Consider the following 55317-nt stretch of genomic DNA (forward strand, 5'->3'; position numbering starts at 1 on the left):
CGCGCATATCAGTCTGACAGCGCCGTCGATCACGACGCGCCGGCCGCCCGGGCCAGACAGGGAACGGACACAAAGAGCGGTCCAAGACAAACCAGCCTTGGACCGCTCACCCTTGCCCTCTTGACAAAGAACTCCTACATATCAGGTGTCCGCAGTGTTGACGCCTCACGCCGCTTCTACGTCGATGGCCTCGGATGGCCGGTCCACCGGGAAGTCCCCGGGGAGGTGCTCTTCATCCAGGTCAACCACGGCCTCATCCTCTCGCTCTGGGACGCGGGTCAAATGCAGACCGAGGCGGCCACCGATGCCCCTGCCGGCATTGCGTGCATCACGCTCAGCCACAACCTGGCCGGCACGGCGGACGTCGACCGGGTGATGGCCGAAGCCGGGACCGCGGGGGCCCGCATCGTTGCGGCACCGAAGACACAGCCCTGGGGCGGCTACACCGGCTACTTCGCCGATCCCGACGGCTACCGCTGGGAGGTCGCGTTCAACCCCGACTGGTCGGTCGACGGCGGCGGCAAAGTAACGCTCTGACCTCAGGCAACCAGTACCGCCCCGTGCCCTGGCAGCCGCCAGACAGGCCGGCGTACCGCTAGAACAGGCTCCCCACCGGCTGGATGAGTTCCGGTGAGTCATTCCTGACGTTCCCGACGGCGGTGCCGACGGCGTCGATCGTCCAGCCTTCCGCGACGTCGTGCGCCCCGGCCCGGACCAGATCCACGAGCCCGGCCGCATCATCGGCCTGCGGGTCCAGCCACGTCTGCATGGTCTCGCGGTTCATGGGCAGCGGAACCCTGTCATGCAGCGCGGTCAGCTCGGCCAGCATTCCCCCGGCGTAGCCCTCCGGCGGCGAGTCGGTGGTCATTATCGAGGTCGAGAGCATCCAGCGCTCCGGGTCGCCCTCTGCCTTGGACGGGTCCCGCCACCATTCATAGAGTCCTGCGAAGACAATGGGGCGTCCGTCCTTGGGATGGACGTAGTAGGGCTGCTTGGTGCGGCCCTCGCCCTTCCACTCGTAGTAGCCATCCGCCGGGACGGCGCAGCGACGGGCGCGGGTCGCTTTCCGGAAGGCGGGCTTCTCCAGCACGGTCTCGCTGCGGGCATTGATCATCTTGGACCCGATGCCCGGGTCCTTGGCCCAGGACGGCACCAGGCCCCAGCGCGCAATGTGCAGTTGGCGGACCGGTTCTCCCTCCACAAGCCGTTCGAGCAGGATCGGCACATCAGCCGTCGGGGCCACGTTCCACGACGGCGGAATCGCGATCTCATCCTCCAGCCCGGCATCGAATTCGGCCAGCAGGTCTCCGACGGCCCGGGCCATCACGTAGCGTCCACACATGGCATCAGCATGCCACCGCACCCATCCCATGTCATCCGGGCTGCCGCCTGAGGCCGCCGAGGTCGCCGGAAACGTGCGAAGTCGCCGGAACTTTCCGGCGATTTCGCATCTTTACCGCGAAGTCGCGTCGGACGGCGTAGGGGGCAGCGCTCTCTGCGGGAATAGCGGGCTGCAGGGTACGGTTGTTGGCAGTGACGTACGACTTCAGTGGGCGCCCGGCCTGATACGCCGGCCCCATCCACTTACTTGAGGAGAACTTCGTGGACTTCACCCCCGAATCCGGCACCATCACTATGTTTTCGACCACGTGGTGCGGCTACTGCAACCGGCTGAAGAAGCAGCTGGACGCACAGGGCATCGGGTACACCGAGATCAACATCGAGGAAGTCGAAGGCACGGCCGAGCTCGTCGAGCAGCTCAACGGAGGCAACCGCACCGTCCCCACCGTGCTGTTCCCCGACGGCACCGCCGCCACCAACCCCTCCGCAGCTGAGGTCAAGAGCCGGCTCGCCGCCTAGGCCCTTCCTGCATCCCAGGACACCACCAAACCACGACGGCGCGGCCTCCCAAGGGCCGCGCCGCCGCCCGTTGTGCCAGTAACCAGTAAGTTGTGCCAGCAATCCGCGTTCCAGAACAGAGGAGCTTGTTTCATGGTCCATAAAGTCAAAGCCGCAGTTGTCCGTTCCAAGAATGCCGACGTCACCCTGGAGACGATCCTGGTGCCGGACCCGGGCCCCGGCGAGGCCCTCGTGGACATCCTCACCTGCGGTGTCTGCCACACCGATCTGCACTACAAGCAGGGCGCCATCAACGACGATTTCCCCTTCCTGCTCGGCCACGAGGCCACCGGCGTTGTCAGTGCCGTGGGACCGGACGTCACCGAGGTCGCCCCCGGGGACCGCGTGGTGCTGAACTGGCGGGCCGTCTGCGGCGAGTGCCGGGCCTGCCGCCGGGGCCAGCCGCAGTACTGCTTCAATACCCACAACGCCACCCAGAAAATGACGCTGGAGGACGGCACCGAGCTGACGGCCGCGCTGGGCATCGGTGCCTTCGCCGAAAAGACCCTCGTAGCGGCCGGCCAGTGCACCAAGGTGGACGACGACGCCGATCCCGCCGCCGTCGGCCTGCTCGGCTGCGGAGTCATGGCAGGCATCGGCGCGGCGATCAACACCGGAAACGTCCAGCGCGGCGATTCGGTCGCCGTGATCGGCTGCGGCGGAGTCGGCACGGCGGCCGTCGCCGGCGCGGCGCTCGCCGGCGCCACCACCGTGATCGCCGTCGACATCGACGCCAAAAAGCTCCAGCGCGCCAAGGACCTCGGCGCCACCCACACGGTGGACTCCTCCGCCGTCGACCCCGTCGAAGCGATCCGCGAACTGACCGGCGGTTTCGGCGCCGATGTGGTGATCGACGCCGTCGGCCGCCCGGAAACATACAAGCAGGCCTTCTACGCCCGGGACCTCGCCGGCACGGTGGTCCTGGTGGGTGTGCCGAGCCCCGAGATGACCCTGGAACTGCCGCTGCTGGATGTGTTCGGGCGCGGCGGCTCCCTGAAGTCCTCCTGGTACGGCGACTGCCTGCCTTCGCGCGACTTCCCCACACTCATCAGCCTCTACCGGCAGGGCAAGCTGGACCTGGACGCCTTCGTGACGGAGCGGATCACGATCGACCAGATCGAGGAGGCCTTCACGAAGATGCATGCCGGCGCTGTGCTGCGCTCGGTGGTGGAGCTGTGAACGCCGGCCCTGTGAGCATCCGGATCGACCGGCTGGTCACCTCCGGGACGTTTTCCCTCGACGGCGGCACCTGGGATGTTGAGAACAACGTCTGGATCCTCGGGGACGACGCCGAATGCGTCATCATCGACCCGGCCCACGATCCCGCTGCCGTGGCCGCGGCCGTCTCGGGCCGGAAGGTCACCGCAATCCTGCTCACGCACGGCCACGATGACCACATCAGCGCCGTGGGCGAGGTCCGGACTCTCGTGAACGCGCCGGTGTACCTGCACCGGGACGACTGGATGCTGTGGGAGCGGGTGTTCCCCGGCACCGAGCCGGACCACGCCATTGCCGACGGCGACACGTTCGACGTCGCAGGGGCAAGACTCGTGGCACGGCACACCCCCGGCCACTCGCCCGGGTCCGTGTGCTTCCTTCTCGAAAGCGAAGGCACCTTGCTTAGCGAAAAAACAGTGTTCAGCGGGGACACGCTGTTCCAGGGTGGCCCCGGGGCGACGGGCCGATCCTTCAGCGATTTCCCGACCATCATCGAGTCCATCCGGACCCGGCTCCTGCCGCTCCCGGCCGACACGACGGTCCGGACCGGCCACGGGGAACCCACAACGATCGGCGCCGAAGCGCCGCACCTTGAGGAATGGATCGCCCGCGGCCACTGACCGCGTCCGCGGAAAGGCCCGGTCCACTGCTTCCGGACCGGGCTTTTCCGCCATAGGATGTGGGGCCATGAGCTCTCACCCCAGCATGGATCCGGCAACACTGGCCGCGGACCTGCGTACCCAGTTCGATGCATTCCTCGACGAGCATCGTGCGGACCTGCACGCCTGCCTGGACGGGCTCACCGAAGAGGAGGCCCGGGCCTCGCTGGTGCCGTCGCGGACCACCCTTCTGGGGCTGGTCAAGCACGCCGCCTTCGTGGAGAAGGTCTGGTTTGACGAGGCCATCACGTGCCGGCCCCGGGCGGTGATCGGCATTCCGGCCACCCCCGACGAATCGTTCATCCTGGCGGACGACGACACCATCGCGGGCCTCCAGGCCGCCTACCTCCAGGCCTGCGGGGACTCACGGCGTCGGGCCGCTTCGCTCGGCCTTGACGACCTTGTCAGAGGCAACCGGCGCGGCCCGCTACCGCTGCGGTGGGTCTACCTGCACATGCTCAGGGAACTCGCCCAGCACTGCGGCCACGCGGATATTCTGCGCGAGCAGATCCTCGCTGCGCGCACCTGACGGCACCGGCCGCCCGGGTCAAGGTTCTAAACCAGAAGACCCGCATTGCACCATGGGTGCGGGTGAGCGCGGATGCGGCCACCCCCGATTGGTTTTCACAGGGCCGCATCCGCGCTGGTCTAGGGAAGGCCGGGTTCCGGCTCTGGTTCCGCGTGCCGGCGGCGTAATCGCGCCCCGGCCAGCTCAGACAGCACAGCGGGGGCGCGCAAGGAACCGGGCCGGCCGGATGTCGTGTCCGATCTCAAGGCGAACGCCGTGAACGGGGCGACGGCACTGCCGGCGACAACGACTTTGGTGGCCATGAGATAGGAACTCCCGCAACGAAGTTAGCAGCCTCTGCATGACCAAAATCAGAATATCAATTGCATTTGCCGCACAAAAGGAAAAGAGAGTAACAATTAACCTGCGGCTTTTTGGGCCGGCATCCCCGTAATCCGCGGCTCACCGTCTCTACAGTCCGGAAAGATGTGGGATGCGGATGAGGTCAACCGGCCGATGCGCTGGCCCATTTCGTGGACGGGGCGTATTCCGGGTAGTAACGCTGGATCTCTTGAACGGTCTTGCCTGCCCTCACCATTCGCTCAACGGACACCATGCTCCGGACTTCCTCGTCCGAGGACCGGGTGCTGTTCCACGGTCCCATCGTTCGGTAGCAGAAGTCATTCGGATCGTTCAGCCTGGCTTCGTTGTAGCACTCGGGATGATCCGAGGCATCAACTGCCGTGCCAGCAGGACCGGATTTCGATGCTCCGAATGCGGCGGACAGCCCCAGCGCGAGAAGTGGCGTGAGCGCCACGGCTGCAATTCCAGTTTTCATTCCTTTATTCATGGTTCCCCCAATTGGCCAGAAATATGTTGGCGAGCCTACCGCACAGGTGCCAGGTTTCCCGAGCGACGGTGTTTTCCCCTCGGTCATGGAGGATTCGGCAGTTTGCCTCGCCGGAATCGCAGTTGGGTCTTGATCCACTCGCGGTCTTGGGAAACAATGTTCGCGGCGTAACGGGCCCCGGAGAAAGGGTTTCAATGACAGCGCGGGATACCTCCTCAGTCGGCGCTCCGTGCTGGGTCGACACCTGGCAGCCCGACCCCCAGGCGGCCAAGGACTTCTACGGTCCGCTCTTCTGCTGGACTTTCGACGACCCCATTCCGATGCCGCCCGGGCTCGACGGCTTCTACTACGCCGCCCGCCTCCGCGGTCAGCTGGTTGCCGGAATCGGACAGGCGCCGCCGCAATCGCCGCCGGGGTGGATAACCCACGTGCGTGTCGTAAACGTCGGGGAAGCCTTGGCTCGTGCCGAGCGGGCGGGGGGCAAGCGCCTGGCGCCGTTTGGTGCCGGCCCGGATGACCGTATTGCTGTGCTCGCCGATGCCACCGGCGTCCCGTTCTGCCTGCGGCAGGCAGGAGGGAACGACGGCGCCCAGCTGGCCAATGAGCCGAATTCCTGGGCCATGAGCTCGCTGCACACCACAGATGTCGGGCGGGCCCAGGCGTTCTACGGTGCAATGTTCGACTGGGAACTCGAACCCGTCCCGGACGCCCCCTTCTCGCGGTGGCTCCGCTCCGGCCGGGTAGTGGCGGTGGTGGCAGCCACGGACGGCGTCGCGGTCCCGCCGCATTGGAGCGTCAATTTCGCCGTCCGCGACGCGGACGCCATTGCCCGGCAGGCCGTAACACTGGGTGGCAGCATCTTGATGGCGCCCATGGACACTCCGGGATTTCGCAGCGCCGTGATCAGGGACCCCCAGGGCGGCACCATCGCGGTCAGCGCAACCACCGGCTGACGCTTGCTGGAGAGCATGAGCGCCACACCGATTGGCGGCGCTGGTAGGGTCAGCCCATGGATGAAATTTTGGGGAAGTTCATCGACGATTTCGCGCGGCTCGTGGAGCTCGCGCAGTCCGGGCAGCGTCGGGGGCAACCGGGAACCCAGCTGCTGACTACGCTCACCGAGCATTTGGCGGTCCGGGCCGAATCAGTGTCGGTAGTGGTTGAGGAGATTCCGCCGCACCGATTCGTGGACGCAGACATCCTCATGGAAGAGCTCGCCGCCGAGGATCCTGAGTTCCGGCTGGTGGGCATCGGCGGCGGCGACCAACGCCACCATCACTCGCTGAGCGACATGCTGCAGCAGTCCCAGCTATATCCGCAGTTCCCCCTGTCCCAGCCGGACTACGCCAACTTAGCTGTCGGGCCGGACGAACAACGGCAGGCCGTGGCACTGGGGCTCTGGCTGTTCAGCCATGGAGGCAGTCCCGTCGCCGTGCTGCAGCGGGACGCCAACCCCCGGTACGGCCGGCAGTCAGCGTCCCTTGAGGTTTTGGCCGGCGCTACAGATAAGGCCGCACGCTTCCTCTCGGAGTTCCGCCGTCGGATGCAGCACCGCAGCGTGCTCAAGGGACAGGTCATTTCCCTGGTGATGGGTGAGTATGGTCCCAGCGCGGCCGGGGTGACGTTCCATGCACGGCCAGTCCTTGCCGCGTCGGATGTCATCCTGCCGGATGGCCTGCTGGAGAAAGTGTCGGACCACGCCTTAGGTATCGCCGAGCACCGCGAGTCTCTGATCAGGTACGGCCAGCACCTCAAACGCGGCGTCCTGCTCTACGGCAGGCCGGGGACGGGCAAGACCCATACGGTGCGGTATTTGTTGGGCCGGAGCGAAGGTGTCACAGCAATCCTTCTTTCGGGAGGATCGCTCGCCAGGATCTCAGAAGCCGCCACCATGGCCAGGGCGCTGCAGCCCTCCATCGTGGTCCTTGAGGACTGCGACCTCATCGCCGAGGACCGCAGCTTCGGGCACGGACCCCAGCCGCTGCTATTCGAGGTGCTGGACGCCATGGACGGTTTGGCCAGCGATGCCGACGTGGCGTTCGTCCTCACCACCAACCGCGTGGACATGCTGGAACGCGCCCTGGCGCAGCGTCCCGGCCGTGTGGACCTGGCCGTGGAAATTCCCATGCCTGCCCAGGCGGAGCGGGTTGCACTGATCAAACTGTATGCCCGCGGTATTCCCCTCAGTCCGAACTCGATTGAAGACGCCGCCGCCCGCACCGAAGGAACCACCGCTTCGTTCGCACGCGAACTCGTCCGCCGTGCGGTCGTTGCCGGCGCATTGGACGGCGTGCCGGTGGCGGACCATCATCTTCAGAAGGCTGTGGATGACCTGATGGCCGACAGCGCCGCGCTCACCCGAAGCCTTCTCGGCAGCGGCACCGGAGACGGCTCTGAGGGCATGGGCGGACCGTTCCCCTGACCGCCGGCGGCCTTCCATCCCGGGGGTTAGGACGTACCGCGCCAGTGCGCTTGGGCCCTCAGCGCCGCCAGCGGTACGGGGTGGTCGTTGAGACTCGCAGCAATCCATAGCGTTCCAGGATCGGTCGCGAATATTCAGTCGAGTCACTGTGGATGAGTCTCTTGCCGAGCGTCAGCGCGGCCCGGGCCCGGGCGGCGGTGAGGGCCCGGTAGATACCCTGACCACGCCATTCTGGTCGCGTCGCCCCGCCCCAGATGCCCGCGAATTCCGTATCCGGCACCGGCTCGAGGCGGCCAGCGCTCACGATCAGTCCTTCGTGTTCGGCTACCCACAGTTCCATGCCGTCGTCGCGCGCCATGCGTTTCAGGATTGCGTCGGCGTTGCCGTCGGAGACGTCAACGCCGAAAACCTCGTCCTGCATCGCGCTCATGGCGCGGATGTCCCGTTCTGCGCTCACCGGCCGCAGGCTGACGCCGGGCGGGAGCTGGACGTCCACCGTCAAGGCGTTTGCCGGTCCGATCATGATCGACTCGGTCTCATCAGGCTCAAATCCGTTGTCGAGCAGTACCCCGTGGAGTCCGGGCGCATGATCGTGACCACGGGTTTTCCACTCGACCCGCACGATTGCGGGATCGCTGCGGTAAAACGCGAGCGCTTCGGCTACCCACTGCGCGATCGTCAGGGCGTTGGCCCCATCGAGGTTCTGATAGGTCACGAAGCCCCTGCCGCCTGCGAAGGTCACCAGCCGCAGCGGACCCAGCCGTTCCACGCCGCTGGCACCGGGCGTCTCTGCAGCTGTCCGGAGTTGCTGGTCGTACGCCACAAGAAGTTCTTCAGAAAGAGTCATCGGCGTCCACCCTACAGCCACGCCGGACGCCGGATACAGGACATAGGACACCCGGCGCTCAAGTTCCCTCACCGAGGGGCAACCCGGCCGGAGCGATGGCTAAGTGTCACCTGCACTCCTGCCGCCGCCCCCAGCGCGGCCACGTGGCCAAGGTCCGCCCCCGCCGCAAGATCCCCCACGCTCCGCTCTGGAGGGCCTCCGCAGCCTCGTCGTACCCGGCCGCAGGCCTCTTCCGCGGCCAGCCCGCGAGGCTTAGACTCGATTGGCTTGAGCAAACAGGGAGAAGTTCGGCATGAGGCTCGTCGTCGATCTCACTAAGTGTCAGGGTTACGCACAATGCGCCTTCCTCGCCCCGGAGGTCTTCACGATCCAGGGGGACGAGGCACTTACCTACGACCCGGACCCTGACGAGGCGCAGCGCACGAGGATCCGGCGGGCAGCCGCGGCCTGCCCCGTCCAGGCCATCCGGCTCGACCAGCTTGAGGAGCCGCACAGGCCGCGGCCTCCCGAAGACGCCCCGGGAACGGCCGCTGCCGCCGGGGGCAACGGGGGCACGTTCCTTCGATCCGGCAGGATTGTCATCGTGGGCACGTCACTGACCGGGCTCCGTGCGGCGGAGCGGCTGCGCGAGGAAGGGTTCACGGGCTCGCTGACTCTCATTGGTGAGGAAGCGCACGAGCCGTATGACCGGCCGCCGCTGTCGAAACAGGTCCTGGCCGGGTCGGTGCCGTCCGATGACACGTCGCTGCCGCGCCGCCGGGCAATCGACGCCGACTGGCGTCTGGGCGTCGCGGCCACGGGTCTGGATCTCGCCGCCAGGCAGGTGCATCTCGCCGACGGTGGCCGGATCGGATTCGACAAGTTGTTGATCGCCACTGGGGTGCGGGCCCGGTCCTGGCCAAACGCGGCGGAGGCGGCGCTGGCAGGCGTGCTGACCTTGCGGACCCGCGAGGACGCGGCAACGCTTCGGCAGCTCCTGGCCGCGCGCCCTCGCCGGGTCCTGGTCATTGGCGCCGGGTTCATCGGCTGCGAAGTCGCTTCGGTGTGCCGCGAACTTGGCCTGCCGGTCACCGTGGCCGAGGCGGGCCCGGCACCGCTCGGCGCGGCGCTCGGCAGCGTGATCGGTGCAATTGCCGGAGAGCTTCAGATCGAGAACGGCGTGGATCTGCGCTGCGGCGTCAGGGTCGTTGCACTGGAAGGCGATGCCGGCGGACAGCTGCGCCGCGCCCGCCTCTCCGATGGCACAACACTTGACGTGGACATCGCGGTCGCCGCGCTGGGGACCGTTCGTAACGGTGATTGGCTCGCAGGCTCCGGATTGGCGAGCGGCGTGTGGGGTGTCGCGTGCGACGCCGGCTGCCGGGCTTTCGACGTCAACGGGCTGGTCACCGATGACGTCTTCGTCGCCGGCGACGTATCCCGCGCCCCGCAGCCGATGTTCGGCTACCAGTTCCTCGCCGTCGAACACTGGGGCAACGCGATCTCCCAGGCCGAGGTTGCAGCGCACAATATGGTCAGCGGCGAAACCGAACGGTGGCCGCACCTGGCTGTGCCCAAATTCTGGTCCGTCCAGTTCGGCACCGAAATCAAGAGCGTGGGTGTGCCCTCGGTCGCCGCTGAGGTCGCCATCGTGCAAGGATCGGTCGGATCTCGGCGGTTCCTGGCCGTTTACGGCTACAAGGGCCGGATCGTGGCTGCAGTGGCGTTCAACCAGAACAAATGGCTTGACTTCTATGAACCGCTGATTGACCAGGCGGCGCCCTTCCCGCCGTCGTTCCACCATATTGACGAGCCCGAGGATGCGCAGCCCGTACCGGCCGGGTTCCAGCCCGCCGCCAGCCCCACCCAGGATGCGACCGTCGTCGTGACCGGTCACTATCCCAATGAGCGGCGCGCCAGATTGACTGACCGCCGCCTCCCGTAAAGCGCCGCACCGGAGACCGGCAGCCACCGGCCCACGACCCAAGGAGCCTTCGCCATGGCCGAGCCCAGCACCTGGGAGCAGATCCTCGACTACACCAACCGGGCTAACCCCTACCCGTTCTACGACGAACTCCGCAAAACCCCCGTGAGACGACTTCCGGACGGCAGCTATCTCGTGAGCACCTACGCGGAGATCGCCGCCCTGTTGCACGATCCACGGGTCAGCTCCGACATAACCCGCAACCCGGCTGCCGTCGCGGCGGGCGCCGCCGTCGGTGAGGACGGGGACGGGGACGGCGCCGGCATGACGCCGACTTTCCTCAGCATGGATCCCCCTGATCACGACAAGTTCCGGCGGATCACCATGCGGCATTTCGGGCCGCCCACGACGCCTGGCAGGGTGGCCGGGATGGAGGCGCGGATGGCGGAAATTGTCACCGATCTGGTCGACAATATGGCGGACCGCAGCCGGATCGACGTCGTCGATGATCTGGCGTATCCCCTGCCCGTCACGGTGATCTGCGAACTTCTCGGTGTGCCCCCGGGAGATGAACAGCGCTTCCGGGTCTGGGTGGACCTGGCCCTGCAATCGACCGATCCCGGACTCGATCCCGAAACCCAGCAAAAGAAGAGGATTGAGGCCGGCACGGAACTGCGCGCGTTCATGCAAGAGCTGGTCGACGCCCACCGGCAGGCCCCGGGGACTGACCTGCTTTCAGCGATGGCCACCGATGATGGCCCGGAGGGCCGCATGCCGGACGAACAACTGGTGAGCACCGGGCTTCTCCTGCTCATCGCCGGACATGAAACCACCGTGAACCTCATCTCCAACGGCGTACTGACGTTGCTCCGCCACCCGGCCGAGCTCCAGAGGCTGCGCGCTGACCCCGGCCTGGCCATCCCGATGGTCGAGGAGCTGCTCCGCTACGAGCCGCCCGTGCATTTCGTCCCGTTCCGTACCGCCCTCGACGACATCGACATCGCCGGCACCACCATCCCGGCCGGCGCCTCCCTCACCCTGGTCCTTGCTGCGGGCAACCGCGACCCCGCCCACGTCACTGACCCCGGGCTCTTCATCCCTGACCGGGCCAACAACCAGCACCTCGGTTTTGGGGGCGGGGTTCATCTGTGCTTCGGGGCGCCCCTGGCCCGGCTGGAAGCGCAGATCGCGCTCACTGAATTCGCCACCAGGCTGGAGAACCCGCGGCTGGTCTCGGACCCACCGCCGTACCGGCCGAGCCCGTTCCTGCGCGGCCCCTCCCACCTCCCGGTAGACATCGACGGCGTCCTCGCCCCGGGTAAGCCCCTGCCGACCGTCGCCCGGAAAATGCACTTCAGCGGGTGACGGTTAGAGGTTTCATGGGCAACACACAGGACACCCGTTCCAGTCGTAGGTCGCCAGCGCCCGCCACGCGGTTGTTCCTGCCGGTGTCATCGCACCAGTCAATGTTGTAGGGCACCGCGGTTACGGCGGCATCCCCCACAGCTGTCCGGGCGGGAACGACAAACGTATAGGTGAACCCCCCGGCGTCGTTCATGGCGGTGGTGGTGTTGACAACCTCCACGCCTGTGGCGTCGGTGACGCTCACCTGGATACGGGCGTTCTTGCCGTAGCGGGGATTGCAGTCAGCGTCCGGCGCTGCCACCGTCACGCTCTGCCCCGGTTTGGCTTCCGACGGGGTCAGCGAATAGGCGGCCGGGAAACACGGCGGTTCCCCACCGGTGGAGGACGAGCACCCCGAGACCGAGGCAGCCAGCACCAATGCGCCAACCGTGGCACGGATCGCGGAGCGCCGCCCGCTGTCTTTCAGACAGAGAACCATGCCGTCAGTGTCGCTGGTACAGCAGTCGGCGCCTACTGTTGTGCTGAATTCGTACCCGGATCGTTGCCTGCGCCTGCCCGCCGGCGGTTGACCGCCCCCATCAAGCGCAGGCAGAGCGCCCAGTAGGCTACCCCCGCGGCCAGCGAGCCTGCCACGGCCAAGGCGGGGCTGATCCCGGCCAGCGGCGGATAGACCACCCAGTGGACAAGGTATGCGTAGAGGGAGGCGCTGGCGAGTACCACCATGAGGCGGCGGAGGACCTGCGGCACCGGAATGCTGGGCAGCCAGATGAGCAGCAGGATCCCGGCGAGCAGCGTGGCCTCCCGACCCGGATTCTCGAAGAATCCCGGAACGGTCACTGCTGCAATGACCGAGACCAGGCAACGCTGGGCGACGGTCCGGGACCGTGCGATAGCCCAACCCAGCGCGAAGAGCCAGAGCGCAGGCGCCGTGTGCGGCACTCCCGGGTTGACCAGCTCATACCGGGTCAGGAGCCCCACGCCGGTCAGCGCCAGCGGAAAGAGCAGGGGGAAGCGCCGCTCGGCGCGGTCCGCCCACGGAACGGCAAGCAGAGCCACGGACCCCACAAGCAGGTAAACAAGAACTTCGATGAACCAGAAATGCCACTGGGTGCTCACCCCCTCCGGCCCGAGGACGGCATTGAGCAGCACGATATTGGCGGGTGAGTAGTTGTCGGTGATCAGGTACGCCACCGCGATGAACGCCATGCTCGGCACGATGATTCGTGCCGAGCTGGACAGCTGCCTCCGCAGCCGCGGGATCCGCTTCCCGGAGAGCTGGAAGCGTGCGAAGTTGTAGCCTGCCACCGCCATGAGCACGTGGGCCGCACCCTGCCAGCTAAACAGCCCAACGTGCGTGCTGACGATCAGGACGATCCCGACGGCCCGCAGCACGATGCTCGTTTCCACCGGCGCAAAGAATCTCCTCCGCTTACGGCCCGGTGCAGTGCGCGGCCGGGGCTCCAGATCCCGGACCGGCGTCACGTGCCAGTCCCGCGGGAGATGGCCCAGCGCCTGTTCCAGCCGCACCGACGCGGCCACATAGGACAATGAGTCCCCGCCCAGAGACACGAACGTGTCGCTGTCCGCGATGTCGGCGCACTCCAGCACGTCCTGGAAAATCTTCCGGACGCTGTCCGGAGCATTGTTGTCCGGCGCGCCGGTTTCCGCTGCAGGGGCGGGTGCCGGCCCGGGTTTCGGCCCGGACAGGGCCAGGACGCCCCTGTAGTCGAGCTTGCCCGTTGCCAGGCGCGGGAGATGGTCGACGGCGTGGACCTCTAGGGCGGCTCGCGGCAGCCCCATGCCCTGGGCGAGGACCTTGCCCAGCAGGTGCGCGTCGTGGTCGCCTTCAACAGCGACGACGACGCCGTCGTCCGTCCCGGCGCTGGCAGCCCGCACACCGAGATCCGCCAGGAGCCGCTCCACCTGTCCCAGATCCACGCGCAGCCCCACGATCTTGACGAACCGGCTGCGCCGGCCCACCACTTCGTAGACGCCCGCCGGGTGCAGCCTGGCGAGGTCGCCGGTGCGGAGCTCCGCAACGGTCCGGCCCGCGGCGAGATCCGCCGGGCATTCGGCGTAGCCAAGCATGACGTTGGCGCCGCTGTAGACCAGTTCGCCGTGTTCCAGCCCCGGCACGGGGTCGATCCGGAACGAGCCGCCGGGCACCGGGACGCCCACCGCGCCCGGCACCTCGGCCGCCAGTTCAGGAGGCAGGTATGCCATCCGGGCCGTCGCCTCGGTCTGGCCGTACATCACGAAAAATTCCCAGCCGCTGCTGCGGCCAAGTTCGGCGTAGTTCCGCACCGAGTCCGGCCCCAGTCGGCCCCCGGCCTGGGTGACGTAGCGCAGGCCGGGCAGATCCATGTCCGCGAACCCGACCCGTTCCAGCAGTTCAAAGGTGTACGGAACGGCCGCGAATGACGTCGCCCCGCGGCCTCGGAAGAGGTCCCAGAAGCACGGATCGACCACGGAAAGATCGGTCAGGACCAGTCCGGCGCCGCGGAGCAGGTGGCTGTTGATCACGGACAGCCCGTAGCAGTAGGACATGGGCAGCGTCGTGGCCGCGCGGTCGTCGGGCCCGATGTTCAGGTACTCGGAAATCGACTCGGCGTTGGACTGCAGGTTCGCATGCGAGAGCCGCACGAGCTTGGGCGAGCCGGTGGATCCGGAGGTGCTGAGCAGGAGCGCGAGGTCCGGGTGAAGCTCGTGGCGGGTGCCGGTCCGGCGTTCGTCCAGCAGGAGCTGCCCGTTGCCGGGTTGGACAACGACGTCGGGGTCGTAGGCCGCGACGAGGGATTCCAGGGCGGCCGGCTTGTCCTCCGGCAGGAGGATCAGCGGGTGGCCGCCGGCCAGGGCCGCCAGATAGACCACCAGAGAGTCGAGGTCGTTGGCTGCGGCGAGCGCCACGAGGCGCCGTGTGGTGCCAAGCCGGAGGGCGAAGGCATCGACCCGCTCCGCCAGCTCCCGGTACGTCATTGCCAGGGTGTCGGTAAGGATGGCTGGGCTGTCCCCGTAGCTCGCAAGATCGGCGGCAAAGGGCACCCGCATGAAGTCAAGCTGCGTGGTCACCCGGACGATGTTATTAGATTAGGCTTACCTAATTCAAATTAGGGTACGAAAGGTTTGCGTAATCGCCGCGAATCGGCATCCTCCTTACTTAGGTGTACCTAAGTCGGGATTGCATCGGCAATGTTGCCGGGGAAGCCCACTCGGTCCCGTACCCCTGCCTCCACTCCCCCGCACCGCACCGCACCGCACTGCTCCACCCCACCGATCCAAGGAAACACCATGCCCAGCATCCCCCTGCCCAAAAATGCCCCCCGGTTCCGGAAGACGCTTGCCCTGTTGGCCGCGGCAACCGCAGTTCCGTTGGCCCTGGCCGGCTGTATGGGCAACCCAAAGGACCCGGGCGCCGCCGGACCCATCCAGGTCACGAGCAGTACCGGCGTCGACGCCCATCTTCAGGGCCTGTTGGACACCGGCACCCGGCAATACTCCGCTTTCGTCGTGGATCAGACCGATCAGCTGGTTACCGGCACGAGGTCATTCGCGGCGGCTTACGCCGCCGGGGATGCGACGAAGGCCCGCGGACTCTATGCCGCCACGCGCATGCACTGGGAGCGTATCGAGCCGGTCGCCGAGTCGTTCGGGGACCTGGACCCCAAGCTCGATGCCCGTGAAGCCGACCTCGCACCCGGCCAGGAATGGACCGGCTGGCACCGGGCCGAGAAGGACTTGTTCCCGCCGGCCGGCTACACTCCCCTCGCACCGGCGGAGCGTGCCGCCATCGCCACGCAGCTTGTTGCCGACACCGAGGACCTGGCCCAGCGGACCCGCACCGTGGAACTCTCCGCGGACAAGATCGGCAACGGCGCCAAGGAACTCCTGGACGAGGTGGCCACCGGCAAAGTTACCGGGGAGGAAGAAATCTGGTCCCACACCGATCTCTGGGACTTCCAGGCCAACGTTGACGGAGCCCGGACCGCTTTCGAGAGCCTGTTGCCTGCGCTGCAGCAGAAGGACCCGGCCCTGGCCGAAGCGCTCGAGGCCAAGTTCGCCGCCTTGCAGGCCGGGCTCAAGCAGCATTCCACCGGCGCAGGCTTCGTCTACTACAACGACCTCAGCCAGGCCCAGGTGCAGCAACTCGCCTCCCTGGTTGATGCCCTGGGCGAGCCCCTGGCCAAGCTCACTTCGGCAATAGCCCTGTGACCGGCTGCCCCTTCGGCGGCAGCCCCCGCCAGACCCCCGACGGCGGCGCCCCCGAATCAGCTAGCGCACCGGAACCAGCCAAGTCACCGGGAGCCGCCGCCATGCCCGCGCCGCCCGCAGCCCCCGGTTCGGGAAAGGGCCGGCTGTCCCGCCGCGGGCTCCTGTCCCTGGCAGGAGCCGGCGGCGCGGGCGCCGTCGCCGGCCTGGCGGTTGGCTTCCTCAGCCACGATTTCGTCGAGGCCGCGGCCGCCCCAGCGGCAGAGCCCGGCGACATCATCGCCTTCCACGGTGACCGGCAGGCCGGCATCGTCACGCCGGCCCAGGACCGCCTTCACATTGCAGCTTTCGACCTCGTCACGGAGGACCGTGCAGAGCTCATCCGGCTTCTGAAAGACTGGACGGCCGCCGCCGTGGCGATGACCGAGGGACGCAGCACGGGCAGCAGCGGGGCCGTCGATGGCCCCTACGACGCCCCGCCCGAGGACACGGGTGAGGCCCTGGACCTCGGCGCCGGCAGACTCACCCTCACCTTCGGGTTCGGCCCCGGCCTGTTCGAGAAGGACGGCAAGGCCCGCTTCGGACTCGAGGGGCGCCGCCCGGACGCACTGATCGACCTGCCGCACTTCCCAGGCGACGACCTCCAGCCGGGACGCACCGGCGGCGACATCGTGGTGCAGGCCTGCGCCGACGACCCCCAGGTGGCCGTCCACGCGATCCGCAACCTTGCCCGCATCGGCTTCGGGCAGTCGCGCGTCCGCTGGTCCCAACTCGGCTTCGGGCGGACGTCCTCCACGTCGAGGTCACAGGCCACCCCGCGAAACCTCTTCGGCTTCAAGGACGGCACCAACAACCTCAAAGCCGAGGACACCGCCCTGCTTGGGGAGCACGTGTGGGCAGGCCAGGGAACGCGCCCGGAAGAGGGCTGGATGGCCGGCGGCACGTACCTCGTGGCGCGCCGGATCCGGATGCACATCGAAATCTGGGACCGCACGTCGCTGCGGGAACAGGAAGCGCTGATCGGGCGCACCAAGGGCGCCGGGGCCCCGCTCTCCGGCGGCGAGGAATTCACCGCCCCCGACTTCGAGCTCCAGGGGCGCGGCGGGGAACCACTGATCCCGCTGGACGCCCACGTCAGGCTCGCGCACTCGAGCCAGAACGACGGCGTCAAGATGCTCCGGCGCGGCTACAACTACACCGACGGCTCGGACGGCCTGGGGCACCTCGACGCCGGACTGTTCTTCATCGCGTTCGTCACGGACCCCAGGACCCACTATGTGCCCATGCAGCTGGCCATGGCGAAGGAGGACACACTGGCCCTGGAATACCTCAAGCACACCGGCTCGGGCCTGTTCGCGGTTCCGCCGGGCATCCGGGCGGGAGGCTTCATCGGCGAAGGTCTCTTCGCATGATGGCGGCAGTCACCGCTGCGGGCAGCCGCCCGGGAGCCGAAGAGCTCACTGCGTGGCAGACGGGACCGTTCCGGGCGGGAGGACCCGGCTGTGGCGCTTCTCGGCCACAGCCGGATCGAATCTCGTATCTTCCAGGGTCCCTCCGTCGTCGAGCCAACGGCGGTTGGTGTAGAAGCTGATAGCCCGATCGTTGCCTTTCTCAACCCAGAGAAATGCCCGGTCATAGCCGAGTTCGATCAGCTGTTGTTCCGCGGCCGCGAACAGGACGGAACCTACGCCCTGCGCCCAGCAGTCCGGATGCACGTTGATCGCGTGGAGCTGACCGGTTCCCGGGTCCGGGTCGCCGGCAGCAGGGCCGAGGATGGCGAACCCGGCAACCGCATCGGCGCTTTGGACGACGAGGTGAATGGTCCCTTGCCTGGGTTCAAGGATGTTTCGGCGCCAGGCGGATGCCGCGCGGTCGACGTCGAGACCGTCCAGGTACTCATCGGTCATGACGCCGCGGTAAGTGGCCCGCCAGGCCGCGATGTGGATCTCGGCCAGCCGTGCGGCGTCGTGCACGGTTGCTGCCCTGACACTGATGTCCGGAGTGGTCATGGTCCAGAATCTATCAACTGCGGTCACCGGTGCCGGGCGGCGCGCGCGAGGCGGCGGGCAAGGTAGCTGATGACGAGGACGCTGGCTGCGGCGAGGAGCCACGCAGACATCACAGCACGAATCGACTCCTGCGGCGAGACCCGATTCCTTGGAATTTCGAGGAGTTCCAGTGCCCGGCCCGAAACACCCGGAATTAGTTGGAGAATCGGAAAGAAGTGTGGGTCGGTGATGTGTCCGTCAAACAGGACTGGGGTACCCCCGGCGCTCACCAGAACTTCTGCCATGCAGGCGGCGACGTCGAGACGCGCCAAGCGGTTGGTCTGGTCCAGGGATTCGCATATTGCCTCCACTTCCGGATCCCGGGCAGTACCGAAGACAAAGCACGCCGCAGCTATCCGGTCATTCCTGACGACGAATACGCTTCGGGACCGGTCCAGTTCTCTCTGGATCATGGGGCGGAATTCAGCGAGGAGTGTCGCGCGCGACCCAGTAGGTGACCATGGCGCGTGCACGATTTCATACATTTCCGTCCATGCTTCATTCAGTTGATCCAGAGCTATTCGATCTCCTGTGAGGATGCCGCCACAGCGGTTTTCGTTTGCCCATCGGAGCACTTCAATACTCGCGGTATCGATCTGCTCGGGCGGACACACTTGATAGCGCACAGCTCCCAGCGATCTGTAAAACTCGTGCGCAACCGCGCCCGGATGGGCTTTGACCGACAGTGGCATCCAACGACGCCCTTGAATGGATTTCACCAGTGCCGAACCGATACTCTGCCGCCGGAATTGCTCACGCACGAAAACGTTGACCGTGTCCCGAGTTGGATGGACGCGGTTGGTGGCTGAGACAGCGATCCCCACTGGCTCTGCACCGAACTTTGCCACCAGCGATGATCCCCCGGGACGCCATTCATCGGCTCTGGCCCATGGCGCGTCGGCTGCGAAGTGATCGGTATCAGCGGCTGTCGCCGGATTGATCGCCAGATTTTTTGCTTGTCCGGTCAGCATCCTGGCAGTTTATTCGTTTCAAAGCTGCGGCTTCCGGACGGCATCTTCGAACAAGGAAACAGGTGCTATCCCACCCAGCGACCGGTTGGAAACAGGAACAGAGGCTTTCGGCCGATTCCTTTGGCGCGGTAGCCTGCACTCACACCCTGTATGCCTCTCCCCCGATCGCGATGAGGTCAAATCCCTCCTCGGGCCAGAAGAGTCCAGCAGAACCGTTTTCTTGGAAGGCCACGCCATGTCAGATTCTGAACTTTCCATTCTCCGTGAGCGGGCTGCCCGCGGTGACAACGACGCCATCGGCGAGCTCATCGAGCTGGCCGCGGAGCGGGAAGATTTCGAGGAGCTGCGGCAACTTGCCGACGGCGGCAGCCGCGACGCTGAGGATCAGCTGGTTGAACTCGCCACTGAGAAGGAAGATCTGGACGAGCTTCGGCGTCTGGCATCCGCCGGCAATACGGACGCGGCCGAAGTTCTGGCCGAGCTCACTGAGTAAGCACTCCCGTCTTTCGGCCGGGTCACCGCAGCTGAAATTGACTATGTCAATAGTCGCTGCAGCATCTATGCTGCGCTGAGCCGCAAACGCGGCATCAACTATTCCGTCCACAGGATTGATCGAATGTCGGCGATGATTCAAGGGAAAGTGCCCACGTGACGCCGAAAGAGCTGGTGGTGCGCGCAGCGAGGCCGGAAGACGCGGCCGAGGTGCGCCGGTTGTCCATCGCCTTCACTCCAGCCGCACAGGAGGTTCCGCCCGAGGTTTTCCATAGCCGTTTCGCCCGGTTCCTTGCCGACGCCTCATGGTGCCTCCCTGTGGCTCCGGCACGCACCAGGCTGCTCGGCTACGGCCTCGCTCAGGATTTCGGGCCGGGCCTGCGGGCTGACTTCACGACAGGCCGGGTCCATGACGTCTTTGTAGACCCCGACACGCGTCTGGCCGGCACCGGCCGGGCCCTCATGAACTTCATCTTCGACTGGTCACGGGCCAGGCCACAGCCAATGATCCTGGACTGGCAGGCAAGTCCCTCCGCCATCGGCTTTTACGAGGCACTCGGCTTCACCCCCGATCGTGTGGGCGACTTTCCCGAGTATCCGGGCTTCACCCTTGACCACCGATCCGGACACGGCGTGCGCTACATTGCTCTCAACCCGGCGACGGCCCGGGCGATGGAGGGGGACCGTTGAAAGCGTCAAAAGAGAACGTGCACCTGCCGCGGACGGACTGCCCAGCGTCCACTCAGCGGTCCGCGCGGCGAGCCCGGACGCACCGCTCGGCGTCGGACCGGCCCGTTGCCGCAACCGTATGGGCCGGTGCTGCCGGCACACTGTACTGGCTGGCGGCCAGCGGAGAACCCAGTGCCGCGATGGACGCCGCACCCTGGCTGGTTCTGGTGTCCTGGTTCGTCTATGCAGTCCAGTGGCGCCCGTGCCTCCGCGTTGAGAGCGGCGGGTTTTTGTTGATCAACGGACTGCGCGACCACCGGATACCGTTCGATACGGTTGAGGACATCGAGGTCCGCTATGCCGTCACCGTCAGGGCCGCGGGCAAGAAGTACGTCAGCTGGGGCGCTCCGACCCCGCCGGGCTCGTTCGACTCCGGCTTTCAGCATGTCAGCGATCTGAAGAGCCGGCCACACAGCATGCTCCCCGGCAATGAGCGCATCCGGCAGCCGGAGGTAGTCACCGGCCGTGACAGGATCGCCCAGGCGTGGCACGACGCCCGCGCCGCTGGACTCCACTCCTCCGGTGGAACAGTGACCACGACGTGGAACCGTCCGGTTCTCGCCACCGGCGTCGCGGCGCTCCTCTGGGTGATCGCTGCGGTCCTGATCCTGCGGGGGTGACAGCGCACGCCGGGCAATGCCTCGGGAGTTCAGACCGAGCGGTACCGGAGCGAGCCGGGAATCTCTCCCCGGGACCCGAGGCCTTCCCCGTAGGCGAACTGTGCCCACAGCGCCCGCATCGCCCGGCCATGGGCATTGATCTCGTCCCACGTCGCCCCCGCCAGGAGTCCGGCACCTTCCCACGTGCGCTGGTGGCCGAAGAGCAGGGGCAGGTCGACTGTGTGCGCGGCGCCATAGAGATTTCCAGGTGCGCGCCAGGACAGCACGTAGCTGTGGGCCCGGCCGCCCGCACGTACATGCCGCCTGGCAAACTGTCTGGCCGCTTTGCCGTACACCAATTCCGTGACCACCCAGGTGACTGCCCTGAGCACCGCGCTGCCGACCACGGGAATCCTCGCCACCCGGCCCAGGCGCGGGCTGCGCGGCAGAAACAGCCGGGCTTCCTCCGCCGTGTAGCCGATCAGGATGTCGATCGCCGGGGCAGCGGCATTCCAGGCCCGGTCAAGCCCGGATTCCTCGGGCAGGGGTGAGTGCCCGTACTGGATCCCGAACGGCATGGCAGCCATCAGACCGAACTTCCTCGCCGCCCGCGCCACGTCCTCTTCAATAGCGACGACGTCCATCGCCGGAGTCGCGGCGGTAACCGCCTCCGCGGCCACCCCCATGGCGGCGGTCATCCTTTCCCGCCCCCGGGTAATGCCCAGCGGCGCACTTTGAATGATGGCGCGCTGGAAGAGCGACGCCGCGTCCGGGGTCGCCATGAGGTGCGCGACGGCGTCGCCCCCTGCGGATTGCCCGAACGCGGTGACGCGGCCCGGATCGCCGCCGAAGGACGCGATGTTGCGCTGCACCCACCGGAACGCCTCGATCTGGTCGAGCAGGCCCAGGTTGGCGGGACGGCCGGTGCTGGTGGACAAATATCCGAAGAGGCCCAGCCGGTAGGTCACCGAAACGACGATCACCCGGGTTTCGGCAACCAGCGCTGCGGGGTCGAAGATCGCCAGATCCCCGGAACCGGACGTGTAGGACCCGCCGTGCAGCCACACCATTACCGGCAGCCGTTCACCGTCGTGGAGATCGGCAGGCAGGGTGATGGTCAGGCGCTGGCAATCCTCGCTGCCCGGAAGTTCGCCGTAGCGGGTGCCGAGCACGTCATCCAGGAAGGGCACCGGCGCCTGCGGGCACGCCGGAGACAGGGATGTCGCCTCGAGCGTCTCGGCCCAGTCGGGTGCCGGCGCGGGCGGCTGAAAGCGTTCCGCGGTGGCGTAGGGAATGCCGGCGGCACGCACGACGGCGCCGTCGCGCCATCCGGTGATCGGGCCACACGGCGGATCGAAGGAAAGGTTCACGTTCATTCCGGTCTAGCTGTTCTTCAGGAGGGCAACGTCGGAGACAAGATCAATGTGCTCCAGCATCGCCGCCGCGGCGGCCGCCGAGTCCCGGGACCTGATCGCGTCGGCGATCTTGCGGTGGGAGGCGAGCGACTGCTCCGGCCGGCCGGGCTGTGCGAGCGATTCGAGGCGCGTTTCCAGGACCATGCCGGCAATGAAGGTCATGAGCTGGGCGAGGACCGCCGAGTGGGCCGCGGCGGTGACGGCCTGGTGGAACAGCTCGTCGCCGCGTGCGCCGCGGTCTCCCGAGGCGACCTCTAACGCCATGGCTTCGAGGGCGTGATCGATCGCGTCCATGTCCTGCTCCGTGCGGCGGGCCGCGGCGAGTTCGGCCAGCTTGACCTCCAGCGTGCTCCGCGCCTCAACGATCTCGGGCAGACGGCTCCGGTGTTCGCGGAGGCCTTTGATCACGGAGGGAACGTTCGGCCGGTAGACCAGCACCGCTCCTGTGCCGTGCTGGACGTCGATCACGCCAAGCACCTCGAGGGCCACCAGGGCCTGCGCCAGGGTGGCACGGGAAACCCCCAACCGCTCGGCAAGTTCCCGCTCGGCCGGCAACGTGTCCCCGGGGCCCAGCTCGGCGGACTCGATGAAGTCCATGATCTGCTCCACCAGCTGCTCGTAAAGCCGGGGCCGCGAAACGCGGGAAATCTGATGCGTTGCCGCCTGCTTTGCCATGCGCGTCCTTCCAGCCTGTCCTGACCCCTAAGACTACCGGAGAACTATTGACAAAGACACCTAGTGTCTAGGAGGCTAGGCCACTAAGCCAGTCACGAACCACTTCGATCCGGAGGAACAACGATGTCCGCTCCCGTCCTGTCCATCATCATCCTGGCGGTGATGTTCCTTCTGGCCACGGTGCTGCCGCTCAACATGGGTGCCTTGGCCTTCGTCGGCGCCTTCCTGCTGGGCTCCGTGGTGCTGGGGATGTCCACCAACGAGATCCTGGCCAACTTCCCCGGCGGCCTGTTCCTGACCATCGTCGGGGTTACCTACCTGTTCGCCATCGCGCAAAACAACGGCACCATCGACCTGCTGGTCCGGGGCGCCGTTCGGCTGGTCGGCAGCAAGGTTGCCCTGATCCCGTGGGTCATGTTCGCCATCACCGCGGTGATTACCGCCGTCGGCGCCCTCTCCCCGGCCGCCGTGGCCATCATCGCGCCGATCGCCCTCAGCTTCGCCGCCAAACACAAAATCAATCCGCTCATGATGGGCATGATGGTGATCCACGGCGCGCAGGCCGGCGGCTTCTCCCCCATCGCCGTTTATGGCGTCACCGTCAACAGCATCATTGCCAGGACGGAGCTGGACGCCAACCCGATGGCGATCTTCCTGGCGAGTTTCCTCTTCAACCTGGCCATCGCGCTGGTGCTGTTTGTCGTCCTCGGCGGCGGCAAACTGCTGTCCACCCCGGGCGGGCGGATGGTGGAACAGGCCGCAGAAAAGCGCTTGTCCGTCAGCGTGGGTGCGCGCGCGGCCGGCGTCACGCTGCAGGGGTCCGGATCCGACATCTCCGCCGCCGGCGTCTCGGCCAAGGGCACCTCAGGCTCTGGCACATCCTCGGCTGCCGGTCCCGCCCCGGCCGGCGCACCTCCGGCCGGCGGCGCCCGTGCATCCATGCCCCAGCTCATCACCATCCTTGGCCTGATCGCCCTGGCCGTCATCTCGCTCGGATTCAAGGTGGACGTCGGCTTTGTTTCAATCACCATCGCGATCGTCCTCGCCCTCGTGTCTCCCGCCGCGCAGAAGGGTGCCGTCAACAAGATCAGCTGGTCCACGGTCCTGCTCATCTGCGGCATGCTCACGTTCGTGGGCGTCCTCGAAGAAGCCGGCACCATCGCATTCGTGTCCGGCGGAGTGGCGGATCTCGGCATGCCCCTGCTCGCCGCGCTGCTGATCTGCTACATCGGTGCAATCGTCTCGGCCTTCGCCTCCTCCACTGCCATCCTCGCGGCCCTCATTCCACTGGCGGTGCCGTTCCTGGCCACCGGCGAGGTCGGCGCCGTAGGCGTGATCGCCGCCCTGGCCGTGGCCTCCACGATCGTGGATGTGTCCCCGTTCTCCACCAACGGCGCCCTGGTCCTGGCCAACGCGCCCGAGGACGTGGACAAGGACAGGTTCTACAAGCAGATCCTGGCCTACAGCGGCATCGTCGTCGCCGTCGGACCGGCCGTCGCCTGGCTGGTCATGGTAGTCCCGGGCTGGATGTGACCGCTGGATGCAGCCGACAAATCAACCAACCGCGCACGCCCACCGCGCGCCCGCCACGCCGACCAAAGAAGGAACACGTCCATGAGCACCGAACCCATGCCCGACGCCGAAGGCCCCCTCACCGGCTATCTCGTAGTGGACCTGAGCCGCGCGCTCGCCGGCCCGCATGCCGGGATGATGCTGGCTGACCTCGGCGCGCGGGTGATCAAGGTGGAGAACCCCGGTACCGGCGACGACACCCGCGGCTGGGGGCCGCCGTTCGTGGGCCCCGAGGATGATCCGCAGGCCACGTATTTCCTCTCCTGCAACCGCAACAAGGAATCCATTGCCCTGGACTTGAAGAGCGACGACGGGCGGGCAGTGCTGCGTGAGCTGCTGGAACGCGCCGACGTGGTCATCGAGAACTTCCGTCCCGGCGTCCTGGACCGGCTCGGATTCTCCGCCGCGCAGATGCACGCCCTGAATCCGGCGCTGGTGGTCCTCTCCATCACAGGATTCGGGCACGACGGGCCCGAATCCCAGCGCAGCGGCTACGACCAGATCCTCCAGGGCGAGGCCGGGCTGATGTCCCTGACCGGATCCGGGCCGGACGATCCGCAGCGGGTCGGGGTTCCCATCGCCGACCTCCTCTCCGGCATGTACGGGGCGTTCGGCACCCTCGCGGCGCTGCTCCAGCGTGAGCGGACCGGCCAGGGCCAGATCGTCCGCACCTCATTGCTCGCGGCCCTGATCGGGGTCCATGCCTTCCAGGGCACCCGGGCCACGGTTGCGGGCGAAGTGCCGAAGGCGCAGGGCAACCAGCACCCGTCCATTGCCCCCTACGGACTGTTCCACTGCCGGCAGGGCAGGGTGCAGATCAGCGTGGGAAGCGAAAAGCTCTGGAAAACGTTCGCCTCGACGTTCGGGATCGACGCCGCGCGGCCGGAGTTCGCCACCAATGCGGACCGCGTGCGCAACCGCGAGAAAGTCATCGAAGAAGTGGAGCGGGTGTTCTCCGATTTCGAGGCCGAGCCGCTGCTCACCAAACTCAACGACGCCGGCATCCCGGCCGGCAAGGTCAGAACCCTGGACGAAGTCTACGAATGGGAACAGGTCCACTCGCAGGGTCTGGTGGTCGACGTCGAGCACAAAATCCTCGGCACCGTGAGCCTGCCCGGCCCGCCGCTGCGGTTCTTCAGCGCCGCCGGCACCACCGAAACCACGTTGACGTCCCACACCGCGCCGCCGCTGCTGGACCAAGACGGGGAGCAGATCCGGCGGTGGCTGGGGCTGACACCCGGCACCCCAGCGGGCGCGGCCACAGTCACCGGCCAGGAAGGCCCCCGGGCATGCTGACCCGGCAGAAGGTCCGGCACCTGGACGCCACCGAACTCATCACCGCGGTCCTCGATCCCGGGTCCTACCGCAGCTGGGACGCGCCCGTGCTGGACCCCGATCCCGGCCCCGAGTACCGGCAGGAACTGGCCGCCGCCCGGGCCAGGACCGGCGTGGACGAATCCGTCCTTACCGGCGAAGGCCTGATCCGCGGCCGCCGGGTGGCCGTGATCGTCAGCGAGTTCCGGTTCCTCGCCGGCTCCATCGGCCAGGCCGCCGCGGAACGGATCGTCACCGCCGTCGAACGGGCCACCCGCGAGGACCTGCCCCTCCTGGCCGGTCCGGCGTCGGGCGGGACCCGCATGCAGGAAGGGACCGTCGCGTTCCTCTCCATGGTCAAGATCAGCGCCGCCGTCCGCACCCACCGCAAGGCCGGGCTGCCCTATCTGGTCTACCTGCGTCATCCCACTACGGGAGGCGTCATGGCCTCATGGGGGTCCCTCGGCCATATCACCGCCGCCGAGCCCGGCGCCCTGCTCGGCTTCCTCGGACCCCGGGTTTACGAGGCCCTCCACGCCACCCCATTCCCGGAGAACGTCCAGACGGCGGAGAACCTTTTCGACAAGGGGCTGATTGATGCGGTGGTCCCGCCCTGGCAGCTGTCTGACGTCGTCGACCGCGCCTTGGGCATCCTGGTCACCGGCCCCCGCCCGCCGGTCGCCGCGCCCGCAACACTGTCCGTGAAGCCGTCCGGCGCCGGCGCCTGGGAGTCGATCGGTATTTCCCGCGACCCCCGCCGGCCGGATGTCCGGCAGCTGCTGGCGCACGGGGCCCGGGACGTGCTTCCGCTCTACGGCACCGGCCAGGGCGAAAAGGACCCCGGCCTCCAGCTGGCCCTGGCCCGTTTCGGCCGGGAATCCTGCGTCGTGATCGGCCACATCCGGCCCCGGGCCACGCGGCCGACAGGCATGGGACAGACGGCATTGGGACAGACGGCGATGGGGCCGGCGTCCCTCCGGGAGGCCCGGCGCGGCATGCGCCTAGCCGAGGAGCTCGGGCTGCCGCTGGTCACCGTCATCGACACCGCCGGCGCCGCCCTGTCCCAGGAAGCCGAGGAAGGCGGCCTGGCCGGCGAGATCGCCCGCTCTCTGCACGACCTCATTGGGATTAACGCACCCACGGTGTCCGTGCTGCTCGGGCAGGGGGCCGGCGGCGGGGCACTGGCCCTCCTGCCCGCGGACCGCACCATCGCCGCGCAGCACGCGTGGCTGTCGCCGTTGCCGCCGGAAGGCGCGAGCGCGATCGTCCATCGGAGCACCGGCTTCGCCGCGGCCATGTCCGAGGCCCAGGGCGTCAACGTCTCGTCGCTGCACGCCAACGGACTCGTGGAACACATCGTGGACGAACGCCCCAACGCCGCCGACGAGGCCCTGGCCTTCTGCAGTCGCCTCGGCCGCGCCATTGAATACGAACTCGCCGCGCTCTCCAAGGCAGGAGTCGACGAACTGCTCCCCCGGCGCCTGGCGAAGTACCGCAACCTGGGCAGCGTCCTTGCGCCGGCCGAGGGACGCCGCCCGGCGGGGTCACCGCTAGATGAGGCTCAAAGCAGGCTCGAGAACTCCGCGTGGCTGAGCGGGGCGTAGCGTCCATAGGCGGCGATCACCGCGGCCTCGACCGCATCGACGTCCAGGCCCGGCACCAGGTCATCGGCCGCGCCCGCCGTCGCGGGGTCCCATTCGAGGCCGAGGGCGGCGTAGCTGGCCTCCAGGACCGCGCGGATCGGGGCGGGGTCCGCCACCACGATCACGGAGCTGAAGAGCCAGCCGCCGGCGACCACCCGCTGGGCGGTGCCGACCAGCTTGATCCGGTGTTCGGGGACCTCCGGGTCGCTGCCGTGCACGCTGAACTCCCCGGGGCAGTACTCCCCCGGGATCTCACCGACGCCGGCATCCACCCCGGCGTCGCGCAGTGCCCCGGCGAGCAGTTCGCCGAAACGCGAAAACCTCCCCTTGGCCCCGGCAATCGCGTCCGCATCGGGTTCCAGGTGGTCGATGACGAGGGTTCGCTCGTGGTACGCCGCCGCGCGGCCTCCGGCCTTGCGGACCAGCGGCTCGAAGCCCAGCTGCCGGCAGGCGTTGGCAGCGGCCTCGAAGCCTGGCAGGTGCGTGTCGCGCTGGCCGAAGGCGACCGTGGGAACCGGCCGGTACAGCCGCAAGGTGGGACCCAGCGAGCCGGTTTTGACCTTCTGGAGGAGCCCAAGGGCGAAGTCGAGGTCGGCCGCGGCGCCAAGTGATTCCTGCTGCCGCACCACCGTCAGTGTCCGGGACCCCGCTGGCGCCTGCGGCATGTTGTTATGCTCCCTTATGGTCATTCTGCAATTCCTCGTCGTAGCCGCCGCATTCGCCATCATCGACGCCATCTGGCTCAAGACGATGAACCCGTTCTACCGCCGCCAGATCGGTGACCTGATGGCCGACAAGCCCAATCTAGGTTACGCGGTGGTGTTCTACGTGATCTACATTGCCGGGATCGTGTTCTTTGCCCTGACGCCAGCGCTCGACGGCGGCAGCTGGCTCAGCGCTGTGGGCTACGGTGCCGCGCTGGGCGTGTTTGGCTACGCCACCTACGATCTGACAAATGCCGCCACGCTCAAGACGTGGCCGTGGCAGCTGATCGTCGTGGACATCCTTTGGGGTGCCGTGTTGACGGCGCTGGCCACGTTGGCCGGCTGGCTCGTCTTCCACTCGAACTAGGACCTGCGCAGCGTCAGGATCTGTTCCGCGCGTCCGAACGGGCCTGTGAGGTCATGCAGCACCGTGGAGGTGAGCCCGATCCCGTCCGTACCGAACGTGACTTCGTTGTCCAGCCCCAGCCACTCCCCCTCCGGCTGCCGGTACATGTGGATCTGCAGGTCCAGGTTGGGGAAGGCGTAGCTGCCCTTGCCCGGCGGGACCCGGGCGGCAATGCCGTTCGCCGTGTCCACGAGGCCGACCAGCCGGGCGAGGTCGCCGCTGTCCGCCCGGCCTGTCAGCGGGTAGTCGGTGCGGAGCCAGACGGTTCCCGAGCCCGCCCGGTGGCCCTCGGCGATCCGCATGTGCAGTGAGGCGATGTAGCCGCCGGGCCAGACGTCCGCGGCGTCGTACGGCTCGCAGTCCTCCGGCGCCGGAATCCTGGGATCCTCGAAGGCCGCGATGGCGGAGGTGTCAGAGGTGATCATCCGCCAGGCCGTGGCGCGAATGGCCGTGCGCCCGCCGGAAACGAGCTCGGCCTGCACCAGTTCGATGGTCCGTCCCGGGCGCAGGGTGGAGGTCACGATCTCGAACTCACCGCCGGGGATCAGCCCGAGGATTTCGTAGCTGAGCCGCGCCATGCGCATGTCTTCGCGGGGCTCATGCCGGGCCAGGGCGTCGGCCATGATGCCGGACGCGGGGGCCATGTGCTGCTCGTGTTCGTTCCAGGCGCCTTGGGCGTGGATGGTGGAGCGGAACCGCCCGTCCCCCAGGACCTCGTAGTAGAAATCGCCCTCGGCAAGTTCCGGTAGTGCAGCAGTCAACGTCTGCCCTTTCGCATGGCTGGTGATTCCAGAACACACTATCCTGCTGCGCTTTCAGTGTTCCCGGCCGCTGTGTTTCCGGCTCCGATCCGGAGCGGACCCCGGACGCGCGTTGCGCTTGTTCCCAACTGATCCGCTCGGACTGGGTAGACTCGGGTGAGGTTTTAACGACTATTCACCGAAGAGGTGCTCCCCCTGCTTAGAGTCATCAGCTACAACCTCCGCAAGCACGCGGCCAGCGGCGAGCTGGTCGATCTGGCACGTGATTTCGAGATTGATGCTTTGTGCCTCCAGGAGTGCGATACGGACGATCTGCCGGAGACCATCGGGGATCTGCACCTGGCCGATTCCACCAAGGGCAACCGGCTGGGCCTGGCGATCTATTACCGCATGAGCCGTTTCACGGCCTACGAGACCAAGACCTTCGCCCTTAAGAAGTCCATGCACGACCGTGTCCTCTCCCCCGCGCACGAGCGGCTCATCGGTACGCGTGTGACCGACAACGAGACCGACCACGAACTCGTCATCGCGTCCTTCCACGCGGCACCGCTGACGGCATCGAACTCACTGCGCCGGAACCAGATCCATGCCGCCCACGCCGAGCTGCTCAGCATGGGCGGTGGGCTGATGTCCCTGATGGTGGGCGACTTCAACTATCCGTTCTTCACCAAGTCCCTGACAGCGCAGATGAAGGACGCCGGCTACGACCTCACGATGAGTGACCGACGGACCTACACCCGGTACAAGGTCTTCAAGGGCCATTTCGATTTTGCCACTTCCCAGGGGCTGGAGATCGAAAGCGTGGAAACCCTGGCCCGAGGCGCGTCGGACCACCTTCCCATCCTGATCACGGCCGAATACGGCCAGGAGGCGCCCCCCAACGGTTCAGGACCCGCGGAGCCTTAGCGGCCGGTCCTGCCGGATCGGTGCTGACCGCCGGCGCTGCCGCTAGGAGCGGTGACGCGCGCTAGGACCCGGCGTTAAATACGTCTCCGCCGAAACTGTCCAGTCCCGGCGCCCCGGCGTACCCGAGGCGCGGGAGCGAGAAGGCGTCTTCGATGCTGGCCAGGAGGCTGAAGTGGTTGTAGGGCCGGTCCGACGTCGTGCCGCCCTTGGTGAGCGGCGAGAGGACCAGCGCGCCAATCCTGCCGCCGGCCGTCCCTCCGGGCAGCAGCCCGGAGGGCCCAACGGTCTTGCCCTCGGACTCGTCGAAGGTGATCACCAGCATCCCGTCCTGCCGGAAGGCCGGGGAATCCAGGATGGCCGGGACCTGCTGGCTCAGCCAAGTGTCGGCGGCGGCCATTCCGCCTGGGCTGCCGTCGACGCAGGGGTTGTCGTGGCCGTCATTGCAAAGATTGGGCGAAATGTAGGACAGGTTCGGGGTGGTGGCTACGGACTGGAGGTCGCCGCGGAGTTCGCTGAAGTCCACCACGTTGCTCTGGCAGTCCGGTGACGAGGTGATGGCCTGGAAATACACGAACGGGTTGTGCCGCGTTGCGTACTGGTCACCCACCTTGGCGCCCTGGCTGGTGTCCTGCCCGCCGAGTTCGGGATGACGGCACGGCGTGCCCATGTCTTCCATGTAACCCTTCCAGGTCTTGCCTGCGCCACTGAGCTGCCCGGCGACCGTGGGGACCGAGGCCGGATAGACGCAGCCGGCGCCCTCCGCCAGGCCGAGCGCACCCGTCCCCGTCAGCTCAAACGCGGCGTAGGTGGGGCAGTCCTCCCTCGTCATGGCATTGGACGGCTGGCCGGAGATCTGGGCCAGGTAGTTCGGGTTCGAATTGTGGGCGATCCCGTAGTACTTGGAAAGCAGGACGCCCTGGCTGCGGAGCGTCTGCGACAGGTAGGGGGCCTCCGAGCCTGCGCCCCACACCTTGTTGTAGCCCTTGTTCTCGAGATTGATGACGAACACGTGCCCGGGCTTCGACGCCGCCCCCGCGGTGGCGGTGCCCCCGGCAGTGGGACCCGGGCTGGCGCCCGGCGGCCCCGGCTCGCACGCCGCTGCCGACGCCACCAGGACTGCTGCAACAAGCAGCCGCGCGGCGATTCGTCGATGATTTTTCGTGGCAGTCCGGCTCATGGATTCCGGCTTTCTGATAGACCTGTCAGCGTGGATTTGGCGGCTTCAGTGTCTGCACTCTTTCACACCGCGGTCAAGAAAACCCGCGAGGACCCTGCACAGTTGCTGGGAATGAGTTCAGTAGTGAATGCTGTGGTGGTAGTTTGCACTCATGGGCGCACCATCGGATTCCATTCCGCTCCTGGACCTGAGTACCGCCAGGGGGCGCGACGGCACGTTTGACCCGGCGTTTATTGATGCACTGCGCGACGCCACGCACCGGGTGGGCTTCTTCCAGCTGACCGGTTACGGGGCCTCGGCCGCCGAGGTGGATGACCTCTTCGACGTCACGCGGCGCTTCTTCGAGCTTCCGCTTGCATCACGGCTGGAACTGGACAACCGGCTCTCGCCCCATTTCCGCGGTTACACGCGGCTGGGCCACGAAATCACCCAGGGGCGGCCGGATGCGCGGGAGCAGCTGGATTTTGGACCGGAGCGCCCCGCCGTGGAGGACTACCCGCCGGATCAGCCGTACTGGCTGGTCCAAGGGCCGAACCTGCTGCCGGACCGGGCGCTGCCCGAGCTGCGCACCGTGTGCATGGCCTGGGCGGAACGGATGTCCGGCGTCGGGGCCGAATTGCTCAGCGCCATCGCCGTGTCGCTGGAACTGCCCGAAGGATACTTCGATGAACCCTTCCGGGACTCACCGGCCTGGATGGCCAAGTTGGTCCACTACGTCGGCGGCGTCGTCGCTGATGCCGGTCCGCAGGGTGTCGGCGCGCACGCGGACTACGGCTTTGTCACCTTGTTGCTCCAGGACCAGGTCGGCGGCCTGCAGGTACTCCCGCCGGGCACGGACAGCTGGATTCCGGTCGAACCCATTCAGGGGGCTCTGGTCATCAACCTGGGCGAAATGCTCGAAGTCGCGACCCAGGGTTACCTGGCCGCCACCATCCACCGCGTCGAGGCGCCCCCGGCCGGCGTCGACCGCTACACGGTCCCCTTCTTCTTCTCGCCCCGGCTCGATGCCGTCATTGAGCCAGTGCCCCTGCCGCCCGCACTCGCGGCCCGGTCCCGGGGGGTCACCGATGATCCGGACAATCCGATGCTCGCGTCCTACGGCGCAAACGTGCTCAAAGGCTGGCTGCGGGCCCACCCCGAGGTCGCCCGGATTCATCACCCGGAACTGGTCCGGAGCGCCGGGCAGACCTGAACGGCAGCAGTTCACCGGCCAACGTGCCGGGAATGACGGGCCGCCGGGGCGGCCCGGCGGCGTCCCGACTCAGGCCTGTCGCTGTTTCACGGCGCCGGCCAGCGAGGCCAGGCCCTTTTCGAAGTCGGCGCCGACCATTTTGTCCATGTTCATGAACAGGGCGAACACTTTGCCGATGCCCTTGTTCTCCCCGGTCATCGTCCAGGTGACCTGAGTGCCGTCACCGGAGGGCGTGAACGTGAAGGAGGTGGGGTTGACCGCTTTGAAGGGCTTGGTGAATTCCAGACGGATCTTGATGTCGCGCGGCTCGGCCGTGTCCACGATTTCCATGGTGCCGGAGCCGGCCTTCCGGTTTCCGCTCCAGGTGTACTTGGCACCGACGCCGGATTCGCTCCCGGAGTAGCTCCGTTCCATGGCCGGATCAACGGCCTCCCAAGGGGACCATTTGGTCCATTCGTGGAAGCTGTTGACCAGCGGAAAGATCTCCTGCGCCGGGGCTGGAATGACTGCGCTGCGGGTAACTTCATAAGTAGACATGCGGCAATCCTAGGCGGTGACCGGCCCAACCGGGCGCGTGCCCTGCGGGTTCACCCCTTCTCAGCGGCTGCCTCCGTCAGATCGACCACCGGCGAGGCCGCGTTCTTCTTGACGGACTCGACCCCGCCCATGGCACTGGCCTTGGTCTTGTAGCTCTCCGAGGAGGCGATCACCTCGCCGTTGGAGGCCTTAAGCCGGAACCGGAATCCGCCGGACTTGTCTTTGTAGACCTCATACTTGCCAGCCATGCTGCATCCCTGATTTCTCCGTTGTTGTGGCCGGCCGGGGAGCCGGCACGGATCAGATTAGCCCCGCCGCAACCGGCTGACCAGAGTCCTTCGGTTGCCCGGCCCGACCAGGCTCAGGACAGGCCGGTCAGCCCTGCAGCGGGATGACGTCAATTCCCCCGTGCTGATCGGCAACGACCAGAACCCGGGGCGCCGCCACACCCTCCAGTGCGGCCGCCAACCGCTTCTCCTGGGCCCCGGCATCGCCCGCGACGTCCCCACCGGCGACGTCCCCACCGGCAACGCCAGCAGCGCCGGCACCGCCGTCGGCCCGTTTCCACACCGTGACGCCGGCCCCGGTGACCTCGCCGATGACGCGCCGCAGCGGTGCGGGGTCGGATCCCGCCACGAGGAACACGTGGCCGATGGTTCGCGGACGGACCGGACCGGCCGCGGCGAGCACGGCGCGGTCCTGCCGCCACACGGCAAAGTGGTACCCGAACACGAGTCCCGTGGCGACCAGGAGCCCCAGGGGTGCGCGGATCCGGTCCACGAGGCTTCCCCCGCTGACCTCGCCCAGGACGAACTCGAAGATCCGGAACCCGATCACCAGCAGCGTGACCACCGCCACCACGGCGCTCAGGCCGAACACGGCCACCAGGTAGATCCGGCGCGCGTTCAGGCCGGCGCCGGTCGCCGCCGCCTGCTCCACGCGCCGCCACGCAAGCCACCAGACCGGCCCGCCAACCAGGAGCGAGCTGATTCCCGCAAGCAGCAGCGTCCGCGCCCCGGAGCCGGCCAGCGGCGTCGCCGTCATGGCCAGGACCGAGTTGACGATCACGCCTATCCCGGACGCTGCCGCGACCAGGGCGACGCCGGAGGTTACCAGCCTGCCGCCCTGAAGCGTGGCCTCTGAGCGCCCGCGCGCGATGTTGCGGTGGTAGACCCAGACGAGGCAGCCGATGGCGGCCGCAGACACAGCCGGCGCGAGGGGCTCCAGCAGGAGCTCCTGCGGTTCGGAACGGTCAAACAGCAGGCGAAGGACCACGAAGAGCGCCACCCCGGCTCCGCCCAAGGTCAGAACGCCGGCGCCAAGCACCCCGACCGTGATGAGCGCGACGTCGGCCAGCCCGGTCCGCAGCCTCCGGCCGCCGTCGTGATTCCAATGCCACCACCAGATAATGGTTCCGCCGACGGCCCAGACCAGGGATTGCAGCGCCGACACCCACCACGGTTTGCCCACCGACACCTCCGTCGCGGCTCCCCGCAGGGCGGCATCCAGCAAGGTGGATAAGGCTGCGACGGCGCCGCCCACGCCCAGCACGAGCCCCAGCACCGAGCCGAGCACCGTAGGGACACCGGAGAGGACTGTCGGATTCTTCCGGGGGTCACGCCACATCCACCGGTGCCAGGCCCAGACCGCAGCCCACACCAGACCGGTGGCCAGGGACAGCCGCCACTGAAGGCCCTGCCCGCCGATCAGCGAGGACAGAGTGTTCAGCACGTTGGTGGCCGCGATGAGCAGGGCGAGCAGGTAGGCGCCTGCCAGATAGAGACCCCAGCCGATGGCGGACCGCTCCTCCGGGTCCTCGAGCCGCCGCCAAACCGCCCACCACAAGAGGGCCGCGAGCGGCCCGCCAATCAGGGCGAACGCCAGCGAGCGCGCGAGCCCGGCGACGTCGTCCGGGGCCAGCTCTGTCCCCGCCACCAGCAGGCGGCCCAGCAGTCCGCTGAGCCCGACGGCGGTGGTCACTACCAGTGCGAACAGCAACGCGTAGGTGATGAGCCGGCGCACTGTCCCTTGGGCGCTCATTGCTTCGCCTCGCCGGTGCACACTGCCAGGGGCCAGGGCACGGTGTCGATCAGCCAGCCGTTGCCCGCCCGAACGAGGTCGAACGCGTCCTCCACCTGGTATTCGGCGCTGCCGAAGGGACCGCCCGGCTCGGACGCGGTGATGAGCACCCTCACGTCCGCGGATTCCGGCCGCTCGGTGGTGGACACCAGCGTGACTCGCAGGTTCCGGGCCGAGGGGCGTGACCCGGTTATGCACTTGCTCCGGGCGGCCGGCGTCAGGTAGGCGGAGGCGGCCGCCTCATCCCCGGCAATGACGGCGGCGGCGTAGCGCTGTGCGACGCCGGCGGGCGTTGACTCGGCCAGGGGCGCGGGCTCCCCGCGGGTGAAGACCACTGCCAGCGCGATGATGACGATCACCGCGATCGCGGCCATGATGGCCAGCAGGGTCCAGTCAGCCCTGGTGCGGCGCGGCTCCCCCGCCTCCCCCGGCTTTTCCGGGCCGGGATCCTCCGGGCGGGGATCCTCCGGGCCGGGCTCCTCCGGGCGGGGTTCCTCCGGCAGTCCTTCAGGCGGCGGCCTCATGGCGCAAGTATGGACGCCGTCCAGCGCACGGTCACGATGTCTTTCGTCCCCTTTCCGCGGCGTCCGCGTCGACGCAGCCAAAGCCAGCCACTACGCTCGGAAAATGGGAATCATGCGCAAAGCCCTCGCCGCTGCTGTTGTGCTGATGGCCGGCCTTCTCGGCGGAGCCCCGGCCGCGCTCGCCACGACGCCGACCGCCGTCGTCATTGAAGACCGCGCCGGGGTGTTGGACCAGCGGACGCTGTTGCCGGCGGTTCAGGCCACCGACTTTTATGAGCCCACCAAAGTTGCGGTCTACACCTATAACGGCACTGCCGCCGACAATCTGAACGAAGAAGTCCTGCGGTTCGCCCGCACCGAACATCCCGAATGGATCAGTGCCGACGGGCAGAAGTGGGCAGACGGACTGTTCATCTTCGCCCTGGATCCGGTGGGCCGGCATGTGGGGACGTACATGGGTGAGGACCGGAAGGTCTCGCCCGAACAGCGCGAGGACATCCAGAACGCCGCCAAAGAGCTGCTTCGCGATGCGCAGTGGACCGAGGGCACCATTGCCGGGATCCGCCGCGGCGCCGAACTCATCAATCAGCCGTGGTACCGTTCCACAGCATTCCTCGTCACAGCCTGGGCGGCGGTGGCCGCCGCGGTCTGCGGAGCCGCGGCCTGGCTGATCGTGCGGTGGCGGACCCGGGTGTCCAGCCGGAAGGAACTGGCCCGGGGCGACGCCAGCTACGCCAATGTCAGCATGGACCTGCAGGTGACCGAGCTCAACGCCAGCACCATTCCCGAGTCCTCCCGGTACGGGAGCACGGTGCTGGAAAAGCACCGCACGTTCCTGAACCGCTACGGTACGGCCACCGAACTTTCCACCCAGGTACACGCCCTCAGCAGCAGGGACCTGAGCCGCCGGCCCAACCTCAAACTGGTCCGGAGTTACGCCGACGCCGCGGCCGAACTCGACGCCCTGGACGACGTGATCGCCGATACCAATGCCCTGCTCAACCGGGGCTCGTCCTGGCCTGCCGCCTGGGACCGCCAGCTCGCGCCGTTCCGCAACGATCTGGACGGCGTGGAAGACCTGCTCAGCCAGCGCCGGGCCGAGGGAACCTCAGGGACGGCGCTGGCACTGCTGTCCTTCCGCGATGAAAGCCGGCGCGACATGGAGCGCTGGTCGACGGAACTGGCGGACGGCTCCATCACACCGGAATCGGCGCTGGACAGGTTGCGTGACGCCCGGACCCACCTCTCGGAGCTGTTGAAAAATCACGCCGACACCCTGATCCAGGCCTTTGCCCGCAATGAGAAGGAAGCCGGGCTCATGCGCGAGGAAATGGACAGCGCGCAGGCGGGAACGAAGGCAAAATACGGCCGCACGTACGAGCCAAGCATCCTCGGAACGGTGTACCCGTCCTACTACTTCTTCTCGGTCCCGAGCTTCAACACCGGCTTCAGCAGCGGCGTCAGCAGCGTCAGCAACGCGCGCGGCGGCGGCGCCACCACCGGGTACGGGTCCAGCGGCGGAAGCTTTTCCGGGTCCGGGAGTTCGTCGAGTTTCTAGGGCGCGTCTACGGACTTAGGGCCCGCCCGCGGCCTTTTCGACGGCGAAATCCCCGCCGGGAAACATGATCGTTTCGTGGCCGTCGTCGAACCGGACCAGGTACGGCGGCGCACCGTCAGCACCCTTCACTTCAAGGATCAGACCGTGCCGGTCCGTGGACTCGACCGTCGTCCCCCGGATGATGATGCGGTCCCCTGCGGTTGCCTTCATGGCGGTCACCTGTATCCCTATTGACGCCTGTGTGCCCGAAGATCATTATGGCTCTTATCGGCTGGGGGGCGCTATGGCCTGAGGTTGAGGAGCCGCGCCGTGAATGGTAAATGTGCAGTTGGCCAAGCAGGAAAAGCAGTCAGCACCCTTTTCCCGGTGATCGGTTTCGCGGCAGGACCGCGCCACGACCCGCCCCCTCCCTCCGCCCACCCCGACGGCCCGGGACACCGGCGACGCCGACGCGGACGTAATCCCGCCAGCCCGTGCACCACGGTGGAGCCAGCGGGGTACCGGCCATGATGAATGCAATCGTGCGCTGGACGCTGCAGTTCCGGCTCTTGGTCCTGGCCGCCGCGGCAGGAATCCTGGCCCTCGGGCTCACCAATCTGCCGGGCATGTCCGTGGACGCCTTTCCGGAATTCGCCCCGCCGCAGGTAGAGATCCAGACTGAAGCCCTGGGACTCTCGGCCGCCGAGGTTGAGCAACTCGTCACCTCGCCCATGGAGGCCGACCTGCTGAACGGGGTGGCCTGGGTTGAAGCCATCCGGTCCAAATCCGTGCCCGGCCTTTCGTCGATCCAGATGGTTTTCAAGCCGGGGACCGACATTTTGCGGGCACGCCAGCTCGTCTCGGAACGGCTGACCCAGGCGCGTGCACTGCCGAATGTTTCGGCGGCTCCAGTGCTCATGCAGCCGCTGTCCTCGACCAGCCGGGTCATGATGGTCCGGCTAACGTCCAAAAACATGTCCGCCATCGACATGTCCGTCCTGGCCCGCTGGACCATGAAGCCCGGACTCCTTGCCGTTCCCGGCGTCGCGAACGTGGCGATCTGGGGCCAGCGCGACCAGCAGCTTCAAGTCCTGGTGGACCCGGCACAGCTCGAAGCCAAGGGCGTCACGCTGGACGAAATCATCAAGACGACCGGCAACTCCGTCTGGGTTTCGCCACTTAGCTACCTGGAAGCATCCACACCGGGCACCGGCGGTTTCTTCGAGACGGGCCACCAGCGGATCGGCGTCCAGCATGTCCTGCCTATCACCACGCCGGAAGACCTGGGCCAGGTTCCTGTCCAAGGTCCGGCCGGCAATCTCCTGCTCAAAGACGTGGCAACGGTGGCAACCGACCACCAGCCTCTGATCGGCGACGCCCTGCTCAGCAATGAAGCCGAGTTGCTGCTGGTCATCGAAAAGTTCCCGGAGACCAACACGATGGACGTGACTCGGGGCGTTGACGAGGTCCTCCGGGAGCTCCAGCCCGGCTTGCCCGGAGTCGTGATCGATACCAGCGTCTACCGACAGGCCTCCTTTATCGACGAAGAGGTCGGGACGCTCGGCGTCGCTGCGCTGATCGCGCTGCTGCTGATCGTTGCCCTGTTTGGCGCTTTCTTCCGTTCCTGGCGTACGGCCCTGATCACCCTGATCACGATTCCCGTCTCGCTGACCGCGGCAGCGCTGGTGCTCGATCTGCGTGGCACCGGGATGAACACCATGGTCCTGGCCGGCATGGTGCTTGCCCTGGCCGTCATCGTAGGCGACGTCGCGGAAGACCTGAACGGCATCGCGCGGGCACGCAGCGCCGCGGCCAGGTCCGGCCACGAAACTGCCGACGGCGGGACGGAGGCCGGCCAGGACCTGTCACAGGACCAGCGCCGACGCGACTCCGTGATCCCGGGCGCCCTGCGGGCAGCCCGCACGCCAATGCTCTACTCGCTGCTGATTATGGCGCTGGCCGTCATGCCCGCGCTCTTTATTTCCGGTGAGAACGGCGCCCTGTTCGGACCCCTGGTCCAGAGCTATCTGCTGGCCCTGGTTGTCTCGATGATCGTGGCGCTCACGGTCACGGCGGCACTGGCGTTCGTCCTTCCGGTCGGTTCCAAGGCGCCGGAACGGCGTTCCCTGGCGCGGCTGCAAGGCGCCTACGGCCGGACCGTGACGCGGCTGACGCAAAAGACGCGGTGGGTATTCGCAGCCGCGGCGGTGCTGGCGGTGGCCGGACTGGCGCTCGCACCCCAGCTGGCCGGGACCCGTCCTGTGGTGCCGGTGCTGGCGGACAAGACGCTGGTGGTGCACTGGAGCGCGATAGCAGGCACCTCGGACCAGGAAATGAGCCGGATCACCGAGGCTGCTGCCGTAGAACTGCGCACCGTCCCGGGCGTGGCCAATGTCGGAGGACACGTCGGGCGCGCGATCACTTCGGATCAGGTCGGTGACGTCAGCTCCGGCGAGCTGTGGGTGACCGTGGCCCCGGACGCGTCCTACCCGGACACGGCCGCCGCCGTCGACCGCGTGATCGCAGGCTACGCGGGCCTGACCAGCAAAATTTCCACCTACCCGCAACAACGCATCGACCGGATCCGCGAAGAAGCCGATAGCGGCTTTGCCGTCCGGGTCTTTGGCCTGGACCCGACAGTCCTGCGGCAGAAGGCGGCGGAGGTCCAAACAATCCTGGAGCACACAGCCGGCGTCGTTAATCCCCACGTCGACCTGCCCCCCGAACAGCCGATCGCCGAGGTCAGAGTGGACCTCGCCGCGGCCCAAAAAGCCGGCGTCGTCCCCGGTGATGTACGGCGCGCGGCTGCCGCCCTGCTGCAAGGCATCGAAGTCGGCAACCTGTACGAACAGCAGAAGGTCTTCTCTGTCATCGTGAAGGGGAATGCGGCCACCCGCAGCAGCCTGGACAGCGTCCGCAACCTGATCATTGACACCCCCAACGGCGGGCACGCCCGCCTCGGCGACGTCGCGCAGGTGACCATGGTCGGGAACGAGTCCGTGATCCTGCACGACGACACCTCGCGGCGCATCGATGTGAAGGCCGACATCCAGGGCCGTCCGCTGGGCGACATCGAAGGAGACATCAACACGGCCCTGCAGCAGATGCAGTTCCCGATTTCCTATCACGCCGAGATCCTCACCCAATACGCCCAGCAGCAGAACAATTACCAGTGGCTCTGGCTGCTCGCGGCGGTTGCCGCGGCCGGCATCCTGGTGCTGCTGCAGACGGCGACGGGGAGCTGGCGGCTCGCCGGCCCGCTCTTCCTGGGCCTGATCCTGGCACTGTCCGGCGGTGTGCTGGCCGCCCAGGCCACGGGCGGGGTCAACTCGCTGGTGGCCCTGGTCGCCTTCGCCGCTGTGCTGGGGATCGCCGTGCGCGGCACACTCCTGCTGACGGGCCAGGTCCGGGATTTACGGGCAACAGATGCTTCGGCGCCCTGGCCTGCGCTGGTGGTCCGCGGAACCAAGGAGAGACTGGGACCCATCCTGATGTCCACCGTGATCACGGCCCTGGCGCTTTTGCCCCTGGTCCTTCTGGGCGGCGTCGTCGGAACGGAAATTATCCTGCCGCTAGCCGTGATCGTCTGGGGCGGCCTGCTGACAACAACTTTCTTCACCCTGTTTGTTGTGCCCGCTGTGCTGCTTCGGTTCGAGCCGAAGCAAGCACCCAGCGCGCGGACCGGTCAGGGCACCGCAGCACCAACTGAAAGCCAGGATGCGTCGTGAACTCCACACTTTCGCCGCGGGGCCACAAGGTCGCGGTTTTCATCCTTGCGCTGTTCGTGACGGCGTTCACCGCTCTCTCCGCCACAGGTTGCGCCCAGGCGCCGGAGGCCGCACCGTCCGAAGGCGAACCGGCGGCTATCGCTGAAGTCCCCGGCACGGACCTTCACCGGCTCACCCTCACCGAGCACGCCATTGAACGGGTCGGGATCGCGACAGCTGTGATTGCCGTAGATCCCAAGACCGGGAAGCTCACCGTCCCCTACGGGGCCATACTCTACGACAGCTCGGGCAACGCATGGGTCTACACCAACCCCGAGCCCCAGGTCTACGTCCGCCAGTCCATCACCGTCCAGCGCATCAACGGCGACGTCGCCGTCCTGACGGACGGGCCGCCGGCAGGGACCGTGGTTGTCACGACAGGGGCCGAGGAACTTCTCGGCACCGAATTCGATACGGCCGAGTGACATGCGCTGGCTCATCGGGATCAGCCTCCGTTTCAAGACGGTTGTTGTCGCCCTCGCGTGTGCCGTGATGCTGCTCGGTTCCCTGCAGTTGGGTTCCGCGTCCGTGGACGTCTTCCCGGAGTTTGCCCCGCCACGCGTGGAAATCCAGACCGCGTGCCTCGGGTTGACCGCCCAGGAAGTCGAAGAACTCGTCAGCGTGCCGATCGAGGCCGCCGTGAGCGGCATGCCGGGCCTGGACGAGATTCGGTCCAAGTCCGTACCCCAGCTGTCCTCGATCGTGCTGCTCTTCCATCAGGGCACTGACCTGCTCAACGCCCGTCAGCTCGTCTCGGAACGGATGGCTTCGGTGACTGCGGCGCTGCCGACGTGGGCCGCCCCGCCGGTGATGCTGCAGCCGCTGTCCGCGACCAGCCGCGTGATGAAGATCGGGATGACGTCGTCGGAACATTCGCTCATCGAAATGTCCATGCTGTCCTACTGGACCATCCGGGCCCGGCTGCTGCGGGTCCCCGGGGTGGCCAACGTGGCCATCTGGGGCGAGCGGCTCCAGATGCTGCAGGTCCAGGTGGAACCTGACAAGCTCAAGGCCCAGAACGTCTCCCTCAACCAGGTCATGGAAGTCACCGCCGGCGCCCTCGACGCCGGGCTGCTGAAATACTCGCCCGGACGCTTCATCGGCACCGGCGGCTTCATTGACAGTCCCACCCAAAGGATGGGGGTCCGTCACGTCCAGCCGATCCAGACCCCCGCCGATCTGGCCCAGGTGACCATTCGGGAAAAGGACGGCGTGGCGCTGCACCTGGGCGACGTTGCCCAGGTTGTCGAGGACCATCAGCCGCTCATTGGTGACGCCGTGATCAACAACGGGCACGGGCTCATGCTGATCGTCGAGAAGCTGCCCTGGGGCAACACACTCGACGTGACCAAAGGCGTGGAGGAGGCCCTCCACGAGCTGCAGCCGGGCCTGAGCGGTATCAACTTCGACACCACGATCTTCCGCCCGGCCAGCTTCGTTGAGGAGGCGATCTCCAACCTCAGCATCGCGCTGCTGCTGGGCTGCCTGCTGGTGGTCATGATCCTCGTGGCGTTCCTCTTCCAGTGGCGCACGGCCCTGATCAGCATCGTCGCAATTCCGTTGTCCCTGCTCACCGCCGCACTGGTGCTCTATTTCACCTCCAGTGCGATCAACACGATGGTCCTCGCGGGGCTGGTCATAGCCGTGGGCGTCGTGGTCGATGATGCGATCATCGACGTCGAGAACATCATGCGCCGGCTTCGGCAGCGACGCGCCCAGGGCAGTGACGAATCTGCGGCATCGGTGGTTTTGAAAGCCTCCCTGGAGATGCGGAGCCCGATCGTCTACGCGACCCTGATCATTGTGGTCGCCGCCGTACCGATCTTTTTCCTGGACGGGCTGACCGGCGTCTTCTTCCGGCCGTTGGCCGTCTCCTACACCCTGGCTGTCCTGGCCTCCATGTTCGTGGCGCTGACAGTGACGCCGGCTCTTGCCCTGATTCTGCTGGGCAACGCCAAACTGAAAGAACGCGATGCGCCGCTGGTCCGTGTGCTCAAACGCGGCTACCACGCCGCCCTGTCCAAGGCCATGAACCGGCCCCGGTTCGGCTACGCAGGCTTTGGCGTGCTTGCCGTCGTGGGCTTGCTCCTCGCTCCCCTGATGGGCTCGTCCCTGTTCCCCACGTTCAAGGAACGGGACTTCCTGATGCACTGGATCTCGGAACCGGGAACCTCTGCCGCGGAAGAGTTCAGGATCTCCCAGCGCGGCTGTGAGGAATTCCTCAAGGTCCCCGGCGTCCTGAACTGCGGCACGCACATCGGGCAGGCATTCGCCGCGGACGAAATCGTCGGTGTCAATGCCGGCGAACACTGGATCAGCATCGACCGCCACGCCGACTACGACGAGACGGTGGCCGCCGTGGAGGAAGTGGTCAAGGGTTACCCGGGGCTGCACCGTGACGTCCAGACCTATCTGAAGGAGCGGATTGAAGAGGTCATCACCGGCGCCAGCGAACCCATCCTGGTCCGGGTCTACGGAGACGACCTCAACGTGCTCCGGGAACAGGCGCAACGGGTCAAGACCATCATGGACTCGATCGAGGGCACCGAGAACCCGCATGTTTCCCTCGAGGTGGAAGTCCCCCAGATCGCCGTGACGGTTGACCTGGCCGCGGCGCAGAAGTACGGCCTCAAACCGGGAGATGTCCGGCGTGCGGCCGCGACACTCGTGGCAGGCGAGGAGGTCGGCGACGTCTTCCGGGACGGCCGGGCCTACGACGTCCAGGTCTGGAGCACCCCGGCCACCCGCTCGTCCGTCACCGCCATCGAGGATCTGCCCATCGATACGCCCAGCGGAGCGCGGGTTCGCCTCGCCGACGTCGCGGACGTGAGCCTGCAGGCGACGCCGAACCAGATTGATCGCACCAACGGATCCCGCCGCGTCGAGGTGGGATCCTTCCTGGCCCAGGGAGCGGACTTGGGAACCGTAGCCGGCGAGCTGAAGTCGCGGCTGGAGAACCTGGATCTGCCAGCAGGATACAGCGTGCAGCTTCTCGGCGAATACACCGAGCGCGAGGCGGCAACGAACCGCCTGATGATCTACTCCGCGGCGGCCCTTGTCCTGATCCTCCTGCTGCTGCAGGCGTCCTTCCGCAGCTGGCGGCTGGCCATCCTGTCGCTGCTGACGCTGCCGGTAGCCCTGGTGGGCGGGGTCATAGCCGCCTACATGACCGGCGGCGTCCTGTCCCTCGGGTCCCTCGTTGGCTTCCTCACGGTGATGGGGATCGCCGCGCGCAACGGCATCCTGCTGATCAACCACTGCCAGCATCTGGAAACCTATGAAGGCCAAACCTTCGGCCGCGACCTGGTGATGCGCGGGGCGGCGGAGCGGCTCTCGCCCATCCTCATGACTACCCTGGCCACCGGGCTGGCCCTGGTACCCCTGGTTGTCATGGGCAACATCCCGGGCCATGAAATTGAACACCCCATGGCCGTGGTTATCCTGGGCGGCCTGGTCACCTCCACCTTGCTCAATCTGTTCATCGTGCCCTCGCTCTATCTCCGGTTCGCCAAGTCCAGGAAGACCAGAGAGAAGGAACGCGCTGCCGCCGGACCGGTGTCCGTCTAACAGCGGCCGGCGCCAGAACCCCAACCATCAGAACAGGGCGGCGGTCACGGTCCGGGTGAGCTGCTGAATGACCTGGGTGCGGGGGCCCATATCGGAGTAATTCCTGCCGCGGGTGTACACGACGAACACGAAGGCCCGGCCGTCCTTGTCCAGGACGGCCGCGTCATGCAGGTTTCCGAACAGCAGCCCGTACTTGTGGTGAACCCCTACCCCGGGCGGAACCGCCGGCGGGATCAGTGTCTCAAAGTTGGTGTTCTGCATATAGGACAGGAGCTGGGCGGTGTTGCGGGCATTGAGCAGCTGTCCCGTGTAGAGCAACTGGAGGGTCCTGGCCATTTCTGCGGGCGTCAGCAGGTTGACCGTGCGGTCGTAGGTGATCCCGATCGAGGCGGCGTAATCCGTGATGCCCCTCTGGCCGACCGCCCGCAGGATCAGCGCCCACGAATCGTTGTTGCTCTGCTGGACCATCCGGCGGATCTGGGTGCCGGCAGTCGAGTTGCCCATGGGGGCGGTCAGCGAGGCGCGGCCGGTCTCAACGAGGTGGTAATACGCCGACGCGGCCAGAATCTTTGCCGTGCTGGCGGCCACAAACTTGTCCTGGATCCCGTAGCCGTGGACCACGCCGTCGGAGACATCGATCAAGGACACCCCCAGGGCATAGGCACTGTTGGCCGCGATGATCCCGTTGATCTGGCTGTCCAGTTCCGGGTCAATGGCCGGGACCGCGACGGCAGGCACGGCGGGGATCTCAGCGGGCTTCCCGGCGGCCGCCGTGACGGCGCCGGCCGCGGGCGAAGCAGTTGCTGGCGAAGCAGTTGCGGGCAGGTCAGATGCCGGCGGAACGGTCCGGCCGGCATCCGTGACCGGCGCCGTCGGCGTCGCTGCGGCGGCCGGCGGGTCAACGGGTAGCGCCGCCTGGACGCCTGCATAGACGCCGGCAGCCACAAGGGCCAGTGCGACGGCGGCCGCCGTCAGATACTGTCGCCGGGTCCTCCCCTCACGCCGGGCGCGGGACCGCAGACCGGGCCGGGAACCGTCGTTGGCCCGGTGCCCGCCGGAGCGGTAGTGCCGCGGCGCCGGCTCAGGCTTCCGGACCGGCCCCGTGCTGTCGTTCGAATCGTTCGCAGGCATCATTCTTCCCCGAAGGTGACTGACCGCGGTGGGGCCATGGACCAGCATTCTTCCCGCTGGCGGCTTCCCGCGCAAGGGCACGGCTCCGGGAAAAAGTGGGTCTGCCATCCGAAGCAGCGGCGTACGCTGGTGAAAACGTAAGGAGCGGCGATGCGCAAAATCATCCTGGCCATGCAGGTGTCCCTCGACGGATTCTTCGAGGGCCCGGACCGCGACATCAGCTGGCACATGGTCGACGACGAGCTGCACCGCCACTTCAACCAACAGCTCAGCACCATGGGCGCCTTCCTTGACGGCCGCGTCACATACGAGCTGATGGAAGGGTTCTGGCCCACCGCGGACCAGGACCCGGCCGCCGGCGCGGTGATGGCCGAGTTCGCCCGGATCTGGCGTGACATGCCCAAGATCGTGTATTCCCGGACGCTGACATCCGCCGCCTGGAACACCACCGTGGTCCGGGATGTGCTGCCGGAAGAAATACTGGCCCTGAAAGAGCAGCCGGGCGGGGACCTGGCCCTGGGCGGGGCAGAACTGGCCGACACGTTCCGACGGCTCGGGCTGATCGACGAATACTGGCTGTACGTCCATCCGGTCCTGATCGGACGGGGCCGGCCCCTGTTCAAGGCCGCGGACAGCAAAGCCCAGCTCCGGCTGCTGGAGACGCGCGCCTTCGGCAACGGGGTGGCGCTGTTGCGCTACGCCGCGTAGCCGGCACGGAGCAGCCGGGCCTGCGGCACCCCGCTGCGGCCGGCGCTGCGTCACTTTCTTAAGCGTTTCTTAACGGGCTGGCGGAAGAGTGGGAGTCGTCGCCTGTCCGGGCGCCCTTGTCCCGAGCCGGAGGATCCCATGACTGGACCTGCCCCTGTTAAGAGCGATGCGCCGCTGGGCGGTGCTGGAGCACTCAGCCGAAGTGGAGCACCAAGCCGTCCCGACGCCGTGCGCCCCGCCGCGGGTCCCCGGCTGTGGGCCCTCCCCCAGGTCCGCCACTGGTTAGTGCTGGGCGTCCTGCTGTCCGCCGCCGTCGTGGCATTGGGCCTGGCGGCACAGCTGACACCCGGCTTCAGTGCCGCCGAGCTCGGGGTCGATCAGGACCTGAGCCAGCACCACGCCGCCGCCCTCACCGCCGTCGCGATGGCGCTGAATGTTGTGTTTGGCCCAGTGGCGGGCCTCGCGCTGATCGGCGCCGCGGCGCTGTACATCTGGCTGTTTCGCGGCGGCCTGGCCAAGGCGATTGCCTTCGGCCTCGTGGCATCATCCGGCTGGGTGGCAAGTGAATTCTTCAAGCTCCTCGTGGCCCGCCAGCGGCCCAGCCCTGCCCTGCTGTTCGATCCCCTGGCTCCGGAAACGGGTTCCAACAGCTTCCCGAGCGGCCACGTGTCCTTTGCGGTGGCACTGGGATTCGCAGTGTACTTCCTGGCCCGTGGAACCCGCTGGGCCAAGGTCACGGCCCTCGCGGCGGCCGTGATGGCCCTCGTCGTAGCCTGGTCACGGCTGTACATCGGCGTTCACTACCCCACTGATGTCGCGGCGTCGTTCCTGGCCTCGAGCGCGGCCGTGGTCCTGCTCGCGGGACTGTGGAACCTTCTCGCGCCGCGGATAGCGGAGCGGATTCGGGCCCGTTCGGGCAGCCGGCCGCTGGGCAGTGAGGAGAAATGAGAATGCCCGCCATGGACGTTTTTGCCGCCCTTCCGGCCGTCCACGCCGCCGGAACACTGTCCCTGCTGGACCCCGCAAGCCTGCTCGCCGGGTTGGGCCCGGCCGCCCTGGGTGTGATCGCGGTGATGGTCTTCATCGAATCGGGCGTGCTCTTTCCCTTCCTGCCCGGCGACTCCCTGTTGTTCACAGCAGGACTTCTGCACCAGCAGCTGCAACTGACGTTGCCCGTGCTGATCGGCGTCGTCACCGCGGCCGCGGTCGCCGGGGACCAGGTCGGTTACATGCTCGGACGGAAATTTGGCCGGCGATGGTTCAAGGACGACGCCCGGATCCTGAAGACAGCGCACCTGACCACCACGGAGGACTTCTTCCGCCGCCACGGCGGGGCCGCCGTCGTGCTGGCCCGCTTCGTCCCCATGGTCCGGACATTTGCTCCGCTGACCGCCGGGACCGCGCGCTATGACTACAAATCCTTCACCCTGTGGAATATCACCGGCGCCGTCGCGTGGGCAGCCTCCGTGACGATGCTTGGCACCTGGCTGGGGCACTTTGACATCATCGCCAGGAACATCGACGCCATCGTCGTGGCCATGGTGCTCGTCTCCGTCGTGCCGGGGGTGGTGCAGCTCCTCAAACGCCGCCGGAACTCCCGCGGCGCAGCCGCAGCCGCAGACAAAGCCGCCGGCGACACGGCAGAAGAACCCGGGGCCGGACTGCGGACTGAGGAAATGGCCGCGGAAGAATAGCTGACATGACCTCCGCTGACCTTCCGTCCCTGCTGCTCGTCGAGGACGACGCCGTCCTGGGACCGCTCATCGCCGAGCTCCTGGACCCGGACTACCGGGTCCAGTTGGTCACCAACGGCCGCGACGGCCTCCACCAGGGGCTGACCGGGAGCTGGGACATCATGGTGGTGGACCGCGGGCTGCCCGGCATGGACGGCATCGCCCTCATTGCGGCTTTGCGCTCGAAAGGCATTGCCACGCCCATCCTGATCCTGACCGCGCTGGGCGATGCCGACGAAAAAGTCAGGGGTCTGGACGCCGGAGCCAACGATTACGTGACCAAGCCGTTCGACGCCGGCGAACTGGCAGCACGCCTGCGCGCACTGACGCGGACTTTCACTCCCCCGGCCCCGGCACCGGTGGCGATCGGGGACTGGGAACTGGATCCAACGCAGCGCTCCGTCCGTTCCGTCTACGGGCAAACGGTGTCACTGACCGCAAAGGAAGGCCAGCTGCTGGCTGCCCTGGCCGCGGAACCGGACCGCGTCTTCACCCGGGATGAGCTCCTCGCGGCGTGCTTCCACGCCTCGGAGCAGCCCGGCATGATCGATACCTATGTTCATCACCTGCGCCGGAAGATCTCCAAAGCAGTGATCCGCACGGTGCACGGCCTCGGATACCAGATCGGCGAAGCCCATGAGTGACGGCCGGCCGGCCGGCGGAAATCCGGACCACTCCATCCTGCGCAAGGCTTCCCTCAAGGTCGCGGTGCGGATCAGTGCTGCGTGCGCGGTCATGGTTCTCGGGCTGCTCGCCGCCACGGCGCTGTACCTCACGAACCAACTGGCCCATCCGGAAGTGCCGGGCTCGGCGGCGGCCGGGACGGCCTACACCTACCTGGATTCCAAAGACGTCCTCGAAGCCATGATCATCGCCGGGGTGGCGGGAATCCTGCTGGCCGGAATCGTCGGGTGGCTCAGTGCGCGCAGCGCGATTCGTCCCCTCAGTGATGCCCTGGCAAGGGAGCGGCGTTTTATCCAGGATGCCAGCCACGAATTGCGCACGCCATTGACCATCCTGGACACCAGGATCCAGCTGGCCCAGCGCAACACTGTGCCCGGCTCCAGGCAAAGCCACGACCTGGCCCGGATCCGGGAGGACGCCGCGACGCTGACAGGGATTGTCAACGAACTGCTCCTCGCGGCAACCGCGGAGGCCCCGGACCGTTCCTCGCCCCCTGCCGACCTCGCCGACGCTGCCGCCAGCGTCGCCGGCAGCCTCCAGCAGGTGGCAGAGCAGCGCCAGGTGCGTCTGGAATTCTCTGCCGATGCCCGGCCGCTGGCCCGGATCGAGAAGAATGCGCTGCGGCGTGCCGTGCTGGCCCTAGCGGACAACGCGCTGGCCCACACGCCTCCGGGCGGCCGCGTGTCCATCACGACCTCAATCGAGCAGAAGCGCGCCGTGATCACGGTGGCGGACTCCGGGACCGGAATCACCGGCGTCGATCAGGCCCGGATCTTTGACCGGTTCGTGCGGACGGCCGGCACCGGCACCTCACAGGGACAGCGGAGCTTTGGCATCGGCCTGGCCCTGGTCCGGGAGATTGCCGTCGCGGCCGGGGGCACCGTCGAGGTGGCCGCGACGGGCGACGAGGGAACCGTCATGAAGTTGATGCTTCCGCTCATGGGCAGCGGGAATCCCTGAGGTCCATCCGCCGGGGAAAGATATGCCATCGGGATCCCGGACTCCCGAATGCGAAGACAGGAAAGACCGGCGGTCGAGTTGCCCCCAAGGGAACTCGAGCGCCGGTCTTTCCGGACTGTCTGGCCCCGGGTCGGGGCCGTGCGGCTTAGGCGCGGACGAACGTCACGCCGCCGGTCGCGGTGAGCCAGGACAGCGGGTGGACCATGGTCTGGTTCTTGCCGTTCATGCCGCCACTGACCACCTGGCCGTTGCCGGCGTAGATGCCGACGTGGCCGGACTGGACCACCATGTCACCGGGCTGCGGCGTCGCCACAACGGTTCCAAGGCCAAGGAACGCGCGGGGACCGATGTCGCCAACGGGCTTACCCGCGGCGCCAAGGGCCTTTTCCACCATGGCGGTGCAGTCCTGGGTGATGCCCACCTGGCTGTAGGCGGCCGAGAGCATGATGGCGTTGCGTCCGCCCGCGGCCGGCGCTGCAGCCGGCGCTGCAGCCGGAGCTGCTGCCGGAGCGGCCTGCACCTGGATGACCGGCTTGGCCGGAGCCTTGGGCGCTGCCGCCGGGGCTGCAGCGGGAGCCGGAGCCGGTGCGACGGGCTGTTCGATGACCGGCGCGGCAACAGAATCCACTGCGGGGCGCTCGAAGCTGATCTTGACGCTTGAATCGGCGCTGACGGGGGCACTGACCTGTCCGGTGACGTCGACGGTCGACGCCGGAGCAGAGTCACGCTGCACGGGGGCGGTGGCGGCGTTGGCGGCCATTCCGCTGGTCAGGACCAGGCCGGATGCGGCGGCGAGGACGGCGGCATGGCGCGCAAAAGTATTGACTGAAGTCATGAAAAATGTAGCCTCTCCCAATGCCTGCGAGGTGAGCTGTCGGATTCGGATGGGAGGCACCCGGCCGCACTCCCGGGCCCGTCGTTGCGGGCACTGTGCGGCTTCACCCCAAGACCTGCATATCAGCAGATCAAAAGTGGTTTCCCCGTCTCTGCCGGACGTTGATGCGAGTTACCCCCGGGCCGCGGCAGAGTTAGGCAATCGGCTGGGGAGCGCCCGTATCGGAGACAACAGGCACTCATCAACCGTAGCGCGAACCGCACCCGAAAGTCACATTCAGGTAACGGAGCCGTGATGCCGGGCCGCAATTTGCCCATAGGGCGGCGCCGTTTCCGAACATAGGATGATGCCATCAGCACCACCGGAAGCGGAGGCCCGAAAATGAACAGCCATTGTGTCGCCATCTGCCAGTTGAGCACTCAGCCCCAAGAGGATTTCGACGTCAACACCGAGCTGCTGATCCTCGACGGCGGGGACGTCCACGTGAGCACATGGGACGCGGAACCGCGCGACGGGGGTTTCGACGAGCACATCCTCAATGACCGGGTGGACGCGCTCGGGTACATGGTTGTCAACGACTGGGCTTTCCTGGACGGCAAGGCCTATGCGGTGGTGGAACGGCGGTCAGGCCCGACGCCGGCCGGCCGCCGCGAACCGTGACCTTCCTGTCGCTGGCGCTGATCGCCGTCATCGCCTTGGCTGGACCCCTGCTGGCCCTGCCGGCGCGCTGGCACTTGCCTGTCATGCTGGGTGAGCTGCTGGCCGGCATCGCGATCGGGCGCTCAGGCCTGGCCCTGGTGGACCCCGCGGACCCGACGTTCACCCTGCTGGCCAATATCGGGTTTGCGCTGATGATGTTCGTGGCAGGCACCCACGTTCCCGTGCGGGATCCGCACATCCGTGGCGCCCTCGGCAAAGGCTCCCGCCGGGCGATGGTGGCCGCAGCGGCAGCGGTGGTGATCGGAACCGGCATCGGACTGCTGTTCGGGACTGGACATGCTCCCCTCTACGTCGTGCTGCTGGCCTCCTCGTCGGCCGCCCTGGTGCTTCCAATCGTCGATTCCCTGCGCCTCGGCGGGCCAGATGTCGTCGCTATGACAGCGCAGGTGGCAATAGCCGACACAGCCTGCATTGTGGCGTTGCCGCTCCTGGTGGATCCGCCCCACGCAGTCCAGGCGGCGCTGGGTGTCCTCGCGGTGACCGGGTGCGCGGTAGTGCTCTTTGTCGGCTTGCGCTGGCTGGAGCGCCAGGGAATCCGTCGGCGCGTGCACCGGCTCTCGGAAAGCCGCAAGTTTGCCCTGGAGCTACGGATCCAGCTGGCCGTGCTCTTCACCCTGGCCGGTGTCGCGACGTGGAGCAATGTGTCTGTGATGATGGCAGGCTTTTCTTTCGGCCTGGTGATGGCTGCGGTCGGCGAACCGCGGCGGCTGGCCCGGCAACTGTTCGCGCTCAGCGACGGCTTCCTGGGTCCGCTCTTCTTCGTGTGGCTGGGTGCATCGCTGACTCTAAGGGACCTGGCCGGGCACCCGGACATGATGGCCCTCGGCCTGTTGCTGGGGGCCGGGGCCCTGCTGGCCCACGCCGACCTGGCTTTCCTGGGACTCCCGCTGTCGCTCGGGGTGTTGTCGGCGGCCCAGCTTGGCGTACCGGTGGCTGCGGCGAGCATCGGCACGCAGCTTCAGGTCCTGCTCCCGGGCGAGGCCGCGGCCCTGCTGGTGGGAGCGCTGGTCACCATAGCCGCGGGCGCCGTCGCCGGGTCACGGGCGGCGAGGACTTTCGCGGTCCCGGCAAATGCCGGCGGCAAGTCCGGAAATTCCGGCAGCGCCGTTGGGCAGGGCGATCCGGGGGGTCCGAAGGCCTGACAGTCCGAATGTCTAAATGCCTGGGCCAAAGCCGAGCCGGCGGCGAAATTTCGGAGGGTCATTCTCCAATTGACGTGAATTGCAGCTCCGGCCTCCACTTTGCCATCTCTGCCTGGACCCGGGAGACGGCATCCCGGACTGCTGTGCCGTCGGCGTCGAACGTCCCGCCCGGCTCGCCGAGCACCTCGTTGGCGTGCCGGAGGAACCTGTCCCAGTCCCCCGCGCCCGCGCGCAGCGCCAGCAACGGCGAGAGAAGCGCGGCCCGGCGCAGCCAGGCATCGGGCTCGCGCACCCACCGGTCCAGCACGCTGTCGGCCCGCACCCTGGCCAGAACATCGAGTCCGTCCACCAGGGGCCCGACGACGTCGACGGCGAGCGGATCCACAAGGTCCCGCACCCGCGCCTGCCGGATGAAGCCCTCCAGCCGGGTGAGGTCCGAGTTGGTCAGCAGCTTCACGTTGGCCTGCAGCAGGACCACGGCGGCCAGCCGGCGCTCGAAAACCGGCGCGGCCCCCGGGCCGGAGCCTCCGAGCGCGGAGCCCCACAGTTCGGAACTCAGCGCAGTGACCTCATCGCGGGACAGCCCGGGATAGCGGCGGCCGGCATCCCGGACCGTGCCGCGCACGGCCCCCACGGACGTGCCGTAGAACCGGAGGCCGCTGCCCGCCGGCTCCGTTTCCAGCCGCGCCTGAAGCTGCTCAGCTCGGCGCCAGGAAGCTTCGCGCTGCAACGAGAGGTCGATGAATTCGCCGGCATCACTCACCTGTCCATTCTTTCCCCTCGCGGCTCGCGGCGGAAACGCGGTGCCAAGCCGTCCTGGGCGGTGGGCCCGGACCATCTGCCTAGACTGAACTGGCAAGCCTCCGATCGAAAGCGGTTTACGCAACCATGCACACCAAGCTGACACTCGCCATCGCACTTTCCGCCATGACGCTGGGGGTGGCAGGGTGCGCTGCCCCTGCGCCATCTACCGCACCGTCGCCTGAGTCACCTGCGGCATCCGCGGCGCCGGCCCCTGATTTCGCATTAGACATCACGGGGGCGCCCGGCCGGATCGCCCAGGCCGGCCTCACGGTGCTGACGGCGGAGGGCAACGTGGACCACTATCACGCACATCTGGACGTGCTGAAGGACGGCAAGCCCATCGCGGTGCCGGCCAATATCGGCATCACCACCGGAGCTGACCACAGGGCCAACGGCATCTCAGCACTGCACACCCACGACACCACGGGCGTGGTCCACATCGAGTCCCCCACCGCCGGCCAGGTCTTCACACTCGGGCAGCTCCTGACGGAGTGGGGCGTCCTCGGTGGCAACGGCGCCCCCGGCACCGGCGGGGGTTCGCTGGATGGCTGGACCGTTTACGTGAACGGCCGGAAGTTCGACGCCGGGATCCGGGACCTACCGTTCAAGGCGCACGACGAGATCGTCCTGTCCTACGGCACCGCGCCGGCGACGATCCAGGCCTCCTACGATTTTCCGCCCGGAGAGTGAGTTGACCGGAGAGTGAGGTGACCGGGGGCGACGGCGGGCGGCATGCCCCTACCTGCACAACTGTGCAGCAGTCTCCCCACGCAACCCCAACTGGCACCAGCGCCGTCGAAAAATGCATGCACAAACGTGCATGTTGGAGCGATCCGCGGAGCACCTTCCCTAGCGTGAATTGAGAGACGTGAGTCGGATCACAGCGGGGCTGATCCCCTACCTCACTTCCATTTCCACAGACCGTCAAAGATGACGTGTCCAACCGAAGAGGTAATCCGTGCCATACCCGAAAACGCCCGCAGCACTCGCAGCGCTGGCAGCTGCGACCTCGGCGCTGCTCGGCGCATCCCTGATGGGTGTGCCGGCGGCCCAGGCCGACACCGTTGACGTTTCGCCGCCCGGCGCGAATGACTGGTCCTGCAAGCCCTCGGCAGCCCACCCCTACCCGGTGGTCCTGGTGCCGGGAACCTTCGAAAACATGGCGAAGAACTGGGCGACGATGTCGCCGGCGCTAAAAAGCCAGGGCTACTGCGTTTTCGCGCTGAACTACGGTGCGACCAACGGCGTCGACGCCACGGGCCCGGTGGCAGACTCAGCCCGTCAGCTCGCCCCGTTTGTCGACAACGTACTGGCCTCAACGGGTGCCAGGAAAGTTGATCTCGTGGGCCACAGCCAGGGCGGCATGATGCCGCGCTACTACCTCGGTTTCCTTGGAGGCGCGGACAAGGTGAACCACCTGGTGGGCATCGCCCCGTCCAACCACGGAACCCGCGGGCTCATCACGCCGACACCGGACGCCGTTCCGCCGGCCACCTCAGTGGGAGGGTCGAATTGCCAGGCCTGCGCCGACCAGCAGGCAGGTTCACCATTCCTCACCGAGCTCAACTCCATTGGCGACACGGTTCCTGGTCCGGCCTACACGGTGATCTCCACGACGCGCGACGAGGTGGTGACGCCCTACCCCAGCCAGTTCCTCGCCGGCCCGGCCCAGCAGGTCACCAATATCACCATCCAGGACAAGTGCCCGGCAGACGTGATTGACCATGACCAGGCGCCCAACGACCCCGTCACCCAGCGTCTCGTGTCCGACGCTCTTGGTCAGCCGGCCGGCCGCCCGGGCAACCCGGCGTATCAGCCCAGCTGCGTGTAGCGCGGCACCCCGGGCGGAGGCGGCATGCGGAACGTCCCGGATCCGGGAGGTTTGCGGGCTGAGGTAACGGTCCGGTAACGTTGGCGGCTGGCCGTGAGGCCCGGCCCGAATGCAGGGCCCCGGACCGCCCCTTTGCAGGGCCCCGTTGCGCCGTTCGGCGTCTGCTCGCCCATGCCTTGCGGCAGGGGCCGGATGAAACTTCCCGCATTATCCGCCGCCCAGGCAGCGTCGGTTGTGCGTGCCAGCCACGAAAGCCCGGAGGGGTCCGTTGTTCAAG

54 protein-coding genes and 1 riboswitch (1 of these 55 only partly in view) are annotated in these 55317 nt (G+C 67.3%); of the genes, 34 read left to right on the forward strand and 20 right to left on the reverse strand.

What is annotated here, in order from left to right:
- Nucleotides 1-120 precede the first annotated feature (120 nt).
- Entirely contained in the window at nt 121-537 is a 417-nt protein-coding gene (locus AC1DFR_RS16270) for a VOC family protein (RefSeq protein ID WP_476873888.1), read from the forward strand.
- Between the two features lie 58 nt (nt 538-595).
- Here the strand turns inward: AC1DFR_RS16270 and AC1DFR_RS16275 are convergent, their stop codons facing one another.
- Nucleotides 596-1342 (reverse strand): SOS response-associated peptidase, encoded by a 747-nt coding sequence (locus tag AC1DFR_RS16275; RefSeq protein WP_476849333.1) that lies wholly within the window; start codon nt 1340-1342, stop codon nt 596-598.
- Nucleotides 1343-1602: 260 nt separating this feature from the next.
- Here AC1DFR_RS16275 and AC1DFR_RS16280 point away from each other — a divergent pair, with 260 nt between their 5' ends.
- The 4 genes from AC1DFR_RS16280 (at nt 1603) to AC1DFR_RS16295 (ending at nt 4305) form a co-directional block, all read left to right on the forward strand.
- On the forward strand, nt 1603-1860 hold the full coding sequence (locus AC1DFR_RS16280; protein WP_290257701.1) for a mycoredoxin: 258 nt from the start codon (nt 1603-1605) through the stop codon (nt 1858-1860).
- 132 nt (nt 1861-1992) lie between these two features.
- Nucleotides 1993-3078, forward strand: a complete 1086-nt coding sequence (locus tag AC1DFR_RS16285) for an S-(hydroxymethyl)mycothiol dehydrogenase (protein ID WP_476849334.1) — start codon at nt 1993-1995, stop codon at nt 3076-3078.
- Complete coding sequence (locus AC1DFR_RS16290) at nt 3075-3737, forward strand: MBL fold metallo-hydrolase (protein WP_476873889.1); 663 nt, start codon at nt 3075-3077, stop codon at nt 3735-3737. Before AC1DFR_RS16285 ends, AC1DFR_RS16290 begins: the two co-directional genes overlap by 4 nt.
- Before the next feature lie 67 nt (nt 3738-3804).
- Nucleotides 3805-4305 (forward strand): DinB family protein, encoded by a 501-nt coding sequence (locus AC1DFR_RS16295; protein WP_476871615.1) that lies wholly within the window; start codon nt 3805-3807, stop codon nt 4303-4305.
- Nucleotides 4306-4789: 484 nt separating this feature from the next.
- Here AC1DFR_RS16295 and AC1DFR_RS16300 read toward each other — a convergent pair whose 3' ends face one another.
- Nucleotides 4790-5122: a hypothetical protein gene (locus tag AC1DFR_RS16300; RefSeq protein WP_476873890.1), complete on the reverse strand. Its 333-nt coding sequence runs from the start codon at nt 5120-5122 to the stop codon at nt 4790-4792.
- 206 nt (nt 5123-5328) lie between these two features.
- On the opposite strand from AC1DFR_RS16300, the gene AC1DFR_RS16305 reads away from it, so the two are divergent.
- Nucleotides 5329-6087 (forward strand): VOC family protein, encoded by a 759-nt coding sequence (locus AC1DFR_RS16305; protein ID WP_476873891.1) that lies wholly within the window; start codon nt 5329-5331, stop codon nt 6085-6087.
- 56 nt (nt 6088-6143) lie between these two features.
- Nucleotides 6144-7556 carry an AAA family ATPase gene (locus tag AC1DFR_RS16310; RefSeq protein ID WP_476873892.1) on the forward strand — a complete coding sequence of 471 codons (1413 nt, stop codon included), beginning with the start codon at nt 6144-6146 and terminating at the stop codon, nt 7554-7556.
- Nucleotides 7557-7614: 58 nt separating this feature from the next.
- Here AC1DFR_RS16310 and AC1DFR_RS16315 read toward each other — a convergent pair whose 3' ends face one another.
- Nucleotides 7615-8403 carry a GNAT family N-acetyltransferase gene (locus AC1DFR_RS16315; RefSeq protein ID WP_476873893.1) on the reverse strand — a complete coding sequence of 263 codons (789 nt, stop codon included), beginning with the start codon at nt 8401-8403 and terminating at the stop codon, nt 7615-7617.
- A 292-nt stretch (nt 8404-8695) separates the two neighbouring features.
- On the opposite strand from AC1DFR_RS16315, the gene AC1DFR_RS16320 reads away from it, so the two are divergent.
- Nucleotides 8696-10327 carry an FAD-dependent oxidoreductase gene (locus tag AC1DFR_RS16320; RefSeq protein WP_476873894.1) on the forward strand — a complete coding sequence of 544 codons (1632 nt, stop codon included), beginning with the start codon at nt 8696-8698 and terminating at the stop codon, nt 10325-10327.
- A gap of 54 nt (nt 10328-10381) precedes the next feature.
- Nucleotides 10382-11671, forward strand: a complete 1290-nt coding sequence (locus tag AC1DFR_RS16325) for a cytochrome P450 (protein WP_476873895.1) — start codon at nt 10382-10384, stop codon at nt 11669-11671.
- On the opposite strand, the gene AC1DFR_RS16330 is transcribed toward AC1DFR_RS16325, so the two are convergent.
- Together AC1DFR_RS16330 and AC1DFR_RS16335 are read right to left on the reverse strand one after the other, a co-directional pair.
- Nucleotides 11661-12149 carry a hypothetical protein gene (locus tag AC1DFR_RS16330; RefSeq protein ID WP_476873896.1) on the reverse strand — a complete coding sequence of 163 codons (489 nt, stop codon included), beginning with the start codon at nt 12147-12149 and terminating at the stop codon, nt 11661-11663. The two genes, AC1DFR_RS16325 and AC1DFR_RS16330, sit on opposite strands and share 11 nt — an antisense overlap.
- A 32-nt stretch (nt 12150-12181) precedes the next feature.
- Nucleotides 12182-14740: an AMP-binding protein gene (locus AC1DFR_RS16335; RefSeq protein ID WP_476873897.1), complete on the reverse strand. Its 2559-nt coding sequence runs from the start codon at nt 14738-14740 to the stop codon at nt 12182-12184.
- 219 nt (nt 14741-14959) lie between these two features.
- On the opposite strand from AC1DFR_RS16335, the gene efeO reads away from it, so the two are divergent.
- Entirely contained in the window at nt 14960-15880 is a 921-nt protein-coding gene (gene efeO / locus AC1DFR_RS16340; protein WP_476873898.1) for an iron uptake system protein EfeO, read from the forward strand.
- Nucleotides 15877-17289 (forward strand): iron uptake transporter deferrochelatase/peroxidase subunit, encoded by a 1413-nt coding sequence (efeB, locus tag AC1DFR_RS16345; protein WP_476873899.1) that lies wholly within the window; start codon nt 15877-15879, stop codon nt 17287-17289. The genes efeO and efeB overlap by 4 nt, the downstream gene beginning before the upstream one ends.
- 45 nt (nt 17290-17334) lie before the next feature.
- Here efeB and AC1DFR_RS16350 read toward each other — a convergent pair whose 3' ends face one another.
- A complete protein-coding gene (locus AC1DFR_RS16350) occupies nt 17335-17886 on the reverse strand; it encodes an N-acetyltransferase family protein (protein ID WP_476850019.1) in 552 nt (183 codons plus the stop codon).
- A 23-nt stretch (nt 17887-17909) separates the two neighbouring features.
- Complete coding sequence (locus AC1DFR_RS16355; RefSeq protein ID WP_476873900.1) at nt 17910-18896, reverse strand: GNAT family N-acetyltransferase; 987 nt, start codon at nt 18894-18896, stop codon at nt 17910-17912.
- A gap of 235 nt (nt 18897-19131) precedes the next feature.
- Between AC1DFR_RS16355 and AC1DFR_RS16360 the strand changes: the two genes are divergently transcribed.
- The 3 genes from AC1DFR_RS16360 to AC1DFR_RS16370 all read left to right on the forward strand — a co-directional run bounded on the left by AC1DFR_RS16360 (nt 19132) and on the right by AC1DFR_RS16370 (nt 20737).
- Nucleotides 19132-19389 carry a hypothetical protein gene (locus AC1DFR_RS16360; RefSeq protein ID WP_476850021.1) on the forward strand — a complete coding sequence of 86 codons (258 nt, stop codon included), beginning with the start codon at nt 19132-19134 and terminating at the stop codon, nt 19387-19389.
- 155 nt (nt 19390-19544) lie between these two features.
- Nucleotides 19545-20078, forward strand: a complete 534-nt coding sequence (locus AC1DFR_RS16365; protein WP_476873901.1) for an N-acetyltransferase family protein — start codon at nt 19545-19547, stop codon at nt 20076-20078.
- Nucleotides 20079-20257: 179 nt separating this feature from the next.
- A complete protein-coding gene (locus tag AC1DFR_RS16370) occupies nt 20258-20737 on the forward strand; it encodes a hypothetical protein (RefSeq protein ID WP_476873902.1) in 480 nt (159 codons plus the stop codon).
- Between the two features lie 29 nt (nt 20738-20766).
- On the opposite strand, the gene AC1DFR_RS16375 is transcribed toward AC1DFR_RS16370, so the two are convergent.
- Nucleotides 20767-22092 carry a carboxylesterase family protein gene (locus AC1DFR_RS16375; RefSeq protein ID WP_476873903.1) on the reverse strand — a complete coding sequence of 442 codons (1326 nt, stop codon included), beginning with the start codon at nt 22090-22092 and terminating at the stop codon, nt 20767-20769.
- Nucleotides 22093-22098: 6 nt separating this feature from the next.
- Entirely contained in the window at nt 22099-22806 is a 708-nt protein-coding gene (locus tag AC1DFR_RS16380) for a FadR/GntR family transcriptional regulator (RefSeq protein WP_476871627.1), read from the reverse strand.
- A gap of 123 nt (nt 22807-22929) precedes the next feature.
- Here AC1DFR_RS16380 and AC1DFR_RS16385 point away from each other — a divergent pair, with 123 nt between their 5' ends.
- From AC1DFR_RS16385 to AC1DFR_RS16395, 3 genes are all read left to right on the forward strand, one after another.
- Nucleotides 22930-24339, forward strand: a complete 1410-nt coding sequence (locus AC1DFR_RS16385; protein ID WP_476873904.1) for an SLC13 family permease — start codon at nt 22930-22932, stop codon at nt 24337-24339.
- A gap of 81 nt (nt 24340-24420) precedes the next feature.
- The gene (locus tag AC1DFR_RS16390; protein ID WP_476873905.1) at nt 24421-25674 is read left to right on the forward strand and encodes a CaiB/BaiF CoA transferase family protein; all 1254 of its coding nucleotides are present in this window, start codon (nt 24421-24423) and stop codon (nt 25672-25674) included.
- Nucleotides 25668-27296, forward strand: a complete 1629-nt coding sequence (locus AC1DFR_RS16395) for a carboxyl transferase domain-containing protein (protein WP_476873906.1) — start codon at nt 25668-25670, stop codon at nt 27294-27296. The genes AC1DFR_RS16390 and AC1DFR_RS16395 overlap by 7 nt, the downstream gene beginning before the upstream one ends.
- Here the strand turns inward: AC1DFR_RS16395 and AC1DFR_RS16400 are convergent.
- Complete coding sequence (locus AC1DFR_RS16400; RefSeq protein WP_476873907.1) at nt 27254-28000, reverse strand: lipoate--protein ligase family protein; 747 nt, start codon at nt 27998-28000, stop codon at nt 27254-27256. The genes AC1DFR_RS16395 and AC1DFR_RS16400 overlap by 43 nt on opposite strands.
- Before the next feature lie 16 nt (nt 28001-28016).
- Between AC1DFR_RS16400 and AC1DFR_RS16405 the strand changes: the two genes are divergently transcribed.
- The gene (locus AC1DFR_RS16405) at nt 28017-28406 is read left to right on the forward strand and encodes a DUF2177 family protein (protein ID WP_223916770.1); all 390 of its coding nucleotides are present in this window, start codon (nt 28017-28019) and stop codon (nt 28404-28406) included.
- Here the strand turns inward: AC1DFR_RS16405 and AC1DFR_RS16410 are convergent.
- Nucleotides 28403-29206: a thioesterase family protein gene (locus tag AC1DFR_RS16410; protein ID WP_476873908.1), complete on the reverse strand. Its 804-nt coding sequence runs from the start codon at nt 29204-29206 to the stop codon at nt 28403-28405. The two genes, AC1DFR_RS16405 and AC1DFR_RS16410, sit on opposite strands and share 4 nt — an antisense overlap.
- A 195-nt stretch (nt 29207-29401) precedes the next feature.
- Between AC1DFR_RS16410 and AC1DFR_RS16415 the strand changes: the two genes are divergently transcribed.
- Nucleotides 29402-30112, forward strand: coding sequence for an endonuclease/exonuclease/phosphatase family protein (locus tag AC1DFR_RS16415; protein ID WP_476850153.1), 711 nt, complete (start codon nt 29402-29404; stop codon nt 30110-30112).
- Nucleotides 30113-30173: 61 nt separating this feature from the next.
- On the opposite strand, the gene AC1DFR_RS16420 is transcribed toward AC1DFR_RS16415, so the two are convergent.
- Complete coding sequence (locus AC1DFR_RS16420; protein ID WP_476873909.1) at nt 30174-31289, reverse strand: alkaline phosphatase family protein; 1116 nt, start codon at nt 31287-31289, stop codon at nt 30174-30176.
- Nucleotides 31290-31440: 151 nt separating this feature from the next.
- Between AC1DFR_RS16420 and AC1DFR_RS16425 the strand changes: the two genes are divergently transcribed.
- Nucleotides 31441-32481: an isopenicillin N synthase family dioxygenase gene (locus AC1DFR_RS16425; protein WP_476873910.1), complete on the forward strand. Its 1041-nt coding sequence runs from the start codon at nt 31441-31443 to the stop codon at nt 32479-32481.
- A gap of 69 nt (nt 32482-32550) precedes the next feature.
- Here AC1DFR_RS16425 and AC1DFR_RS16430 read toward each other — a convergent pair whose 3' ends face one another.
- From AC1DFR_RS16430 to AC1DFR_RS16445, 4 genes are all read right to left on the reverse strand, one after another.
- Nucleotides 32551-33018 carry an SRPBCC family protein gene (locus AC1DFR_RS16430; RefSeq protein ID WP_476850034.1) on the reverse strand — a complete coding sequence of 156 codons (468 nt, stop codon included), beginning with the start codon at nt 33016-33018 and terminating at the stop codon, nt 32551-32553.
- A 50-nt stretch (nt 33019-33068) separates the two neighbouring features.
- The gene (locus tag AC1DFR_RS16435; protein WP_223916785.1) at nt 33069-33266 is read right to left on the reverse strand and encodes a YegP family protein; all 198 of its coding nucleotides are present in this window, start codon (nt 33264-33266) and stop codon (nt 33069-33071) included.
- A 127-nt stretch (nt 33267-33393) separates the two neighbouring features.
- Nucleotides 33394-35058: a DUF5671 domain-containing protein gene (locus tag AC1DFR_RS16440; RefSeq protein WP_476873911.1), complete on the reverse strand. Its 1665-nt coding sequence runs from the start codon at nt 35056-35058 to the stop codon at nt 33394-33396.
- Nucleotides 35055-35621 (reverse strand): LpqB family beta-propeller domain-containing protein, encoded by a 567-nt coding sequence (locus AC1DFR_RS16445; protein WP_476873912.1) that lies wholly within the window; start codon nt 35619-35621, stop codon nt 35055-35057. Before AC1DFR_RS16445 ends, AC1DFR_RS16440 begins: the two co-directional genes overlap by 4 nt.
- Before the next feature lie 103 nt (nt 35622-35724).
- Here AC1DFR_RS16445 and AC1DFR_RS16450 point away from each other — a divergent pair, with 103 nt between their 5' ends.
- The gene (locus tag AC1DFR_RS16450) at nt 35725-37179 is read left to right on the forward strand and encodes a DUF5129 domain-containing protein (RefSeq protein ID WP_476873913.1); all 1455 of its coding nucleotides are present in this window, start codon (nt 35725-35727) and stop codon (nt 37177-37179) included.
- 15 nt (nt 37180-37194) lie between these two features.
- Here AC1DFR_RS16450 and AC1DFR_RS16455 read toward each other — a convergent pair whose 3' ends face one another.
- On the reverse strand, nt 37195-37389 hold the full coding sequence (locus tag AC1DFR_RS16455) for a DUF1918 domain-containing protein (protein ID WP_476850038.1): 195 nt from the start codon (nt 37387-37389) through the stop codon (nt 37195-37197).
- 296 nt (nt 37390-37685) lie between these two features.
- Between AC1DFR_RS16455 and AC1DFR_RS16460 the strand changes: the two genes are divergently transcribed.
- Genes AC1DFR_RS16460 through AC1DFR_RS16470 form a run of 3 tightly spaced genes read left to right on the forward strand, consistent with a single transcriptional unit; the run spans nt 37686 to nt 44492 of the window.
- Nucleotides 37686-40886: an efflux RND transporter permease subunit gene (locus tag AC1DFR_RS16460; RefSeq protein WP_476873914.1), complete on the forward strand. Its 3201-nt coding sequence runs from the start codon at nt 37686-37688 to the stop codon at nt 40884-40886.
- Nucleotides 40883-41350: a hypothetical protein gene (locus tag AC1DFR_RS16465; protein WP_476871642.1), complete on the forward strand. Its 468-nt coding sequence runs from the start codon at nt 40883-40885 to the stop codon at nt 41348-41350. The genes AC1DFR_RS16460 and AC1DFR_RS16465 overlap by 4 nt, the downstream gene beginning before the upstream one ends.
- A 1-nt stretch (nt 41351) precedes the next feature.
- Nucleotides 41352-44492: an efflux RND transporter permease subunit gene (locus AC1DFR_RS16470; RefSeq protein WP_476873915.1), complete on the forward strand. Its 3141-nt coding sequence runs from the start codon at nt 41352-41354 to the stop codon at nt 44490-44492.
- Nucleotides 44493-44519: 27 nt separating this feature from the next.
- Here AC1DFR_RS16470 and AC1DFR_RS16475 read toward each other — a convergent pair whose 3' ends face one another.
- Nucleotides 44520-45623, reverse strand: coding sequence for a serine hydrolase (locus tag AC1DFR_RS16475; protein WP_476873916.1), 1104 nt, complete (start codon nt 45621-45623; stop codon nt 44520-44522).
- A 150-nt stretch (nt 45624-45773) separates the two neighbouring features.
- On the opposite strand from AC1DFR_RS16475, the gene AC1DFR_RS16480 reads away from it, so the two are divergent.
- The 5 genes from AC1DFR_RS16480 (at nt 45774) to AC1DFR_RS16500 (ending at nt 49708) form a co-directional block, all read left to right on the forward strand.
- Entirely contained in the window at nt 45774-46331 is a 558-nt protein-coding gene (locus AC1DFR_RS16480; RefSeq protein WP_476873917.1) for a dihydrofolate reductase family protein, read from the forward strand.
- A gap of 138 nt (nt 46332-46469) precedes the next feature.
- The gene (locus AC1DFR_RS16485; RefSeq protein WP_476858377.1) at nt 46470-47279 is read left to right on the forward strand and encodes a phosphatase PAP2 family protein; all 810 of its coding nucleotides are present in this window, start codon (nt 46470-46472) and stop codon (nt 47277-47279) included.
- A gap of 2 nt (nt 47280-47281) precedes the next feature.
- The gene (locus tag AC1DFR_RS16490; RefSeq protein ID WP_230010545.1) at nt 47282-48025 is read left to right on the forward strand and encodes a DedA family protein; all 744 of its coding nucleotides are present in this window, start codon (nt 47282-47284) and stop codon (nt 48023-48025) included.
- 5 nt (nt 48026-48030) lie between these two features.
- Nucleotides 48031-48708 (forward strand): response regulator transcription factor, encoded by a 678-nt coding sequence (locus AC1DFR_RS16495; protein WP_476873918.1) that lies wholly within the window; start codon nt 48031-48033, stop codon nt 48706-48708.
- Nucleotides 48701-49708, forward strand: coding sequence for a sensor histidine kinase (locus tag AC1DFR_RS16500; RefSeq protein WP_476873919.1), 1008 nt, complete (start codon nt 48701-48703; stop codon nt 49706-49708). Before AC1DFR_RS16495 ends, AC1DFR_RS16500 begins: the two co-directional genes overlap by 8 nt.
- A 145-nt stretch (nt 49709-49853) precedes the next feature.
- On the opposite strand, the gene AC1DFR_RS16505 is transcribed toward AC1DFR_RS16500, so the two are convergent.
- Nucleotides 49854-50543, reverse strand: a complete 690-nt coding sequence (locus AC1DFR_RS16505; RefSeq protein ID WP_476873920.1) for a hypothetical protein — start codon at nt 50541-50543, stop codon at nt 49854-49856.
- A gap of 7 nt (nt 50544-50550) precedes the next feature.
- Nucleotides 50551-50753: riboswitch (cyclic di-AMP (ydaO/yuaA leader) on the reverse strand.
- A gap of 201 nt (nt 50754-50954) precedes the next feature.
- Here AC1DFR_RS16505 and AC1DFR_RS16510 point away from each other — a divergent pair.
- Together AC1DFR_RS16510 and AC1DFR_RS16515 are read left to right on the forward strand one after the other, a co-directional pair.
- Entirely contained in the window at nt 50955-51203 is a 249-nt protein-coding gene (locus AC1DFR_RS16510) for a hypothetical protein (protein ID WP_476873921.1), read from the forward strand.
- On the forward strand, nt 51200-52405 hold the full coding sequence (locus tag AC1DFR_RS16515) for a cation:proton antiporter (protein ID WP_476850048.1): 1206 nt from the start codon (nt 51200-51202) through the stop codon (nt 52403-52405). Before AC1DFR_RS16510 ends, AC1DFR_RS16515 begins: the two co-directional genes overlap by 4 nt.
- 58 nt (nt 52406-52463) lie before the next feature.
- On the opposite strand, the gene AC1DFR_RS16520 is transcribed toward AC1DFR_RS16515, so the two are convergent.
- Complete coding sequence (locus AC1DFR_RS16520; protein WP_230009211.1) at nt 52464-53168, reverse strand: DNA alkylation repair protein; 705 nt, start codon at nt 53166-53168, stop codon at nt 52464-52466.
- 125 nt (nt 53169-53293) lie between these two features.
- On the opposite strand from AC1DFR_RS16520, the gene AC1DFR_RS16525 reads away from it, so the two are divergent.
- The 3 genes from AC1DFR_RS16525 to AC1DFR_RS16535 all read left to right on the forward strand — a co-directional run.
- Entirely contained in the window at nt 53294-53899 is a 606-nt protein-coding gene (locus AC1DFR_RS16525) for a hypothetical protein (RefSeq protein WP_230009212.1), read from the forward strand.
- Between the two features lie 343 nt (nt 53900-54242).
- Nucleotides 54243-55040 carry an esterase/lipase family protein gene (locus tag AC1DFR_RS16530; protein WP_476873946.1) on the forward strand — a complete coding sequence of 266 codons (798 nt, stop codon included), beginning with the start codon at nt 54243-54245 and terminating at the stop codon, nt 55038-55040.
- A 268-nt stretch (nt 55041-55308) separates the two neighbouring features.
- A protein-coding gene (locus AC1DFR_RS16535) for a glycoside hydrolase family 16 protein (RefSeq protein ID WP_476873922.1) crosses the window boundary here: on the forward strand, nt 55309-55317 show its 5' portion. The gene runs 1101 nt beyond the window's last position; only the first 9 of its 1110 coding nucleotides appear in the window; it begins with the start codon at nt 55309-55311; its stop codon lies beyond the right edge, outside the window.

It is taken from the genome of Arthrobacter sp. 05T410 (assembly GCF_056396505.1).

Bases quoted from the DNA above. Each gene is read 5' to 3' on its own strand.
- AC1DFR_RS16275 (WP_476849333.1), bottom strand. From the start codon at position 1,342: ATGTGTGGACGCTACGTGATGGCCCGGGCCGTCGGAGACCTGCTGGCC.
- AC1DFR_RS16285 (WP_476849334.1), top strand. From the start codon at position 1,993: ATGGTCCATAAAGTCAAAGCCGCAGTTGTCCGTTCCAAGAATGCCGAC.
- AC1DFR_RS16295 (WP_476871615.1), top strand. From the start codon at position 3,805: ATGAGCTCTCACCCCAGCATGGATCCGGCAACACTGGCCGCGGACCTG.
- AC1DFR_RS16300 (WP_476873890.1), bottom strand. From the start codon at position 5,122: ATGAAAACTGGAATTGCAGCCGTGGCGCTCACGCCACTTCTCGCGCTG.
- AC1DFR_RS16305 (WP_476873891.1), top strand. From the start codon at position 5,329: ATGACAGCGCGGGATACCTCCTCAGTCGGCGCTCCGTGCTGGGTCGAC.
- AC1DFR_RS16310 (WP_476873892.1), top strand. From the start codon at position 6,144: ATGGATGAAATTTTGGGGAAGTTCATCGACGATTTCGCGCGGCTCGTG.
- AC1DFR_RS16315 (WP_476873893.1), bottom strand. From the start codon at position 8,403: ATGACTCTTTCTGAAGAACTTCTTGTGGCGTACGACCAGCAACTCCGG.
- AC1DFR_RS16320 (WP_476873894.1), top strand. From the start codon at position 8,696: ATGAGGCTCGTCGTCGATCTCACTAAGTGTCAGGGTTACGCACAATGC.
- AC1DFR_RS16325 (WP_476873895.1), top strand. From the start codon at position 10,382: ATGGCCGAGCCCAGCACCTGGGAGCAGATCCTCGACTACACCAACCGG.
- AC1DFR_RS16330 (WP_476873896.1), bottom strand. From the start codon at position 12,149: ATGGTTCTCTGTCTGAAAGACAGCGGGCGGCGCTCCGCGATCCGTGCC.
- efeO (WP_476873898.1), top strand. From the start codon at position 14,960: ATGCCCAGCATCCCCCTGCCCAAAAATGCCCCCCGGTTCCGGAAGACG.
- AC1DFR_RS16350 (WP_476850019.1), bottom strand. From the start codon at position 17,886: ATGACCACTCCGGACATCAGTGTCAGGGCAGCAACCGTGCACGACGCC.
- AC1DFR_RS16355 (WP_476873900.1), bottom strand. From the start codon at position 18,896: ATGCTGACCGGACAAGCAAAAAATCTGGCGATCAATCCGGCGACAGCC.
- AC1DFR_RS16360 (WP_476850021.1), top strand. From the start codon at position 19,132: ATGTCAGATTCTGAACTTTCCATTCTCCGTGAGCGGGCTGCCCGCGGT.
- AC1DFR_RS16370 (WP_476873902.1), top strand. From the start codon at position 20,258: ATGGACGCCGCACCCTGGCTGGTTCTGGTGTCCTGGTTCGTCTATGCA.
- AC1DFR_RS16375 (WP_476873903.1), bottom strand. From the start codon at position 22,092: ATGAACGTGAACCTTTCCTTCGATCCGCCGTGTGGCCCGATCACCGGA.
- AC1DFR_RS16380 (WP_476871627.1), bottom strand. From the start codon at position 22,806: ATGGCAAAGCAGGCGGCAACGCATCAGATTTCCCGCGTTTCGCGGCCC.
- AC1DFR_RS16385 (WP_476873904.1), top strand. From the start codon at position 22,930: ATGTCCGCTCCCGTCCTGTCCATCATCATCCTGGCGGTGATGTTCCTT.
- AC1DFR_RS16390 (WP_476873905.1), top strand. From the start codon at position 24,421: ATGAGCACCGAACCCATGCCCGACGCCGAAGGCCCCCTCACCGGCTAT.
- AC1DFR_RS16395 (WP_476873906.1), top strand. From the start codon at position 25,668: ATGCTGACCCGGCAGAAGGTCCGGCACCTGGACGCCACCGAACTCATC.
- AC1DFR_RS16400 (WP_476873907.1), bottom strand. From the start codon at position 28,000: ATGCCGCAGGCGCCAGCGGGGTCCCGGACACTGACGGTGGTGCGGCAG.
- AC1DFR_RS16405 (WP_223916770.1), top strand. From the start codon at position 28,017: ATGGTCATTCTGCAATTCCTCGTCGTAGCCGCCGCATTCGCCATCATC.
- AC1DFR_RS16420 (WP_476873909.1), bottom strand. From the start codon at position 31,289: ATGAGCCGGACTGCCACGAAAAATCATCGACGAATCGCCGCGCGGCTG.
- AC1DFR_RS16425 (WP_476873910.1), top strand. From the start codon at position 31,441: ATGGGCGCACCATCGGATTCCATTCCGCTCCTGGACCTGAGTACCGCC.
- AC1DFR_RS16430 (WP_476850034.1), bottom strand. From the start codon at position 33,018: ATGTCTACTTATGAAGTTACCCGCAGCGCAGTCATTCCAGCCCCGGCG.
- AC1DFR_RS16435 (WP_223916785.1), bottom strand. From the start codon at position 33,266: ATGGCTGGCAAGTATGAGGTCTACAAAGACAAGTCCGGCGGATTCCGG.
- AC1DFR_RS16440 (WP_476873911.1), bottom strand. From the start codon at position 35,058: ATGAGCGCCCAAGGGACAGTGCGCCGGCTCATCACCTACGCGTTGCTG.
- AC1DFR_RS16445 (WP_476873912.1), bottom strand. From the start codon at position 35,621: ATGAGGCCGCCGCCTGAAGGACTGCCGGAGGAACCCCGCCCGGAGGAG.
- AC1DFR_RS16450 (WP_476873913.1), top strand. From the start codon at position 35,725: ATGGGAATCATGCGCAAAGCCCTCGCCGCTGCTGTTGTGCTGATGGCC.
- AC1DFR_RS16455 (WP_476850038.1), bottom strand. From the start codon at position 37,389: ATGAAGGCAACCGCAGGGGACCGCATCATCATCCGGGGGACGACGGTC.
- AC1DFR_RS16460 (WP_476873914.1), top strand. From the start codon at position 37,686: ATGATGAATGCAATCGTGCGCTGGACGCTGCAGTTCCGGCTCTTGGTC.
- AC1DFR_RS16470 (WP_476873915.1), top strand. From the start codon at position 41,352: ATGCGCTGGCTCATCGGGATCAGCCTCCGTTTCAAGACGGTTGTTGTC.
- AC1DFR_RS16475 (WP_476873916.1), bottom strand. From the start codon at position 45,623: ATGCCTGCGAACGATTCGAACGACAGCACGGGGCCGGTCCGGAAGCCT.
- AC1DFR_RS16480 (WP_476873917.1), top strand. From the start codon at position 45,774: ATGCGCAAAATCATCCTGGCCATGCAGGTGTCCCTCGACGGATTCTTC.
- AC1DFR_RS16485 (WP_476858377.1), top strand. From the start codon at position 46,470: ATGACTGGACCTGCCCCTGTTAAGAGCGATGCGCCGCTGGGCGGTGCT.
- AC1DFR_RS16490 (WP_230010545.1), top strand. From the start codon at position 47,282: ATGCCCGCCATGGACGTTTTTGCCGCCCTTCCGGCCGTCCACGCCGCC.
- AC1DFR_RS16495 (WP_476873918.1), top strand. From the start codon at position 48,031: ATGACCTCCGCTGACCTTCCGTCCCTGCTGCTCGTCGAGGACGACGCC.
- AC1DFR_RS16500 (WP_476873919.1), top strand. From the start codon at position 48,701: ATGAGTGACGGCCGGCCGGCCGGCGGAAATCCGGACCACTCCATCCTG.
- AC1DFR_RS16505 (WP_476873920.1), bottom strand. From the start codon at position 50,543: ATGACTTCAGTCAATACTTTTGCGCGCCATGCCGCCGTCCTCGCCGCC.
- AC1DFR_RS16525 (WP_230009212.1), top strand. From the start codon at position 53,294: ATGCACACCAAGCTGACACTCGCCATCGCACTTTCCGCCATGACGCTG.
- AC1DFR_RS16530 (WP_476873946.1), top strand. From the start codon at position 54,243: ATGGGTGTGCCGGCGGCCCAGGCCGACACCGTTGACGTTTCGCCGCCC.